The organism is Flavobacterium sp. KMS (genome assembly GCF_000813005.1).
In the GTDB taxonomy this organism is placed as follows: Bacteria; Bacteroidota; Bacteroidia; order Flavobacteriales; family Flavobacteriaceae; genus Flavobacterium.
Genome location: NZ_JSYP01000002.1, coordinates 1 through 57,671 on the forward strand (window position 1 = coordinate 1; position 57,671 = coordinate 57,671).

Consider the following 57,671-nt stretch of genomic DNA (forward strand, 5'->3'; position numbering starts at 1 on the left):
TGCGTGAAAGAAAAAAGCGCAAAAGAATAAACCTTTACGCCTTTGTAACTTTGCTTCTTTGTACCTTTTCTTTTAAAACTGGAAATAAATATTAACCGCAATGTGCGCAAAGTTTTTCGCAAAGTCCGCGAATTTTTTTGTTTGCAATGTCGCAAAATCGTAAGGTTCATTGTTTCTCGCAGATTCCGCAGATTAGGCAGATTATTTTTTACATTAAGCAGAAGAAAAATCAGCTTTATCTGCGAAATCTGCGTGAAAGAAAAAAGCGCAAAAGAATAAACCTTTGCGCCTTTGTAACTTTGCTTCTTTGAACCTTTTCTTTTAAAACTGGAAATAAATATTAACCGCAATGTGCGCAAAGTTTTTCGCAAAGTCCGCGAATTTTTTTGTTTGCAAAGCCGCAAAATCGTAAGGTTCATTGTTTCTCGCAGATAAAGCAGATTAGGCAGATTATTTTTTACATTAAGTAGAAGAAAAATCAGCTTTATCTGCGAAATCTGCGTGAAAGAAAAAAGCGCAAAAGAATAAACCTTTGCGCCTTTGTAACTTTGCTTCTTTGAACCTTAAAAACTAAAACTGGAAGTAAATAAAAGGTTGTGAACCTGCAACTGCTGTTGCATAAACAATCCAGTACACAAATCCTAAAACAATTGCTTTACCGATTAATGGTGTTTTATCAAAAACTAATTTCATTTTGGCTGTAACCACTTCTGGTAAAAAGTGCCATACATAACCAAAAAGCATTAACAAAAACACATTCTTATATCCTAATACAATCGTTTGCCAATGGTCTGGTTCGAATGTTAACTGTCCGATATTGTTGATTACTTGTATTGCTGTATCGAAATCTTTTGCACGGAAGAATATCCAACAGAAAACCACAAAATGGAATGTTAGTACAATTGAGAAGAATTTCCAGATTGCACTTAATCCGTTACTTTCTTTTTTTGAAGGGAAAAGTTCTACAAATATTTTATGAACTGCTAATGCCAACCCGTGTAATGCTCCCCAAATAATAAACTGTGCTCCCGCTCCATGCCACAATCCTCCTAAAAGCATTGTTGTAAACAGGTTAAAATTAGTTACCATGGTTTGCTTTAATTTGTTTGAAAGCAAAAATGACAAACAAAAAACAGCGATTCCTCCAACAGCAATTACTAACGGAATTATACTTTCGGCAGTATTTGTTATTCCCCAAAGTAACAATCCGAAAAAGAATAAACTCGGGAATAAAAATCCTGCGAATGTTCCTTCTCTGTTTCCTCCGATAGATATATACAAGAAGTCTTTTAACCAAGTTGATAATGAAATATGCCATCTTCTCCAGAAATCAGTAATCGATACCGATTTATATGGTGTTCTAAAGTTGGCTGGCAATTTAAATCCAAGCAATAATGCAATACCAATTGCCATATCTGAATATCCTGAGAAATCGCAATAAATTTGGATTGCATATCCATAAGACGCCATTAAATTCTCAAATGAGGTATAACTCATTGGTGAATCGAAAACACGATCTACAAAGTTTACCGAGATATAATTAGAGATTACCGTTTTCTTAATTAAACCACCTATGATAAGAAACAACGCATTATTTACGTCTGCCTTTGTAAGGTTTAATTTTTGATAAATCTGTGGTAAAAAATCCTTAGCTCTTACAATCGGCCCAGCAACTAATTGTGGGAAGAATGAAACGAAGAATAAATATTCGATATAATTTTTTGTTGGTTTAATCTCTTCACGATATATCTCGATAATATAACTCATCGATTGAAACGTGTAAAATGAAATCCCGACTGGAAGGAAAATATCATGAAGCTCAAAATTACCATGAAACATATCATTGTAGGTAACTATCATAAAGTTCATGTACTTAAAATACCCAAGTAATCCTAGGTTTAGGATAACACTTATTATCAAGTATATTTTCTTTCGGCTTTTTACACTTTCATTATATATTATCTGACTCAAGCCATAGTCTACAACCGAAGAAAGTAGCAATAGCAAGAAATATATTCCGCTTGACTTGTAATAAAAGAAAAGCGAGAATAGAATAACATATGTTAATCTTAGATAAAATGTCTTGCGCAAAAAGGCATACACAAAATAAAAAACCAGAAATAATCCTAAGAATAATCCTGTGTTGAATAATAATTTTTCTTCTGGGTTATATATAAACCAACCCTTAACCTGTTCTAATGTAAGTGCACCAAAATTTTGAACGAACCAATCATTAATGCTATCAACTGTTATCAACTTATTTTTTTAATTTAAAATTATCGTATTCGTTTAATAATGCTTTCGAAAACAAGCTTCCTTGTTTTTCATATCCGTTTTTAGAATAATGTACCCAATCTGGACCAATTAATCCTTGGGCTTTTAATTTCCCAATACCACTCATTCCTCCAAACTCGTTATACAAATCCCAAACTGCCAGACCATCTGTTTGAGCCGTTTCATAAATATGTTTTGTATAATCGGCTACAAACGTATTTGGTTTTCTTCCTTTTAACAGCGATGGCGGTGGTGTCATAACTAGTACAGGAACGTGAATATTTTGTTCTTTTAACTTACTTATAAACTCGCGCAGTTGCTTTATGTAACCTGAAGCTTCTAATCGGTCATAACTTTCGTTTGTTCCTAATGATAATACTATCATATCAGGATGTAACGATTTTAGTTGTTCAAAGAAAACTGGGTATTTATTATAATCAGAAAATTTTGCACCATTTACTCCAATACCGCTATAAATTATTCCTGGTGAATCTTTCTCGAGGATTAACCCATTAAGCTCATATTTCTTAGCATCCTTATTTGGAATAAGATAGATTTTATCTAATGCTTTTTCGGTATTGTAATAATGAGTAAACGAATCTGATTCTATATCCAAAGGAACATACTCTGATTGTGAGATTGTTTTAGGACGCGTTTCATTTGTTACAATCTTAAGGGTTCTACCCGCTCTAATTGCATTCGATTTTAAATGATTTGCTCTTTTAATTTCTGCAATCGAAACATTGTATTTATCTGCAATAACCGAGATTGCCTCTCCTTTTTTTATTTTATGTGTAATTACTTTTTTCTCCGAAGATTGAATCATATTAGTTTGAATGCGAGTTGCCAAGTCAAACATATGCTGGTTTTGCGGTGTAATTATCTTTATTGTATTAAAGTTGTACGCAGGATCTTTTACATTAACCTCAATTACAAATCCATCTGTATTTCTCCAAAGTGCGATTCCGCTTAACCCCATTGGGCAGTTTTTCTCCGGAAGTATGTTTCGGTAACTTTCCCAACTTTTATTAGAACGAAAGCGTTCATTATAAGATCCGTTGGTTTTTGCTAACGAATATGGAAAAATAAAACCTCTCCCTCCATTTCCTAGTTCTTTCTGGAGATCTTTACGAATCTCGTTTGTCATCAAATCACTCTGAATGTGTGAATCTCCGATATGAACAATGTTTATTTTATGATTCCCTTGATTCTCATTGCTTTTTAATTTCTTAAAGAAATCCTCTAAAACCTTTGCATTATAAATTTGACTCCCTGATATAGGCTCAACAGTTGTCGTATCGATTTTGTCAGTCATCTTTTTAGTTATTAAAATTGGCTCGGTTTTTTGCGCTTTGTTATTAGACGCAAAAAGAAGACAACAAAAGAAAATAATAAGTTTATTCATCTACACTATCGTTTATTACAGATACGGAATCTGTATTCGTTTTCCTGACTGTTTTGCCTTTTCTTATGTCCGCTTCTCTTTTTTCGCGCAAAACTTTATATTGTTCGTAACCTTGATTTAATTGCTCATAAAGTAACCCACCAATTGCTTTGGCTCCACGCTGATTAAAATGTGTATAATCTTTGTTTGCTTTTGCTGGTGCTTCATCTACCCATTTTACCATAGAACCATCTCCACCCATCAACGTATATAAATTAACAAATCCAGATTCAGTTTCTAAAGCATAACGCTTTTGAGCTTTCATTAAAGGAACAACTGCCGAATCGGTTTTCATTTGCATATCATATTTTGTCGATTTATCTGCAGTAGAAATAATCAAAATAGAAACTCCTGGAAAAGATGCTTTTATTTTATTAACAGCTTTAGTCATTCCTTTTCCGTACCAAGAATAATTTTTTGTACCATAATTTAAAACGTTGGTTCCGTAATGAAGAATGATTAAATCATATTTTAAATTGGCATTGAAACTTTGCATTACATTGGCATCAAAAATAGAAATTGGCATTCCCGAATTTCCTCTTTGCGAAAAGTTATCTACATGAACTCCGCTACCATTATCAAAATTGAAGCCATAAATAGGAATAGAATCTGCGTGAACAAAATTAGCTTTAAATGCTTTAATGCTTTTAGAAGTTACTTTTATAGTGTTAACCAAATTATTTGGAGCAAGACTTTTGGATATAGTGTCTTTTCCGATTATAAAATTCACTTTTCCAGTTTTTGATGATCTTCCATAATATAAGGTTGGATTATCTAGACTAGTCGCAAATTTATTTAAACCTGCTTCATAAGAAACCCATGTAGAATTTGACTTATCATTTGCAAAAAACACGTGTCCGTTTACACCAAAAGGACTTGTTGGTCTCTTTACATTAAGATACGATTGCATTTTCCAGTTTTTGGAATATAGCGCTTTTACTGAAGCTCTTGATGCAGCTGACTCTGAAGTTATAGAAACAAATCCAACTCCTGTGCCTCCAAATCTTTCTTGATATTTGTTTCGAACATCTTGTACAATTAAATCTCCATCGGTCATAGAATCGCCATAATATGCAATCCTCACTTTTGCCTCAGGATGTTTTTCTAATTGATATAATTTATCGTAAAAAGAAATCAGGTATTGATATCCTTTATAATTATCGAAAGTTTCTGAAGGGAATTCGATTCCTTCATTAGCATTAAAAACGATATTCTCCCCTGCTTCTTCATCAGCATCGGTGCTATCATTTTTTTTAGATACGCCTTCTTTTTCAAACGATTCCAGAAGCATACTATCTACAAGTACGTTTTTGGAGTCGACTTTACTTTCAGGAAAAATTTTATCTGGTAATATTTGTTTAAAACCAATGAAAGCTACAAATGCTAATGCTACAATTGCAAAAGACTGAAAAAAATAAGATTTTGTATTCACTTGTAATTATAAATTTTGAAGAATAAAATCAATAAGAGCTCCATTATCCAAATTTCCTATTAATTTAATTAAAACGTTTGCAAAGATAGAATAAACAATAAATCTATTATTCCTTTTTTACGATTAAATAAAAATAAAAAAGAGGCTAGATAAATCCAGCCTCTTTCCAAAAAAAAAATAAAAAAAAACCAAGTTACTATCTAAATTGAATTTAAACATAGTCTTGTTATTAAGATTGATAAGTTACAACCCTACCACATGAAATAACTTACCAATCTTTTTATTTCCATAAAAATGGAATCGTTTTTATATGACTATTTTAAAAGAGCATATTCAAATGATACATATCCTCTTTCTCCCGCTGCATTTGTCATAGTAAGAAATTTTACTTTATAGTAATTCCCTTCTGTATCTTTAACTACATAAAAACGATCAGTTTTAATACTTGGTAATGAACCATTTTGACCACCTGCATTTCTCCAGTTAGGCCCAAGAACTCTTTGATCAGTTAGAGAAGTTTTAAAATTAGCTTCAACAGCTTTTACTTTATTAAAATCCGCATAAGTTCCACCTGTTGCAACTAAAACTTCATATACTTGAGTTCCGCCTCTCATGTTTGAGACAATAAAATCAGCATACCCATAAGTTACATCTATTTTACCATCAGATGTATAATTCGTGAAAGCAGTAAAATTTAAATCCCATTTTGTTTTTTCAGGCTCAACTACTACATTATTTCCTGAAGCCAAACTAAAAAATGAAAAATTGAAAGCTGCATCTTTAGAAATTGTTTTTTCCGTGAAAGTTGCTGAATCTAAATCTGCATATTGAATTTTGTATCCATTCACTCCTCTTAAAATTCTAATTTTTTTCCATCCTCTCGGATTACCATAAAGACTTGCTGAACCTACATTCGGCACGGTAGTTCCAACTTCAAATCCAAGATTTACCAAATATACTTTGTTATCTGCATCTATAGCAGAAATCTCAGCAATAGCTGTTCCTATTCCTGCTCCAGCTCCCGCTAAAACTCCTGTCGGATTATCAACGTATCCTATGGATGCAGGTGTATCAAATCCAACATTAACAGTATTATCGATTTGCTGCACCAAAGTAATATCCGAAGTCTCTAACTTTTTTACTGCCATTTTAATAGAACCGTTAATAACAACTCTAAAATCTGAACCACTAGAGAATCCTAAATCCCATTTTGTTCTGTTTACAGACTCTATCTTCCCTGTACTTAAATCTACAAAAACCTGATTAGGTTGATTAGGTCCACCAACACTTGGTTGTAAAACTTGCCCAACAGATGGACCTACTGGTGTAGTTGTATCGTTATTGTCATCGCTTGAACAAGACCCAAGTGTCAATAATGCGAATGATAGTAATAAAAATGTCTTTTTCATTGTATTTGATTTTATATTAAAGATTAAGGTTATATGTAAGTTTTAAAAAATAAGAGCGTCCATAAGCCAACATTATTTGTGATGGTCCTGCATGAGCAACTCCTTGACTTGTATTTGTTTGATTTATATTAAGTACATTAAGTATGTTTCTTGCCCCTATTGTAGCTTCTAGTTTATCACCAAAGAAATTTTTTCTAATTGAAGCATCAAGCCAATTGCTTGGATCAACTTCGGATATTACGTAGGCAGAAGTAGTTTCTATAAATTGTTGTGATTTTCCGTTGTATTTATAATATGCCGAAATTGTAGTTTGCCAACTTGGGATAACATATGAAACACTACTATTAAGATTAAAAGAATAAAGAAACTTATCATCTGAAGAAAAAATCTGATTTTCTATTTTTTGAGAAATCCCAACCAAAGAAGCTCCTAAATTAAATGTCCAATTGTCTTTTTTAAATTGGTTGGTAGTCGAGAAATTCCACATTTTATATTTACTAATATTAATGTATTCATACTCTGGATTTCCCATATCTGGATTGAATCTTGCAAGTGCCATATCAATTCGGTCATCTACATTTAAATAACTTCCTGCTAAAGTGTTCGAGATTTGTAATCCAGAAGAAAGAGTAGACATTTTTTTTAGACTAGCTTCGTAAGATGTACTTGTTTCTGGAATAAGATTTTCATTACCCGTAAAAAAATGTCCATCAAAAATTTGTTTTGAATATAACTCTTCAAAGGTTGGTGTACGGAAAGAATTACCGTAAGAACCTCTAAGTTCAACTCCTTTATCAAATAAATATCTTAAACCAAGAGATGATGCATATTGATTTTCAAATTTAGATTGAGCAGAAAAACGCAATCCTGGACGAATAGAAAATCTTTCAGTTGCTCTGATTTCTGAGGAAGCAAAAAAATCATAATTTTCAAGCCTTTTACGAACCGGAGACAACTTATTATTTGCTTCCTGAACCAATGAGTATCCTTGATTATTTACAGCCTCATATCCTAATTGTAAATCAACTTTACTATCTGAGAAAAAATTACTTAATGTACCTGTAGAGTAAAGTGCTTCCATAGACTGATCTTTTACAGTAACATTATTTTCTTCTTTTTTATTAAATAAATAATATCTAAAATCTTCAACATCGCGTTGTTGTTTCTGATGTGAAAGCGAAACATTAAAGTTTAACTTTGAAAACATCTTACCAGTCGCATTTAAATTATGAAAATACCTATTGGTAAAATATCGTTTATCTTCTGCGTATCGGTATGACCCTAATTCTGCAGTGTAACCAGATTGCACTGTACTATTGTAATAATCTACATCTTCATCTAAATATTCGAATTTATAGAAAAAACGAAAACTACCTTTATGGTATGCTATTAATGCTGTTGCGTTTAATTGATCCTTTGGAAGCCATTTAAAACCGCGAGTCTGATCATTCTCAATATAATCTATCCCTTTTTTATCATCAAGAAAACCTTGAAAAGCATTACGATTGGCTCCAATACTCACAAACCAGTTTTCATTAAAAGTATGCGATCCCTTTATTGACTGAATATGTCGTCCTTGATCAAAAAGCGCAAATTCATTCTTAACAGTTTCTTCTTGTCCTGAGACGGAGAAACTCCATTTATATTTTGATGTTTTTTTAGTAATAATATTCAAAACTCCACTTACGGCATTTGCTCCATAACTAACTCCCATTGAACCCTCAACTATTTCTATTTGCTCAACATCATTCAGGTTTATTTGAGATAAATCGGTATTATTCCCTAAACCTGCTTCATTGATTAAAGGCACATTATCAACCAAAATTTTAAAGTACTGAGCATCTAATCCAAATAAAGATACAGTTGAACGTCCGCTTGTCCCGCTTGGTCTAACTGTAATATTTAAGTACTGATTTAATACATCTGATAAATTTGTTGCTGCTAAATTCTGAATATCCTTACTTGTTATTACACGTACATTAAACACGGATTTCTTTATAGATTGTGGTTCAAATTGTCCAGTAACTACAACTTCTGATAATTCATTTGCACGAATACTGTCTTTCTGTTTTTCCTGTGCAGAAAGTGTTTCACAAAATACAAGGGCAATAAATAGGATAATTTTAATTTTCATTATTTTTAATTGGTCTTAATAATCTTGGCAAATATATAATTATTTTAATTCAATCTAAATAAAATTTATATATTTGCTAAAAATTTTAAATCAAAAAAAAACAAGTTATGATTACAAAAAGCCTCTGTTTATCAGCCGTTATGGTGTTATCTGTAAATTTTGGATTTAGCCAGGAATCTAAAAAGCAACAAGATATTAAATCGATAAAATCGATGTGTGGTTGTTATGAAGTGAAATTTAATTTTACTGAAACATTTAAGTATTCTAAAGATTCAATTAATTACAAGCCTTCACCAACTAAACATGAATCTGCTTTAGAATGGGTAGAATTATTAGAAGACACTCCTAACAAAATCGTAATGCAACACTTATTGATAGTAAGTGACGATATGATTATTAAACACTGGAGACAAGATTGGTTGTATGAGAACACTGACTTGTATTTATTTGATAAAGGAACTTCTTGGAAATATAAAAAATTAGACAAAAAAGACGTAAAAGGTCAATGGAGTCAAAAAGTATATCAGGTAGATGATAGTCCAAGATATGAAGGATCTTCAACATGGGTACATGTAGATGGACAAGATTACTGGGCAAATGTTACTGATGCTCCACTACCTCGTAGAGAACATACAATACGTAATGATTATAATGTTTTAAAAAGAAGAAACATTCATGAAATTACTGCTACAGGATGGAATCATGAACAAGACAATGACAAATTAGTTCGCGATGATAGCGGAAAAGATGTTTTGTTAGCTCAAGAAAAGGGAATGGATGTGTACACTAAAGTTGCAGACATTAAATGTATCGCTGGTCAAAAATGGTGGAAGGAAAACAACGCACTTTGGAAAAATGTTCGTGATAAATGGCAAACTCTTTTTGACAGACATCAAGATTTAAACCTAGAAGCCAAAGTAGATAGAAAAGCACTTTACTCTCTTTTGTTTGATTTAAAACCTACTGCAACAAAAGCAGAAACGGATGCAATCATCAACAAATTTGTAAAATAAATATTTTTAGTTAGTTATAAAAAGAGCCGTTAGTTTAATACTAACGGCTCTTTTTTATTTTACATTCTTTCAGGAACTTCTATTCCTAATAAGCTAAAACTTGACTTTATAATCTCTCCTACTTTTTGAGAGAATTGAACTCTGAATATTTTTTTGGTCAAATCCTCTTCTCCTAATATATGTACTGATTGATAAAATGAGTTGTATTCTTTTACCAAATCATACGTATAATTAGCAATTAATGCCGGACTATGATTATGAGCTGCATTTTGGATTACTTCCGGGAAAAGTTCGATTTGTTTTACCAATTCTTTTTCTTTCTCATGAAGCTCTTCGATTCCAGTTAATGTAACAGAAAAATCAAAATCGGCTTTACGAATAATCGATTGTATCCTTGCATAAGTATACTGAATAAACGGTCCTGTATTTCCAGCAAAATCTACAGACTCTTCTGGATTAAATAAGATACGTTTTTTAGGATCTACTTTTAAAATGTAATATTTTAAAGCACCGAGTCCTATTGTACTATATAGTTTTGCTTTTTCATCGGCAGAGAAACTATCTAATTTCCCTAATCCTTCTGAAATTTCCTGAGCTGTATCGGTCATCTCCTGCATTAAATCATCGGCATCAACAACAGTTCCTTCACGGCTTTTCATTTTACCAGAAGGTAAATCTACCATTCCGTATGATAAATGATATAAACTTGAAGCCCAATCAAAACCTAATTTTTGAAGAATTAAGAACAACACTTTAAAATGGTAATCTTGCTCATTCCCTACAGTATAAACCATTCCTCCTACATCTGGATGATCTTTTACTCGCTGAATTGCTGTACCAATATCTTGTGTCATATAAACTGCTGTCCCATCTGAACGAAGTACAATTTTACGATCTAAACCTTCATCGGTTAAATCAATCCAAACTGAACCATCTGGATCTTTTTCAAAAATTCCTTTATCCAAACCGATCTGTACAACATCTTTCCCTAATAAATAGGTATTGCTTTCGTAGTAGTAACTATCAAAATTTACTCCTAGATTTTTATATGTAATTGCAAAACCATCATAAACCCATTGGTTCATTTTTGCCCAAAGTTCTTTAACAGCTTTATCTCCTGCTTCCCATTTTAAAAGCATTTCTTGTGCTTCTAATATTATCGGCGCTTGCTTTTTAGCTTCATCTTCGGTTTTACCAGCTTGCATTAATTCATTAATCTGCTCTTTATAAACCTTATCAAACTTCACATAATAGTTCCCAACCAGTTTGTCACCTTTTAAACCTGTACTTTGGGGAGTTTCTCCATTTCCAAATTTTTCCCAAGCCAACATCGATTTACAAATATGGATTCCTCTGTCGTTTATAATTTGAGTTTTATAAACTTTTTTACCTGCAGCTTTAATAATCTCGGCAACTGAGTATCCTAACAAATTGTTACGAACGTGACCTAAGTGCAATGGCTTATTTGTATTTGGCGAAGAATATTCTACAATAATTGCTTTATCAGAAGGATTAGGTTCTACAAAACCATATTTTTTTCCATCTTTTATACCATTAAAGAAATTTACATAATAGGTATCGGCAATTACAATATTTAAGAAACCAGAAACCACATTAAAACGGGCAACCTCTGGAAGATTTTCTACAAGATAATTCCCTATTTTATTTCCTAACTCAACAGGATTACTTTTAATCACTTTTAGTAAAGGAAAAATAACCATTGTAATATCTCCTTCAAACTCTTTTCGGGTAGTTTGATATTCGATTTTATCTACGGTTACTTCAAATAAGGCTTGTATTGCTTTTTGTATAGAAGGCGTAAGAATTTGTGATAATGACATGTAAACTTAGTTTTAAAGTGTGCAAATATACTGCTTATTCATCAATTACAGAAAATGTGAAAGGTTTAAAATCTATGATAAGAAGTTCTCATATTTTAAAAAATAATTAAGACTCATTACAAATAACGGCCTTAAATACCTGAAAAACAAAGAAAAAACAATAATTCAACTATTTTTTTTCGCAAATCCTGTAACATAAAATTAATATAATAGTCTTAATAGAGTCTTTAAATAAATTTTCAGCAAGAATAATCAACTTGTATTTTAAAGACAAAATCATCAATCAAATAATCAATTAATCAACCTTAACTAAATCAAATCTTATGAAACTTAAAATTATCATGTTATTACTTATTGGAGTGATAACATCGGTACAAGCTCAAAATTCTGGAAGTGTTTCTGGAAAAGTACTAGAAAAAGCCACTAATTCTCCAATTTCTTATGCAACAGTTGCCGTAAAAGAAGAAGGGAAAACAATCGCAAGTGGTGTGACAGATGATAAAGGAGACTTTATTTTAAAAAATATTCCTTTAAAAAATTATATCTTAGAAATACAATACATCGGATTTAGACCATACAAAACCAATTTATACTTTAGTGATTCAAAAAAAGAGTACACTTTTAAAGTAGCTCTTGAGGAAGAAGCTACTCAACTTAAAGGTGTAAACATTGTTAGTGAACGCTCGACTATTGAACAAAAAATTGACCGAAAAGTAATTACTGTTGGTAAGGATCTTACAACTGCTGGAGCTTCTGCATCAGACATTATGAATAATATCCCTTCGGTAAATGTTGATCAGGACGGAAAACTTTCTCTTCGTGGAAACGATAATGTACGTGTATTAATTGACGGAAGACCATCAAATATTGACCCTGCACAATTACTGAAACAAATTCCATCAACTTCTATCAAAAAAATTGAGTTGATTACAAACCCAAGTGCTAAATATAATCCAGAAGGAATGTCTGGAATCATCAACATTATTCTGCACAAAAACTCCAACACTGGTTTCAACGGAAGTTATAGTGCTGGTATTACTTTTGGGGAAACAGCTAAATACAATCAATCATTAGATTTGAATTATAAAACTGGAAAAGTAAATTTATTTGGAAACGTAGGTCAGAATTTTGGAACTTATCACAACAGTGGTTTCATCAAAAGAATTGATCCGGAAATCATTCAGGATATTAATGTCCTAAACGATAATGATTCTTACTTGTATAAAATTGGAATGGATTATTTAATTGACGATCATAACACATTGTCTGTCTATACCAACCAAAATAAATCAAACGGAAAAGGATTTGTAGACACTAATATTGATTATAATAATCTAACAGATTCTGATGTTTCTAATATTTTTCAGAAATCAAAATACTCAGGTCCAAACAAAATTGGTACTTATAATTTAGCCTACAAACATATCTTTAAAAAAGAAGGCCATACTTTAGATTTTGAAGGAAACTATAGTGATAATGAAGGAACACAATATGCTGCTTTTGATACTCAATCTACAAAAACGGATAATACTGTAGAAAGCGTAATTTACGATGATCAAATTAAAGCTACTCGTAAATTAAGCACTTTTAATGTTGATTATGTGAATCCTTTAAACGATAAAACTACACTTGAAGCTGGTGCCGAAGCTAGAATTACTAAAACAAATAATGATTATATTACCGGAAATCCGCTTGCTGAATTTCCAGTTACTAATTATACTTACGACACTAATATTTATTCAGCTTATGTAACATTTGGTCAGAAATACAAAAAATTCAGTTACCAATTAGGAGCTCGTTTTGAAAGTTATAAAGTAGCAGCTAATTTAAATCATGGTCTTGAAAAATTTAATGATGACTATATCACTTTATATCCATCAGCTTATCTTACATATAAACTGGATGAGAAAAATACTTTGCAATTAAGCTATAGCCGTCGTGTAGACCGTCCGAGTTTAGAACAAACAAAACCTATTCGTGAGTTTTCTACTCCGTTAGTAACCTCTTTAGGAAATCCTGAATTAACACCACAGTTTACTAATTCGGTAGAAATAAATTATACTAAAACTCTTGAAAAAGGAAGTTTTACAACTAGTGTTTTCTACAGAAGTATTAATGACCAAATTAGCAGAATTTTATATCCTGATGAAACAGACCCAAGCGGTAACAAACAAATTATGACTTACACTAACTATGATCATAATACTTCTTACGGTTTTGAAGTTTCGTTAAATTACAAAATCACAAAGTGGTGGGATATCCAACCTTCTATTGATTTTTCTAGTATCAACCAACAAGGTGTTGTGTTTTTATACGATCCTGTAACAAAAATGAGTAATCCAATTGAAAGGAAAGTTACTGTTGCTGCATTTAATGGTCGTATGAACTCAAACTTTAAAGTAAACAAACGTATCAGTTTCTTATTATTCGGTTTTTACAGAGGCGGTGTAGACGGACTTCAAAATAATAGTCATGAAATGTACAAAATGGACATAGGTACACGTTATACATTATTAGACAACAAGATGAATATTAGTGTACGTTTTAATGACGTATTTGACACCATGAAATATGCTTTTGATTCTAATTATCCTTACCCGCATACAGGAGAATTTACATGGGAAAGTCAAACAGTTTATTTAGGTTTAACCTATAATTTTGGTGGAGCAAAAATTAAAAACTTGCAACGTAAACAAAGAGAAGATAACACGAGTAAAGGCGGCGGAGGAATGTTTTAATCCATCACACTTATTCGAATTTTATTGTCAGGTTGAGTCGTTCGTCTCCGTTTAGGATAAACTTAAGTCGAAACCTTTTTGAATATTTTTTGTAGTAAAGAAAGCCCAGAGTATGCCACTCTGGGCTTTTTTGATATATCTAAATTCCATAGATTGTCTAAAAATGGAACGCGGATGACGCAGATTCGCCAAGGCGAAAACGCTGATAAAAACGGATTTTAAAAAATAAAGGAATCGGGCTCTGGCTCTGTCATATAAGCACTAATATTATAAAAAAATTGAACACGAATTTCACGAATTGACACGAATTAGTTTGTGAAATTAATTTCACAAACTAAGTTAGCCATATAAATTCGTGTCAATTCGTGAAATTCGTGTTTGTTTTTTACCACATCATACTAAAACTACAACTTAGCTTTTAGAGCATTAATCTCTACTGCACTCGCAGTTTCGTCAGAATCGGTAATTGCTGATGAATGGAAAAAAGTATTTCCTAGTTTTTCTTTTAGTAATCCAATATTAGTAGATCTAAGTCCTCCACCTGGCATAATTACTATTCTGTTATTTGCTTTTTGGACAACATCGATAAGAACATCTATTCCTTCTTCTACATTTTTTCCTTGTCCTGATGTCAGGATTGTTTTAAAACCACAATTAATTACATCTTCGAGAGATTTAGACACATCCGCAACAACATCAAAAGCACGATGAAAAGTACAAGGTAGCGGATTTGCTAAATTAATTAGCTCCCTATTTTGTTCCATATTTAGGCTTCCGTCAGGATTAAGATTTCCAAATACAAACCCATCAACATTACATTTTTTGTATTCGATTATATTCTCTTTCATTTCCTCAAACTCAGCTTCTGTATAAACAAAATCTCCACCTCGAGGTCGGATAATAACATTTAAATCTATTGTAGCTTTTTCTCTCGCTGCCCGAACTAAATTTAAATCCGGAGTTGTCCCTCCTTCTTTCATATTTACACACAACTCAATTCTGTTTACTCCATTTGCCTGAGCAATCTCGACAGAATCAAGATTAAAACATGCAATCTCTAATTGACTTTTTTCCATTTCTTATTATACTTAAACAATTGCCACAGACTTCAATTCCATTGAATCTGGCAATACAATTTTATAAAATTATCCTGATCCGAAATTAAACAAAAAACCTGCTCCAAAAGGAACAGGTTTTAAAATATAATGTAAAAATTAAATTACCATTTGATAATTGCACTTCCCCATGTAAATCCACTACCAAATGCAGCTAAAACAACTGTATCTCCAGATTTGATTTTTCCTTTTTCCCAAGCTTCTGTCAATGCAATCGGAATAGATGCTGCGGTTGTATTACCGTATTTTTGAATATTGTTATATACCTGATCATCATTCAAGCCAAATTTCTTTTGGATAAATTGTGATATTCTCAAGTTTGCTTGGTGTGGTATCAACATATCGATATCAGAAACCTGTAGATTATTAGCTACCAAACCTTCATTAATTACTTCGGCAAAACGTACTACTGCATTTTTAAATACAAATTGTCCATTCATATAAGGGAAATAACTTTCGTCGTTCGGGTCATTATCTGCTAAGATATCAGTTACCCAACGAGCTCCCATTCCTGGTGCTGTTAGAGATAATTCTTCAGCATGTTGCCCTTCTGAGTGTAAGTGTGTAGAAAGAATTCCTTTTGTAGTATCTTCTTCTCTACTCAAAACTGCTGCTCCGGCTCCATCTCCAAAAATTACCGAAACCCCTCTTCCTCTGGTTGTCATATCCAAACCTGTAGAGTGCACCTCAGAACCAATTACCAAAACATTCTTATACATTCCTGTTTTAATATATTGATCTGCTACAGAAATAGCGTAAATAAAACCAGAACATTGGTTTCTTACGTCTAATGCTCCAACAGTTTTTAATCCTAAATCACGTTGTACCAAAACTCCAGGACCTGGAAAATAGTAATCCGGGCTTAATGTTGCAAAAACAACAAAATCGATATCTTCTTTTGCTACACCAGAACGTTGGATAGCTATTTCGGCAGCTTTTACACCCATTGAGGTTGTAGTATCTTCTCCTCTTATAATGTGTCTGCGTTCCTCAATCCCTGTTCGTTCTTGTATCCACTCGTCGTTGGTATCCATTATTTTTGACAAATCGTCATTGGTTACCACATTTGAAGGGACATAATATCCTAATCCCGCTATTTTTGAATGATACATATTTTTTTATTATTCGTTAAAAAATTGGACTGCAAATCTAAACATCTTTTAAAAATCATGTACACAATTTAGTGATTTTTTAGTAATTAACAATTCTATATATTATTCCCATTAATTACTTTTCACAAGCACATTCTTATTTGTAAGAAAAACATATTAAATTTAAAGCTTTTTTTTATAACAATCACTTTTCATTATTAAAATGTAACAAGATTGGACTACTTTAGACAAATCATAACAATCTTTAATCATAAAAGTTTCAACTATGAAATTAAAAGTTACCTTATTTCTGTTTTTAAATCTTGGCTTAGTGGCTTTTGCTCAAGAAAACCTGACGTACCAGAAACCTTCAAAATCTATTTTGGATTTAGCCGATTACGAAAGAGCTCCTTCAGTATCAATGGATACAAAAAAAGAGTTCATGTTATTAACTTACAGAAATACCTATAAAACATTAGAAGATTTAAATCAGGAAGAACTTCGTTTAGCAGGTTTAAGAATCAATCCTGTAACAAACATTTCGAGCACGGTTACATATGTAAAAAATCTTAAATTAAGAAAAATCAGCGATACCAAAGAAATTCAAGTATCGGGTTTACCAACAGCTCCTCAAATCAGTAATATTGTATGGTCGCCTAACGATAAGAAAATCTTGTTTACTCATACTACAAAAACGGGAGTAGAACTTTGGATTGTAGATGTTGCATCTGCAAAAGCAACAAAACTTACCGAAGCAAATTTAAATGCTAATCTGGGAACTCCATTTAGTTGGTTCAACGACAACGAAACAATTCTTGTAAAGATGTTGCCTAAAAACAGACCAGCATTATTAGATTCTAAAAAAGATTTACCAACAGGTCCAATTGTTTCTACTGCCGATGGATCTAAATCGCAGAATAGAACCTATGCAGACATGTTGAAAAACAAAAATGATGAAGCTAATTTTGAAAACATCATTACATCTGAAATCTACAAAGTAAACATTAACGGTACAGCTACTTTATTTAAAAATGCTGATATGTACTCTTCTGAGAGAATTTCGCCAGATGGTAATTATGTGATGTTAACTACAATCCAAAAACCATTCTCATATATTGTTCCATTAGGAAGATTTCCATCAAAAGCAGTAGTTTATGATAAAAACGGTACCGAAGTAAAAACCGTAAACGAAGTTCCTCTTTATGAAATTATGCCAAAAGGTTTTATGGCTGTTCGTAAAGGAAAAAGAGAAATGTCATGGAGAAACGATAAACCAGCAACGCTTTCTTATGTTGTAGCTTTAGATGGTGGAGATCCTGCAAATAAAGTTGATTTTAGAGACGAAGTATTTCTTTGGAATGCTCCATTTAATACCGAAGCAACTGCATTGGTAAAAACACCTCAACGTTTTAATGAAATTATTTGGGGGAATGATAATACTGCAATCCTTATGGACGAATGGTATGATACACGTAACATTAAAACCTATTTAATCAATCCATCTGACGCAACTCAGAAACCAAAAGTAATCTTCGATAGAAACTCACAAGATATTTATGCAGATCCAGGTGCTTTTGAATTCAAAAAGAACCAATACAATAAATACGTTCTTGCTATAGAAAATGACAATGCTTTTCTTCTTGGCGAAGGTTTTACCAAAGATGGTCAATTCCCTTTTATTAGCGAACTTAATCTTAAAACATTAAAAACAAAACGTCTGTATACTTCTACATTTAAAGATAAAAAAGAAGATATAGTAGAGATTGAAGATTTTAAAACTGGAAAAGTTTTGGTACAAATTCAATCTAAAAATGACTATCCTAATTATTATTTCAGAAACATAAAAAAACAAAATAGCTTAACTCAGGTTACTTTTTTCAAAAACCCTTTTGAAAGTATCAAGAATGTAAGCAAAGAGGTTATTAAGTACAAAAGAAAAGATGGTGTAGAATTATCTGGAACTTTATACTTACCTGAAGGATATGACAAAGTCAAAAAAGAAAAATTACCATTGTTAATCTGGGCATATCCAGCAGAATACAAGGATAAAAATAGTGCAGGACAAAGTAGCCAAAACCCAAATGAATTTACGTTTCCATACTATGGTTCATTTATATATTGGGTAACCAAAGGATATGTAGTTCTAGATGATGCTTCGTTCCCAATTATTGGTGAAGGAACTACAGAACCTAATGATAATTTTATTACACAATTAGTAGATGATGCCGAAGCTGCAATAGATGCTGTAGATGCATTAGGATATATAAACAGAAAGAAAGTTGCTGTAGGAGGACATTCATACGGAGCGTTTATGACTGCTAACTTATTAACGCATTCTAATCTTTTTGCTTGCGGTATTGCCCGAAGTGGTGCTTACAACAGAACCTTAACTCCTTTTGGTTTCCAAACAGAACAACGTAATTACTGGGAAGTTCCAGATGTTTACAACACAATGTCACCATTTATGCATGCCGACAAAATGAAAACGCCACTACTATTAGTACATGGTGAAGCCGATAATAACCCTGGGACTTTTACATTACAAACAGAGCGTTATTTCCAAGCTTTAAAAGGATTGGGTGCTCCTGCAAGAATGGTAATTTTACCTAAAGAATCTCATGGATATGTAGCTAAAGAAAATATCTTGCATTTGCTTTGGGAACAAGATCAGTTCTTAGAGAAATATTTGAAAAATTAATTTCTCAGAAACTTCTCAATTAATACACCAAGAATCCCCTAAACTCATCATTTAGGGGATTTTTTCGTTTCATACTATACCTAATATATTAAGGAGCTAATCCTGCTGTACACTATATCTTTTATGGCATCCCGATAGCTATCGGGACTGCCATAAAAGGATGCCGTTCCCATCAGGGCTAAAAAGGTAGAAACTCACACGTATTTAAATCCTCTTTTAAGTATTCGGTTCACGCTTTTATCTTATAAAAAAAGTCTTATTCTAGCGCTTATATAACTTATTTCTCCCAATAAAATAGTCTCATCACGCTTACTTTACGAAAACACTTTTTGTAAAACATAAATAATAATTACACCTACAACAAAAAAGGTATAGCATTAATTAAGTAAAAACCAATTTAAAAAAAACAAGCAGATGAGTTTTTTAGCAAAATTAGAATTAGACAACGAGATATTTAATGTTTTAGAATTTGACATAAACCTAGATCAAAACACCGACAACAATGGCAAACCATCCAATAAAACCAAAGGAGGTCAAATAAGGCTAGTTATAGAAAGTACTCAAACCGATTTATTTTCGGATTGGATGGTATCGCACACAAGCAACAAAGACGGCAAAATTATTTTTTATCGCAGAGACGCAATGAGCACTATGAAAAATGTGACTTTCAAGAAAGCGTTCTGTATTTCTTTCCGCAAAAGCTTTCGTAGTGAAGGTAATGTTCCTATGACAACCGAGATACTTATTAGTTCCAACGAAGTAAAAATTGGCAATACTTTATTTGAGAATAACTGGAAAAATTCTTAATAACCAAAACTAGCTATAAAACAATTTAACCATCTACAACTATGGCATTACAAACACATACCACAATAAAAATAGGAGAAAAAACAATCCGGAATTTCAGCGGTTTAAAAATTGTGCAGAAAATCCATAACCACCATACTTTTACCCTACAAATAAGACAAGACACATTGGTAGATGAGTTTAAAAGTGTTATGCCAGTTTCGCAACAATTAATAGGCGAAAGAATAAGCATAGAGATAAAACCGATCCCAGATCTCGATGACCTCATGATTATAACTAACCCAAAGGACTATATCATGCAGTTTTATGGGATAGTTACTAAGGTAAAATTGCAAAAATCTACTAGTAAAGATATGGAAGAAACCATATTGATAAAAGGATATAGTACATCAATAATTCTAGATAATGGACCAGACTCAAACTCATTTACAAGAATGCCACTAAGCGATATTGTAAACAAGATTAAATCGGGTTATGAAATCGATATGAATGTATCCCCTTATTATAAAGACAATCTAGCTTACACGGTTCAATACAACGAGAGCGATTTTAATTTCCTTAATCGCATAGCAATGCGTCACGGACAATGGTTTTACGACACAGGACGCACGATAGTTTTTGGTAGTCCCGGAAGTTCAGGAACAGAACCTAATCTGGTTTATGGAGTTAATATGCAAGATTTCAGCTATGAGATAAAATTAGCCCCAACTTTGTTTAAGACCATCGAGAATGATAATCGCCAAGGCAACCATTTTGCTACAAATACAGCTACATACAGAAAAGAAGCCGATGGATTTCATCAAAACTTCATCAACAAATCTAATACCGTATTTAATAAAGAAACAGTAATACAAGTTAACCAAAATGCTGTAGGAGGGAATGGACGAAATGCTTCTGAAGAATATGCCAAGAATAAAATGCGAGCTATAACAAGTGGACTAATGCATATAAAAGCCACGAGCGAAGTCCCAGGAGTTACCTTAGGGAATACAGTTAGAATAACAGGCGTCGATGTGCAACTAGAAAGTACCTATAGAGTAACCCAAATTACCCATACGTGTGATGATGGCGGAGGGTACGAAAACCATTTTAAAGCAGTAAATTTTAATGGAGCTGTATTCTCGCCAAAAACTAATCCTGATTTAGTACCACGTTGCGAGAGCCAGTCGGCAATAGTAATGGCTAATAATGACCCCGACGGACTTAGTGCCATAACCATACAAATGCCGTGGCAAGAAGCCAAAGGCGAAACCACTCCATATACCCCAGTGACACAACAACACGGCGGAGATGGCAGAGGAACACATTGGGTTCCTGAAATAGGCGATAAAGTATTTGTAGATTTTCAAGGAGGCAATGCCGAAATGCCAATAGTAACAGGAACTATATCCAATACAAAAGAAAAAAGCGGCTACGCCACACCCAATAATGATCTAAAAGTAATGCGTACCCGTTCTGGAATCATGATTGTGTATAACGATGCCGAAGGTAGCATTTTAATAGAAGACCCAAGCGGAAACACATATTTTATGGATGGAAAAGGAAGCATAAAACTTCTCGCTCCAAAAAATATAGAAATTGAAGCTGGGGAAGATATCATCATGAACGCAGGAAAGAATATTAAAGAAAGTGCCGGAGGCTATAAAGAAACCAAGATTAATTTACACCATAACCTATCCGTAGGTACCGATTACATCTTAAATATTATAGGGAATATGCTCGAATGGGTAAGTGGAAAAAAAGAAACCGAAAGCGATGATATTAAAGAAATGGCTCAGGAAGTACTTTTAAACAGCACCGAGAAAAGTATAAATGTGCGAGGAGCAAAAAATGTGAATAACCACAGTGCAGAAACTTCTAAAAACGCATAATTATGGGAATTACAAGAATTATAGGCGGTACACTAACCAAAACAGCTAAGGGAAATATAGATATACGAGCAACTAAAGGAGATGTAAATTTTATTGCAGCAGAACAGAATAACTGGCATGGAGAAGAAGAAGGTATTATGTACCATGATTATGAACCACAGCATCCTGCCGACTCTATGAGCAATAGACTAAACCTTACCTTAAACATTTTTTTTGATGGTACAACCAATAATAAAACCAATACCGCAGCCAGAGAAAAAAACAAAGAGGAATACCAGAAAAATTCGAATAAAATAGATGATAGCTACGAGAACGATTATACCAACGTTGCCAGAGGTTATGATGCAATTAATGCTTCTAAACAGCTAAGAGTTTATGTTGAAGGAGTTGGAACCACTGATGAGAAATCAGATGACATGCTGCCTGTAGGTATTGCGCAGAGTGCTGGTTTCTGGAATACAGGCATAAAAGACAAGGTAAAAAAGGGGTGCGAATTGGGGGCGATAGAAGTTCAAAAAGCTGCTAAAGGAAAACCAATTGATTCGTTAACAATAAATGTATTTGGTTTCAGTCGTGGCGCGGCTACGGCAAGACATTTTTTGGATATTACAGATGTTTCCTACACAGTAAAGGTTTCTAAAGAAGGACTTTTTTGGTTTCCTGGGGATTTGATGCCAATACAATATCCTATAAATGTTAAAGATAAGACTAAACCGCCTTATCCTGCAAGTTTTGAAGTTAAGCTAGGTTATTTTGGAAGATGTCTTATTAATAAGGGAATTTTTGAGATTGGGGAAGTCATTTTCAATTTTGTAGGTTTATACGATACTGTTTCGTCACACGGAATCAATCATAATAATGATGTAAAAGATTTAGGCCTTAAGGCGATAAAAAAAGCCAAAATGATTTTCCAGATTTCAGCAGCCGATGAATATCGGGAAAATTTTGACTTAACCAATATCGATAGTGCCGGTTTTAAAGGGTTGGAGTTAACATTTCCTGGTGTACATTCAGACATTGGAGGCTCTTATCTTGCACATGATAAAGAACGCTCTGCTGTACATAAAGAATCTTATTATTTTGGAACCCGTGACCAGGATTATAATTTTATTCCCAACACCCAAGATTGTAATGCTTTCAAAAAAATACTTGTAAACGAAGGCTGGTACAACGATCAGGAACTTAAACTGGAATTTAACAAAGATAAGAAAATAGCCTACCTGGTAGGGAAGCGCACTCTGGAAAATACCTACGATAAAATTGCGCTGAATAAAATGATTATGGTTTCGGAACAGGAACAATTTGGGATTATTTATGATGATACCATCAAAAAACAAAAAACCAATATTTCGGATCCTTTTATTGCTGATGTATTTACTCAGTTAACGAATTATAGCAAGGCAGTTATAACACACCGAAATAAGGCTCTAAAAGGAGGGGGAACTGTTGATCAATATATTACAGAGTCGAAACAAATAAGCTATCTCGATTATATAAACCCTGAGGACTTAAAAAAATTACGCCATAAATACTTACATTGGTCGGTAAAAGCAGATAAATTTGGGCTAGAGCCCCGATTTACAGAAATTTTACCTATAGAAAAACGCAAAAGAGAAATACACAATGGATAAAATTAATAAACTTTCGATTTTATTATTAATACTCACTTTAAACGTAAGTTGTCAAATGAAAAATAAATACGAATGGCAGAGTTATACCTGCCAGCCATTACAACGACATGGAGAGAATAGAAACATATATCGAGTAGAATTTGTACAAGGTGATATCTTAACGCTCGAGGGAATCTCTGCCAGTTTGCCCTTTGGCGGATCGTCTGGACAGTGGGGATATACTGGTTCGTCATGGACCTCGCAGCACGGTACGCCTATAGGAGCCGATGTTATTTATTATGCCGGTTACGAAGATAAATTTTACCACCTTAAAGCTGATTTCCCTGTTGAGGAGATGAAAAAAGCCGTAGATACCACCCGTCGCTATAATGATTATGTCACCGAAAAGTTTTCGGGCATAATATTTGGTTTTGCCCCACAGGGCATGGTTGTGGTCTGGAAAGAATACGGAGTTATGAGAATCGAACTCGGGCGTTATCAGGCTCAGGTAATTCCTGACGATAAAGAGCTCGAACAAAGACTTTTTAAGGGATGGTCTATGAATCGTGAAGAAGTAAAAGAAAGGGATTTTTTACCCAATACCTCTTCCGAAAAATGGGATATGTACCGCAAGCGCTACACCTTTAGGGTAAAAATGGAGAACGAAAACCCGGCTTTACGTTTGTTTCAATACTGTTTTACCAACTATAATGGTGAACAGGATATTATTTTTATGCCACCACTTCCTGTTACCAGTTACGATAATCGTGCCTTACCGCAAATACTGGAACTTGATTGGGAAACTGCTGCTGGCGAAAGCTTTCGAGGAAATATTTTCCTTAATGAGAAAGTGATATTCGAAAAATTTAAAAACTTTAAAACCGAGGATCAACAAGAATTTGAGGTAAAAATAAGCAAAGACAATCAAAAATTGGAATTGTTTTTAAATCACAAGCCTATAGAAGTCGATAGCGTACGTATTTATGAAGGGTCGGTGAGTTATAAAGGGTCATACCATTTTTAATTGGCATTTTAAGGTAATTAGTTAAAACATAAAAGAGAAATACACAATGGATAAAACAACTAAAACCATCTTTCTATTGATATTAATCGCAATATCAATACAGACCTACTTATTAAATGGTGAAGGGCATTCTGATGAGTTTATATTCTTTGCAGTTCCTATAACTATTAATATACTATTAGTAGCGATTTATGCTAGCCCCCAAGAGAATAAATCATACAAAGACTCTATAAAGAATATATTAAGGTTTTCCCTAATTATTTCAGTAATCTATTTTGTGATTTTTGGATATATATTTCAATTGGGCAAAAATTTTAAAAACTAATTATGGAAAAGGAAAGTAAACATAATGATCTAACGAATAGGTTACTTACAATAATACTGATAGTAACCTTAATTGCAAATGGCATCCAGTTTTATTTTTTCAAAGGAAGTAGCCGATTTGATTGGACCACCGGTGTAATTAGCAGTAAAGGAAATATAGTACAGGTTTCAAATTATAATTTTAATGGAAGGAGCTTTTATGATCTAGGTAAAAATAAGATACTTGATAGTGGTTGGGATGAAATAAATGTCTCTGAACATAATGTGAAGGATACTTTTTTTCCTGACAGTTTATATATAGGATGGTTTTCTTATAATGAGCGAAAATTTTATAATGGCAGTTTTGTCTTACCCACTGAAATAATTGAGACAAAAGCAATTCAATTGGGTATGTACCCCAGCTATAACGGTTTCAATTCAGTTCTTCAAATTATTTCTGAAGTTAAACCAAAAGGGAAGGTTGTAGTATGGATACGAAAGTTTGACAAAAACGTTATTGGTGAAAAATTTAAAATTGGGGAATATCAAGCAAAAGAAACGAAAGCAACTTGGCATGTTTTTGATGATCGTTCAGAAACCGACAAAACTTCAGATATCGATATCTCTAGAAAAGTGGCCTTGGTAATGGAGGAACACCCTTATAAATTAGAAATTAAATTACCGAGCGGATTTACTTTAGACGATTCTTATTTTAAATTATTTAATCAAAAGATTTGGCATTTTAATGGAAGAGAGTCAAAAACAGATTCTATTCTTAATTTCCTCCCAAAAAAGTTTAGTTTAGCATGGGGAAATGGGCGTAAAAATTTCAGGATGCAATTTTGTTTTGATGAAGATGAAGTACTAGATGCTTTTAGAAAAGAAAGTAATACATTAGAACCACTCGTTCTTGAATTAATTTTAAGTGATCGTTATGATGTTGTAAAAGCCATCCTAAGAAATACAAAAACAAACTCAAAATTTGTATTTAAAGACAAATATTAATTTAAAAATGAAAACAGCATAATCGAACTAAGGTAACCATGAACCAATAGAAGTAGACAGCGTGCGTATTTATAAAGCTTCGGTGAGTTATAAAGGGTCATACCATTTTTAATGGCAATTGTGGGTGGTAATTAAAACGCAAAAGAGAAATACACAATGGATAAAAGAAATAAAATTACATATAAAACTTCATCAAAAAACTTTTAAAAACTTCTGCATGAATAAACAAATTATTTTAATAACATTCATCGTTTTCAGCTTATTAGGCTGTAATAATGATCAAACTAACAAATTACCGGAAGAATATAAAAAATACAATTCTTTAAACTCACTTAACACTAAAGACACAATACTATTTGGGAATTATTATTTAAGGTTATTGTTTAAAAGTTCGGAGCCTATTGAACAAGCATTATTACCATCAAATGATTTAATTGTTAGTACTACAACCAAAAAAAAGAATTCTGACATAGTAAAACACTTTTATAAGTTAGATAAAAATGGTAAAATTATTGATAGTATCTCATTTATTGAGAACTACAAAAATGGGAAAGAAGAGCTGTTGCATAACTATTTGGTTAACAAAAAGCAAAAATATTTTACGACTTGGCCGCTAGACGGAAAAAGAAATAAAATAAATTTCATTTTACAAAATGAAAATATGAATACAGATCGTAATACTGAAAAAAAAATGATTGATGAGATATTCAGCAAGGCTCAATTTAGAAGAGTTGATTATGATTTTGATCATGTTTTTGAGACAAAAAAGAACTCACAAATTGAAGAAAATAAAAGTGATACAGATAACCAACCTATCATTGTAGAACTAAACAAAACTGTATATATAATTTTTTATTTAATGAATGGTCAATGGTATAACTTCTATACACTTACAGATATTTCAAAAAGAGTTTCCTTGGATGAAGTATTAAGTTCAAGAGTTAGTTCCAACACCTTATTCAAAAAATATGATAAGAATAAACAAGAATGGGCAGTCATATTAAATAAAAATATAATTTACAAATACTTTCATAAAATTAAAGGAGGAAATGTAACAATTTCTGGCGGAGGTAGCTCTTCTTATAGTACTTATTGGTGGAAAGGTCAATTATTTTCAAATCTGATTATTAATAAAGATACTCTTAAGGTTTATGATGACTTATATCTTGATGAAGGAATTAATTTAAAAACACCGATAACTATTAATAAAAAGGAAATTGGTTACCTAAATAGAGGTCAAAGAGAACCTGCTGAACCATTAATGTTTTATTCTAATAAGGCTTTGGACTATAGCTTATTTACCAATGATGAAAAAAAACTATATATTATAAAAGAAAAAGATTCTATAATGTCAATTAAAAATCTAATATATAAATAACGTTTATTAACCATATCTTAAAAACATAATAGACCTCTCGGATACCATGAACCAATAGAAGTAGACAGCGTGCGTATTTATAAAGGTTCGGTGGGTTATAAAGGATCATATCATTTTTAACAACAATTGTAGGTGCTAATTAAAACGTAAAAGAGAAATACACAATGGAAAAATAAACAATATAGTAGTTCTTTTAATCATCACATTAAATCCAAACTATCAAAATAGTTACGTCCTTATATAATCCAATAAACATCTTGCATTTGCTTTGGGAACAAGATTAGTTCTTAGAGAAATATTTAAAAAACTAAATTTTTCATTAGACTATTTATTAAAACAAACCCCGACAGATTTAAAAAAACCTCTCGGGGTTGCTATTTTTTGTATCAAAAAGAATTATCTAATTTACAGATAATTTAAACTTAAAAATATTTCCTGCTCAACAGGTAAATCAATTTCACTTTCAAAGAAGATTAATTGCCTTTTATGAACCGTTTCTATCAGATAATGATTCCCTCTAAAATAGGTTCTTCTAATTTTTACTAATAAGTTAGATTCTGGAACCATTTTAAATTGATGTGGATATACAAGCGTCTTATGTGTTTCATCTTCGTAAGGAAGCAATAAATGAGTAGCAATTTCATTTACTTCACCAAACAGTGAAGCCACATATTTCGTCTCAGGATCTTCGTATATTTTTGTTGGGTTATCCTTAGCAAGAACTTCTCCATTACGCATTACAATTACTTCATCTGCAAACGACAAAGCATCCGTGCTATCATGTGTTGCTATAATGCAAGTAATCCCTTTTTGTTTTAAATATCTAAATAAATTTCGGCGTAAAGCATTTTTACGAAAAGCATCTATTTGGCTAAAAGGTTCGTCTAGTAAAATTACTTCTGGCTCTAAAGCCAAAACTCTTACTAAAGCTACTCTTTGTTGTTGTCCTCCACTTAATAATTTTGCTTTTACATTCGAGAATTGTTCCATTTCGACCATTTCCAGTAATTCCTGAACACGAAGTTTTTTCATGTTAGCAAAACCATTCGAAAGAAACTTCCCGACATTTTCGGCAACGGTTTCAAAAGGAGACAGATCAAAATCCTGCGCCAGATATTTCATATAAGGCATTCCGGGAACCAAATTGTATTTAGGCCCTAAAACAGGTTTTTCATTATAAGAAATAGTACCTCCATTTAAATCGTATAAACCGTACATTAATTTAAGTAATGTACTTTTTCCGCAGCCGCTTTCGCCAATAATAGCAATATTTTCGCCTTTATTTATGGTAAAAGAAACATTTTTTATAACAGGTTTTTCGGTATACGAAAAAGAAATATCTTGAACTTGAAGCATTAGTTGGCATTGAAAAATTGAGGATACAAAGATAGTTGCTTTGATAAAAATAACTTAGAGAAAGTTATTAAATTATCTACAAAAAAAGCTGCTTCAAAAGAAACAGCTTTTAATTTATTCGCTAAGAAGCAATGCCTTATTTACCAGCTTTTGCATCGTTTACCATTTTGTCATTTGCAGTAATAGCAAACTCTACACGACGGTTTTGCGCTCTTCCTTCTGGAGAATCATTTGTAGCAATTGGATCAGCAATTCCTAAACCTGAAGTTTTGAAACGAGTAGATTTTAATCCTTTAGAAACTAAATATGCTTGCACAGAAGCAGCTCTTTGTCCTGAAAGTGTTAAGTTATATTCTGGTTTACCAGTATTATCTGTATAACCAAAAATTTGAATATCAGTATCTCCGTACTCATTAAATACAGGAACTAATTTATCTAAATTTGCTTTTGCCTGAGTTGTTAATGTTGATTTGTTAGTATCAAAACGAACAGAATTTTCATTTAAAGTTAAATGAATACCCTCTCCTACTCTTTCTACGGTAGCACCTGGTAAAGCCTGATCAATTTCACGAGCTTGTTTGTCCATTTTGTTTCCAATAAGAGCACCAGTTCCACCACCTACAGCAGCACCAATAGCAGCACCTAAAGCAGCGTTTCCACCACGTCCTAAATTGTTTCCAAGAATACCCCCGATAAGAGCACCTGCAGCAACACCTATTCCTGCACCTTTTTGAGTATTATTTGCATTCTTAACTGAATCGCAACTTGTAAAAAAACTTGTCAATACAAGTAAAGTACTCAAACCTAAAACTGTTATCTTTTTCATATATTTATCTTTTTATGTATTCTTTAATATTAATTAGCTCTCTGAAATTGATATACTACATCTTTAACTTGTCCTCCAACATTGATATTATCAATTAATTGAAATGAATTTTCAGTTAAACCACCAATTTTCAATAAATATCCGTCTCTCACTTTTTTTGCTTTTATACCAGCATCTAGAATCTTAAGAACAAACATACCCTGACTATTAATACTCCATACAATTGGAGAAGAAAAATCAGTACAACCAGATGATGCTAAAGCCATCGACCCTTTGTTGTTGTTTGAAATAAAGTTCCAGGTACTACCAATAAAACACTTAGAATCAGCAAGATCAAATGAATTTACTTTAATATACTCTGAACCCGGATAAGAAACATTGGTTAAAACCCAATTCCCTTTAATTGCTACTTGAGTCGACTTATCAAGTTTTGTAGAAAGCGGTTCAGCTCCATTAGAAGATGTCGTTGCTGTAGAAGCTGATTTGCATGCAAAAACCGTTACGGCTAATATGCATATTAAAATAATTTTTCTCATCGTTTTAGCAAATTTAAAATTAATACTCCTACAAAGATACAATGCAAAAAAATTAAATTTGTTTAAAAATTATTTTTTTTTCTTTCACAATTAACACCTACGCCAATTTGTCACCCTATTAGCAATTGGTATCTTATTTGAAGAATCTGAAAAGCATAACGTTAAACTTAAATTTTAAAAAATATGACAACAGGTAAAATTAATGTTTCGGTAGAAAACATATTTCCCTTAATCAAGAAATTCTTATACAGCGATCACGAAATTTTCTTGCGTGAGTTGATTTCTAACGGAACCGATGCTACTCTAAAATTAAAACACCTAACTAGTATTGGTGAAGCCAAAGTAGAATATGGCAATCCAATTATTGAAATTAAAATTGACAAAGAAGGTAAAAAAATCCACATTATTGACCAAGGTCTAGGAATGACTGCCGACGAAGTTGAAAAATACATCAACCAAGTCGCTTTTTCTGGAGCTGAGGAATTTTTGGATAAATATAAAGACTCTGCAAAAGACTCAGGAATTATTGGTCATTTTGGTCTAGGTTTTTACTCAGCCTTTATGGTTGCTGAAAAAGTAGAGATCTTTACTAAATCATATAAAGACGAACCAGCTGCACATTGGACATGTGATGGTAGCCCAGAATTTACTTTGGAGCCAACTGACAAAACTACACGTGGAACTGAAATCGTATTACATATTGCCGAAGATTCTCTTGAATTTTTAGAAGATTCTAAAATTTACGAGTTATTGAATAAGTATAACAAGTTTATGCCTATTCCTATTAAATTCGGAACTAGAACAGAAACTCTTCCTAAGCCAGAAGATGCTCCTGAAGACTATGTAAACGAAACTATAGAAGTTGATAACATCATCAATAACCCAAATCCAGCTTGGACTAAACAACCAACTGAATTATCTGATGAAGATTATAAGAGTTTCTACCGTGAATTGTATCCTATGCAATTCGAAGATCCTTTATTCAACATTCACTTAAATGTTGATTATCCGTTTAACCTAACAGGAATTTTATATTTCCCAAAATTAGGTTCGGATATGCAAATTCAGAAAGACAAAATTCAATTATACCAAAATCAGGTTTATGTAACTGATAACGTAGAAGGAATTGTTCCTGAATTTTTAACAATGTTAAAAGGAGTTATCGATTCTCCAGACATTCCGTTAAACGTTTCTCGTTCAGGTTTACAAGCAGATGGTGCTGTTAAGAAAATATCAAACTACATTACTCGTAAAGTAGCTGATAAATTAAAAGCATTATTCACTGAAAACCGTGCTGATTTTGAAGCAAAATGGAACGACATTAAAATCGTTTTAGAATACGGAATGCTTTCTGAAGATAAATTCTATGAAAAAGCGGGTGCATTTGTATTGTATCCAACAGTAGATGGTACTTACTTTACTCTTGAAGAATTAAAAGAGAAATTAAAAGACAACCAAACCGATAAAGACGGAAAATTGGTAGTTCTTTATGCTGGAAATAAAGATGCACAACACTCTTATATTGAAACAGCAAAAGAAAAAGGATACGAAGTATTACTTTTAGATTCACCTATTATCTCACATTTAATTCAGAAAATAGAAGGTGACAATAAAGATGTAACTTTCGTACGTGTCGATTCTGATCATATTGATAACTTAATCAAGAAAGACGAAAACACGATTTCTAAATTATCTGAAGAAGAAAAAGAAGCTTTAAAAACATCATTAGAATCTTATATCCCTAAAGCATATAGTGTACAACTAGAAGCTATGGATAGCCAAGCTGCTCCGTTTATCATTACGCAACCAGAATTTATGCGTAGAATGAAAGAAATGAGTCAATCAGGTGGTTCTGGAATGTTTGGTATGGGTAATATGCCAGAGATGTACAACTTGGTAGTAAACACAAATTCTGATTTAGCTACTAACATCTTGAATACCGAAGATAAAACACATCAAGAACATTTGGTTAAACAAGCATTAGATTTAGCCAAATTATCTCAAAACTTATTAAAAGGAGAAGCATTAACTGCTTTTGTAAAAAGAAGTTTTGAAATGATTAAATAATATTTGGCTATAAAAGCCATACTATTACTAAGCCTCTCAAGTTATACTTGAGAGGCTTTTTGTTTAAAAAACACAATATTATTAACTATCCAATCTAATAATCTTAAAAAAAAGTACTTATTCCTGTTTTTTAACATAAGCTATTTACATAACTTTAACCCACTTTTAAAAAAAGTTATTTATAAAAAACAGAACTCTATGAGAAAAATTTACCGTTATGAAAAATTGTCATTCTCGGCTCCAGTCGATGAAGATATTAATTTTGAAATCAAATTTATATCCGACGGTAATATAGGGCATACCGTAATCAATATACCCGGAGATAATGATTCTGAAATTGCTAATTCTGGTAAATCTTCCTTAGGAAAAATACAAACGCTCACAGCCGAAAAAACAATTTGCGTTTCGGATATTGCCAATCCTATACCTCACGAAGACACAATTGCTATTGAATACTATATCAATAAAAAACTACTTGCAAAACATTCTAATCTAAAAAGCGATACCGATCGTCCTTATGTAATTTTAACCATCAAATTTTCAGTAAAATGAAAAACTGGATTATAATTAGCATAGTTTTTTATTTCGGAACAATTCAAGCCCAAAAAAAATTAGATATCCTTACAACACCTACTTCTCCTGCTGCAGCTGTTTTAGGTATGCAACCAAGTGCTATATTACAACCCAAATCTTATCGTGCTCTAGAAACTGCTCTTTATTCAAACTTTAGTGATGAAAATGGAAATAGTATAATCCCAAATGATTTTGGTCTCGAATTTATGCCGTATTGGGCAAACGATCATGGCATGAGTCTGGAGGAATATCTTTATCCAAAGGCTAACCTTGATCAGCTTTTGCGCAACTCATCATTTTCTTTGGCTTCTACTCAAAATTTCATGCTACAAGACAGCACAAATACAAGAAGTCTTTCTTTTGGCTATCGCACCTCTATCTATTTTGGAAATAAAAGAGATAAAGAAATCATCCAAAAACATATCGAAACTTTAAGCAATAACCAACGTATTGGTTCTAAAATCTTAGCAGAACTTAGTGAGCTTGCAGAGAAATTTAAATTTAAAACAAAAAGAGAATACCTAACAGCCGTACGAGATAAACTTACCAATCGGATTTACGAAGTACTCGATAAAAAATCGATGAAAGAAGCCGAAGAAATAACCAACAATATTTACGATGCTACTGATGCACTCCCTTTTAATGAAAATGATATCGATTCCTTTTTCATTTCATTTTCTGAATTGATAGAAGACAAAACAATGGGAAGTTATGACGAATTCAAATCTTATATTCTATCGCGTCAAGGATTAAATATAGACTTGGCTTACGCATTAGCATTAAATTTTCCGACTAATGATTTTAAATACTCCAATGTACCCAGACAATCATTTTGGATTACTCCTTCTTATAAATTCTCAGATAAAATAAGTTTTCTAAAAGCTACTGGTGTATTACGATATGAATGGTACAATAAGGAGTATTTTGAGAATTATTTTCCTGATACCAAAGTATATAAAAACAATTTCGATTACGGATTAGCATTACAAAGTCAGTTCAAGAAATTTTCATTAGAATTTGAAGCTACCGGCCGACAGAGCAGTTCTCTTTTAGTTGCTGGCACAGATGCTTCGGGTAATACATTATACACCAAAGAAAACGCATCCGATTTTCAATACATAGGAACATTTAGTTATAGACTTACAGAACAAATTGCCCTATCCTATCAAATCGGAAGTGCTTTTAAACCCATTTTTAACCACAACGGAACATTGATTTCGATGCTGTCATTAAACTTTGGTTTTGGCGGACCCAATATAACAGATTTAACTTCAAAATAAACCTCAAAAATCATACTCAAACCTACATTCGATGATTTTAAATCATCATAAATAATATGGCAACTAAAATAGGAATTTATATTACCGGACTCGGACAATCTATACACAACGAAACTGTAGAGAAATACACTGAAAGACTTAGAAACGAATTGAACTTTACCACAACAGGTTTTAATTATTTTATTAAAACGGAAAAAATTTCTTATCAACCCGAGAAAAATAGCACTGTTGTAAGTCTCTTTAAAAAAGACAAAAACGACAACGAAGAATTAATTTATAAAATATATGATTTTCAGTACCACAAAATCTTAACCGAAAAATTTGAACACTACAATATCTTCATAAAAAATCTAATCCTATTTAGCTTAATAATAAAAAAGACACCCCAAATTACTTTAAGGTTTTTCAGAAAAAAAGAATTTAGCAGCCCTTATCAAACAACTTATGCTTTTTCCATTCTTCTGATAATATCATTATGTGTTCTTTTTTTAATTCCGGCTTGTATCGATTTAATGACTAATGAAAGTATTATAAAAAATATCTCAAAACTACTTTACCACATCGGTTATGACATTGACGTAGAAAGGATACATAATTATGGAAAATATGTTCTTTCGATAACGACATTAATTTTAATTTTTGCACCTCAATCTAAAACCATTATCACATCGCTTGCAACCGAATTCTCTTGTGTTGACAGTTATATAGCCAATGGGGAACAAAGCCAAATTGTATTAGGAAATCTTGATTCGCTTGTAGAATATATCGCCGAGAATGAATCAGATCCTGAAATTCATTTTCATTGTTACAGTTTTGGAAGTATCCTGGCAGTTGACCTTCTTTTTCCGGTAGCAGAAATTCCACCATCAGATAACGTTCAGAAATTAACCAAACTTCTTATTACAACTGGGAATCCTTATGAATTTATAAATGCTTATTATCCTTCTTTTTATAAAAGAAGGAGTCCGATAATGGAAAACACTATAAAATGGATGAATGTTTATTCTGTTTCTGATGTTTTTGCTACAAATTACAGAAAAGATGATTCCCGTGGTGAAGCCGAGTTTGGAATAAAAAATATAGCGATTCTACCAGAAAACATTAACTATGAAATCACATCCGACAAATCTGGCATAATTGCCTTTTTCTCGTTAAATAGTATTAAAATGCATAAATGTTACTGGGATCCATCTACTATAGGTCAGAGTTGTATGAAGGTATTGCTACCAAAATTAACGAGCAAAGGTTTCATATAAAAATATGTATCTCAATTAATTACCAAAATAAGTATTAATTTAGATAACAAAAACAGCCCCATGAAACCTATCATCTTTATCCCCGGAATTCAAGCCACGAGTCTTGTTAATAGTAATACCTTCGATTTTAATTATATCTGGAATGCCTACGACACATTGGGTTCATCTATCGGTTCATCAATTTTTGGAGCTTATATTAACGAAAACCTACAATTTAATCCTTTATACGACCAAGGAATTGAAACGATAATAGAACGCAATCATATTGCTAAATTTCCATATGAGAATTCTATTGCTAAATTAAAAAACAAACTAAACGAGACCAGAGCATACAAAAATACTCCTGTATTTTTATTTGGTTACGATTGGCGAATGTCGAATATGGAAAGCGCCAAACGTTTAAAAATTTATATCGAATACCTCAAGCACAAACTTCAGGATCAAAACATCGAAGGATTCCGGTTTATTACTCATAGCATGGGAGGATTGGTTTTAAACTGCTACCTAAGTTTATTAAAAGATGATTTTTCCGGAATCGATAAAATAATCATGAATGCTCCTCCATTTTTAGGATCTCCATATGCATTGGTACATATGGTAAAAGGAGACGGTGGTTTAAGAAGTATCCTAAACTGGGTTATAGGAAGAAATGAGGATATGCGTAAAGTTATTCGAACTTATCCTGGGGTTTATGAGTTATTACCCATTTACAAAGACGCTTTAACCTATGCAGATAATAATGAACCACTGGATCTTTTGAAAAAAGAATATTGGCAAGACAACTTATATAGAGATATCGAACCACTTTTTGATTCTAGATTAGCACTTTTAAAAGAATTTCGTTCTCCTACGGGTTTAAAAAACTTATCCGATTTACCTCAGGCTCTAAAAGACAGAATGATAATTATTGTAGGTGAAGATGATAAAACATTTACAAAGGTAAAAGTCCTAAAAAAAGGAAATAACAACATTCAAAATTTAGTCGACTTAGGCTCTCTTAATGACGGAAGAGAATCTGGCGATGGAACTGTTCCTTTTAAAAGTTCTTCTATTTATGCAAAAGACATTAAAACATTTGCTGTAAAGAAAGAAAACTTCTTTGATGAAATAAGTAACAATCTTGATTTTCATGGTTTATTCTTAAATGATAGTCGAGTACAGAATATTATACAGCGCTATTTTTTAACCGAAAGCGCCAACCCAAAACTCAGTGGGCTTAAAAATTGGTGGGACACTCCTAACGGAAGTGTTAGAAAAGTGGATTGATTAAACTATTATGAATAATCTATAAATAAAACGATTTCGAGAGATTTTCTGTAAAATCATCTATAGAAACAATCCTCTAAATACAATATCCAAATTAAATGCATTTTTTTAATTACTTACTAAAGCCTATCTTTGCAGGCTTTATTTTTAAAAACAAAAAGCAGTAAATTATATAAAATGACAAAAAATAACGTTTTAAAAGGAGTATTTCTAGTAGCATTTGGCGCAACAAGTTATGGTATGTTGGCCACTTTTGTAAAAATGGCATACGACGAAGGATTCACAACAGCAGAAGTAACTACTTCTCAATTTATATTAGGAATCATTGGAATCCTAATCATCAATGCTTTTCAAAAAGCAAAACATAAAAATACAGTTGTTAACGCAACACCAAAAAACATTGCTCAATTAATGACGGCTGGAACTTCATTAGGAATGACAAGTTTATTTTATTACCTGGCTGTAAAATACATTCCAGTTTCTATCGGAATCGTTTTATTGATGCAAACCGTATGGATGGGAGTTTTATTAGAAATGATTTTAGAGAAAAAACTTCCTTCTAAACAAAAAATAGTTGCTGTAATTATTGTTTTAGGAGGTACTGTATTAGCCACTAATATTACTCAAAACGAGATCCAATTAGATTGGCGTGGTCTAGCGTGGGGTTGCCTAGCTGCTGCATCATTTACTACAACTATGTTTACCGCAAACCGAGTTGCTACCGAAATTTCGTCAGCACAACGTAGTTTATATATGCTTTTAGGAGGAGCTGTTATTGTCTTTTCTTTTGCAATAGCGACACAAGTAACTCCGTTTAACTTCGAAATTTTCACAAAATGGGGTATCATACTTGCACTTTTTGGTACAATTATACCTCCTATGCTTATGAACGCAGGTTTCCCTCTTACTGGAATTGGACTAGGAAGTATCGTTTCGGCACTAGAACTTCCTGTATCTGTAATGATGGCTTACGTATTGTTAAACGAGCAAGTTATATTCTTACAATGGGTTGGAATAATTTTAATCATATTAGCTATCATTATCATGAACTTAAACTTCCAAAAGGAAAAATAAGTGTTAAAAAATACTTGTTAAAAAATAATTAAGATATTGCCCTAAAATCCCAATTATTTTTATAAATTCGTAATAAAATTACTATTATGAATTTACCTTGGCATCTTTACGTAATGGCTTTGCTCTACATTCTGGCTGGGATAAATCATTTTAGAACCCCAGGAATGTACCTAAAAATCATTCCTTCTTACTTTTCAAATCCAAAATTATTAAATATTTTAAGCGGTGTCGCTGAGATTATATTAGGGTCGCTCCTATTAATCTCAGCGACATCTCATTTTGCTGCATGGGGAATTATTGCGTTATTGGTCGCAGTTTTCCCAGCTAACGTATACATGTATCAAAACAAAAAAGCAAGTTTTGGGTTACCTCGATGGGTTTTAATATTACGCATGCCTCTTCAACTCGTTTTGATTTTGTGGGCATATCAATATACTTTTTAACATTTATACATTAATTAAACACTTTTTATTATGAAAAAACTTTTTGCTGAATTTTTTGGAACGTACTGGCTTGTATTTGGAGGTTGTGGAAGTGCTATTTTCGCAGCAGGAATCCCAGAATTAGGAATTGGATTTGCTGGTGTAGCACTAGCTTTTGGTTTAACCGTTTTAACGATGGCTTATGCCGTAGGACATATATCAGGAGGTCACTTTAATCCCGCAGTTTCTTTTGGTCTTTGGGCTGGTGGAAGATTCCCTGCAAAAGACCTAGTACCATACATTATTGCACAATGTGTTGGAGCAATCGCTGCTGCTGGAACTTTATATACAATTGCATCTGGTAAAGCTGGATTTGTGATTGATAATACTAAAGCCGGAGCTTTTGCATCAAATGGGTTTGGAGCTTTTTCTCCAGAAGGATATTCCTTACAATCGGCTTTTATAGCTGAATTTGTACTGACTTTATTTTTCTTATTAATCATCCTTGGAGCAACAGATAAATTTGCTAATGGAAGATTTGCTGGAATAGCAATTGGTTTAGGGTTAACATTAATTCACTTAATAAGTATTCCTATCACAAACACATCAGTAAACCCTGCGAGATCATTATCTCAAGCAGTATTTGTTGGTGGAGAACCATTATCTCAAGTTTGGTTGTTTTGGGTTGCACCAATTCTAGGAGCAATTGTAGCAGGTTTTATATATAAATCATTGTTGCAAAATCATGATGCTGCATAAATTATCATTTTTTAAAATCGATTATTAATCCTTAAAACTTTAAAATATGGAATTTTTATATTTCTTACTTATTGGAGCCGTTTCAGGTTGGCTAGCAGGTCAAATATGGAAAGGTGCAGGTTTTGGAATCCTTGGCAACATCGTTGTTGGAATAATAGGTGGTCTTGTAGGCGGATGGATTGCTGGAAAACTAGGTATTGGCGGCGGCGGTTTGCTTTGGCAAATTATAATTGCTGTTGGTGGCGCCTGGGTACTTTTATTTATCATTAGCTTGATAAAAAAAGCATAACCACTCTTATACACTTGCTATAAATTAGACAAGCAATAATCATTTTATACTAAGAGAAGAAAGAAGTTTAATAACTTTATTTCTTCTCTTTTTTTTTATTAAATAGCTACATCAAAACAACATTCAATCTAAAAATCAGACCTTTAAGAAAATTGTATTACTAAAATTATTAAATTTGAGTAAATACTTCTGCCATGAATGAAATTATTTCTTACTTCGGTACCATTCCATCTTTACACAGAAGTCTGATTCTTGTAGGCGGAATAACCATCTTCTGGATGATAGAAAATACTTTTCCACTTTTTAAATTCAATTATAAAAAATGGAATCACGCTGGAATTAACTTCTTTCTGACATTCACCACAATTTTAATCAATTTTGTATTAGCATTTATCCTATTACAAACTGCAGATTGGACCATTAAAAACAATTTCGGTATCCTACAGTGGATTCCAGAAATCCCTTTATGGTTATACACAGTTATTGGCTTATTGTTATTAGATTTAATTGGAGCCTATCTTGCCCATTTTACCGAACATAAAGTAAAATTTTTATGGCGTTTTCATCTTATTCACCATACCGACACTTGGATCGATACAACAAGTGGCAACCGCCATCATCCTGGGGAAAGTATAATCCGGTTTATTTTTACAACTTTCGGCGTTTTAATTGTAGGAAGTCCGATGTGGATGGTTTTCTTATACCAAACGCTCTCCGTAATATCTACTCAATTTACTCATGCAAATATTTCGCTACCAGACAAAGTTGATTCTTTTTTAAGCTACTTTATTGTTTCTCCAAATATGCACAAAGTACATCATCATTATATATTACCTTATACAGATAGTAATTATGGAAATATTTTTTCAATCTGGGATCGTCTTTTTGGAACTTTTATGACGCTACCAAAAGAAAAAATCATCTATGGTGTAGATACACACATGAACCCAAATGAACATAACAATTTAAAAAAATTACTGCAAATTCCGTTTCAAAAACATCGTTCACCAAAAAACCGTTAAAATCCACAAAAAAAAGCGACCATAAGCGACGAAGTAATTATTTTTTTTACTAATATTGATATGTAAATTGAATATCAATATATTATTAATCATTAACCCCTATTTGAATTAATTTTCACGTGATGAAAAAGAGTAACCGTAAAGAATTGAACTGGGAACAAACAGAAAAACTTGTTACATTAGCCCTAGAAGAAAAGAATCCTTTTGAAATTATCAAAAAAGAATTTGGATTGGCTGAAAAAGAGGTTTTAGAGATAATGAAAAAGAAAATGCCCGCTGAGAAATTTGAAATGTGGAAAAAGAAAGCTATTGCTAATAAGCCTAAGCCAAAACCTGTTAAGATAGATGATTTTGATGAAGACCTAGATGGAAAATATTACATAAAGAATAAATTAGACTAATCATAAAACTCCTGAAACAGGAGTTTTTTTTTACTCCAATAAATAAAACTGGAATGTTTTTGTAACTTTTTTCAGCTTATAAAGACCAATAATAAAACTAACTCAATAGAATAATGAAAAAAATAATAGTTACACTAGCATTAGCAGCTGTTTTTTTGGGATGTAAAACAGGTAGTTCTACTACTGCATCTGCAAAACCAGAAGTTGCAGTTAACATCAATCTTAACGATGTAAAAGACGACAAAGTTCTCGTTACAGTTACTGCTCCAAAAATAAATACAGATGAAGTAACCTATAGTATTCCTAAAACTGTTCCTGGAACATACTCTGAGGATAACTACGGTAAGTATATCGATGATTTAAAAGCTTATGATTCTAAAGGAACACTCCTTACCGTAAAAAAGCTAGACGACAATACTTGGTCAATAGCAAATGCAAAAACACTAAAGACGATTACTTATTTAGTAAACGATACTTTTGATACTGAAAAAGGAACAGGTTTTGGCAATGACGATGTTTTCTCACCTGCAGGAACAAATATCGATGCCGGAGTTAACTTCATGATAAACACACATGGTTTTGTTGGTTATTTTCAAGACAAACTAGACATTCCTTATAAAGTTACAATTGCACATCCTGCAACACTTTGGGGAGCAACATCTATGACTGATGAAGATGCAAGCAATACAAGCGATGTATTTACAACATCTCACTATGCAGTTTTGGTAGAAAACCCAATTATGTACTCTAAACCAGATTACACTTCATTTGATGTAAACGGAATGGAAATACAAATAGCAGTATATTCTCCAACTGGAAAATTCACAGCCGAAAGTATCACGCCAGAAATGAAAACGATAATGACTGCTCAGAAAAACTTTTTGGGTAAAATAAATTCGACTAAAAAATATACTGTTCTATTATATTTATCGTCTATGAAGCCAACCGATGCTCATGGATTTGGAGCATTAGAACATCCTACAGCAACAACTGTTGTTTTACCTGAAATGATGCCAAAAGAAGAATTGGTAAAATCAATGAAAGATGTAGTATCTCACGAATTCTTTCATATCGTAACTCCATTGACAATTCACTCAAAAGAAATTCAATACTTTGACTACAATGCACCAAAAATGTCTGAACATTTATGGATGTACGAAGGTGTTACCGAATATTTTGCAAACCTTTTCCAAATTAATCAAGGTTTAATCGATGAATCTGAATTCTACTCTCGTATTGCTGAGAAAATAGAACACGCAAAAGCATTAAACGATACAATGTCATTTACAAAAATGAGCGCCAATGTATTAGAACAACCATACAAAGACCAGTACTTAAACGTATACGAAAAAGGAGCGCTTATTGGTATGTGTATCGATATCATCATTAGAGAAAAAAGCAATGGCGAAAGAGGAATCTTGGACTTAATGCATAAATTATCAGATGAATATGGTGTTACAAAACCATTTAATGATAATGAGCTTTTCGCAAAAATCACTCAATTAACTTATCCAGAAGTTGGAGCTTTCCTAAACACTTATGTTGCAGGAACAACACCAATTCCTTATGATACTTATTTAGCAAAAGTTGGTGTAACAAACGCTGCCGAAAAAGTTCCCGGAACAATTTTCTTAAAAGGTCAAACTCCATATATCACTATAAATCCTGAGACTAAGCAAATCATGGTTATACCTGAAATGGAATTGAATACTTTTTTCAAAAGTCTAGACTTAAGAGGAGGAGATTACATCCTTTCTATAAATGAAAAACCATATTCATTGGTAAACATATACGAATTGATCACAGAAAGTCAGACATGGAAAGAAGATGCACCAATAACTGTTAAGATAAAACGTGATGGTAAAGAATTAACTTTAAAAGGCGCTGTTAAACTTCCATACGAAGAAAAGAATACTTTTAAAGCGACAGACAATTCTAAACAAGCACTTAGAAATGCTTGGTTAAAAGGATAATAAGAAATTAAAACAAGAAAATCCCAATTTAGAAATAGATTGGGATTTTTTTATAAATTAAAAGTTGAGCATCGTTTTTTTAAAACTATTTTCTTTATTTTGCAGCAAAATCTATAAACAATGAAAAAAACTATTATTGCATTCGTTACACTTGTTCTTTTAGCTTCATGTAACAAAAACGAATCAAAAACCAACTTGCATATTACCGGAAATATAAAAGGATTAAAAAACGGAACCTTATACATACAAAGAGTAGTCGATACTTCTTTAGTAGCTATAGATAGTATTAAAATCGATGGTAATTCTGCTTTTGAAGCTAACATCGAATTAAAATCACCAGAGATGCTATATCTATCTGTAGATCGTGGCGTAACCAACTCTTTAGATAATAATATATTATTTTTTGCCGAACCAGGCAACATTAACATTGATACAAATCTAGACAATTACCTTTCTAGCGCTAAAATTACAGGATCGAAAAACCAAGAATTATACGAAGATTACCGCAAAATAAATTCTCGTTTTAATGATGAAAATCTTAGCCTAATCGAATTACGATTTAAAGCAATAAAAAACAATAACCAGAAAACATTAGACAGCATAGACGAAAAACAAGAGTCTAATATTAAGAGAAAATATCTATACGCTACAAACTTTGCCATCAACAACAAAGATTACGAAATAGCTCCTTACATCGCCTTATCAGAGATATACGATATCAATATTAAATATTTAGATACAATACAAAAATCGATGACTCCAAAAGTAGCACAATCCCTTTATGGTAAAAAACTTACTGAGTACATTGCCAAAATTAAAAAACAACAATAAATAAATATAAAATTCTAAAAATCAATATTTTACAATTTAAAATAACTTTTATTGTACCTATACTAATCCTGTTTTTTATTAGAACAGGATTTTTTTATGCTTTTTTTTTAATTATTATTTTTTAAAACCCTAAAGACTTGACAATTAGATAATTATACTAAAATAAATCGCGTTTTGAGATTTTATTTTACTGATTATTAATAACTTAGCTTTATAATTATTAAAAAATAATCTTATGAAAAATCCCCCAAGTAACATCAGTCGCGCAAAGTATGATTTTATTGATTCATCGGTTATTGAAAAACTAGAATCTTATAATCCTCATCTAAGCCAGGAATTAGAAAAAGTACCTACTCAAGATCCCTACACCTTAAATGGTCAAAAATTACGTTTAAATTTTATCCGTAAGCAACTAAACACAAACGTTGACTATCTATCTGGAGAAAAAGTATTCAATGATAATGAAAGCCTAAAAGGCAACATCGAAAACTACATAGGAATGAGCCAAATTCCCACTGGACTTATTGGTCCATTAGTAATAAATGGAAGTTCAGCTCAAGGAAGTTTCTACGTTCCTCTTGCCACCACCGAAGGAACGCTACTTGCATCCTATAACAGAGGTGCAAAGGCCTGTAGAGAATCCGGAGCAATTACAGCCATTACATTACAAGAAGGCGTACAAAGAACACCGACTTTTAAATTTAAAAATTTAATTGATTTAGGAAAATTTGTAGAATGGGTATTAGAGCACAAAGAAACATTTTCTGTATTAACCCGAGAAACCAGCAATTATGCAATTTTAAACGATGTAGGAATAAATATAGAAGGAAACATCCTCATTATAAGATTCGAATATAGTTCTGGTGACGCATCGGGTCAAAACATGGTTACAATCTGTACAGATAAAATTTGCAAGTACATCCTGAGCAACTGCCCCATCAAACCAGTATTTTGGACAATCGAAGGAAATACGTCAGGAGACAAAAAAGCAACATCATTAACCACAAGAGTCCGAGGAAAGAAAATAACAGCCGAAATCACATTAAAAAGAGGCATTATTGAATCAGTACTAAAGACAACTCCAGAACTAATGCAACAACAATGGAAAATAAGTGCTTCTGGCTCCGTAAAAGGTGGCAGCATTGGCACTGGCATGCATCCCGCAAATGCCCTCGCAGCTTTATTTATAGCCTGCGGACAAGATGTAGCTTGCACAGGCGAAGCTTCTACCGCTATTACAAGAATGGAAATCGATGAGAATGGAGATTTATATTGCGCTATCACAATGCCAAACATAATCGTAGGAACTGTTGGTGGCGGAACCTCATTCCCTACTCAAAAGGAATGTCTGGAATTAATAGGCTGTTATGGCGCTGGAAAAAGTGGAAAACTAGCCGAAATAGCTGTCGCATTATGCTTAACAGGAGAAATTTCTATTCTGGCAGCTATGGGTTCTGGTCAATTTACGGCAGCTCATCAAAAATTCGGAAGATAATTATACTCCACAATTGAGTATGGCACAAAAAAAAACCATCATATTTCTATGATGGTTTTAACTCTGAGCCGGCGGAGGGACTCGAACCCACGACCTGCTGATTACAAATCAGCTGCTCTAGCCAACTGAGCTACGCTGGCGACTCATTACGGGTGCAAATATATAACTGTTTTTTGATTTCACAAAATAAATTTACACAATTATTAAAATATTTTTTTAAATAATAAAACCATCCTAAAAGGATGGTTTTATGTTGAGCCGGCGGAGGGACTCGAACCCACGACCTGCTGATTACAAATCAGCTGCTCTAGCCAACTGAGCTACGCTGGCGACTCATTACGGGTGCAAATATAAAGCGGTTTTTCGTTTTACCAAAATAAATTTGCACTTTTTTATCGTTTTTTTTTACTACAATTCGTTGATTTTAGCAATCAATTGATTAGCAGTTTCTTCCAATTCAACATTGATTTGTTTGAAGTGTGCTTTTTTATTTTCTACGTTCTTTGCGTTCACTTTTGTAATCAAAGTATCAAAAGCAGCAATAGCTTCATCGATTAAATTGTTAGTTTCTGTAGTTGGTTTTCCTGTAGTAGAAATTTCAAATAAGTAAACTGCTTCAATAATATCTCCTAAAACGTAGTTGATGTCTTTCTTTAAATTCTTAACGTTTGCCATTTTATTTTAATTTTAATTTGCGTTTGCAAAAGTACACATAATCTTTCTATTACCTGCTATGAAATGTAAATTTCTAAAATAGAAGCTTTTCCGTTAAGGATGAACTCATTCAAAGCAGCTGGAACTAATACTGTATCTCCTTTTTTGTATGTCAATTTATTTCCGTCATATTCTATTTCAAAAGAACCTTCAATACACATATAGACTGTAAAAGTTTCACCGCTTTTACTTACCTCAACCTGACCATCTAACGGAATAAAATTTGTGGTGAAATAAGGACAATCTACCACTACATTAGATTCATTTGTTTTTTTCTGATACTCTTTATAAGTATCTACCTTATTATAATTAATAGCGTCTAGTGCTAAATCTACATGCAATTCTCTTTTATTCCCTTGTGCATCTACCCTATCAAAATCATACAAACGATACGTAATATCTGATGTTTGCTGAATTTCGGCAACAACTAATCCTGCTCCTATTGCATGAACCGTCCCAGTTTCCAGAAAGAAAACATCTCCTGGTTTAGCTTTTACATCGTCAAGAATAGAAACTAGCGTATTGTTATTTAAATTCTCCAGATACTCTTCTTTACTAGAATCTTCTTTAAAGCCTACAATAATCCTGGCATTTTCATCTGCTTGCATAACATACCACATTTCGGTCTTACCAAAAGAGTTATGACGTTCCTTAGCCAATTTATCATTAGGATGTACTTGTATCGAGAGATCTTCGCGTGCATCAAGATATTTAAAAAGCAACGGAAATTGTTTCCCAAATTGCTCATGTACTTTTGTTCCCAAAATTTCGTTTGGAAATTCTTCTATAATATCTGTAAGTGATTTTCCTTTCAAACTTCCGTTTGCAACAATACTTACATCGCCTTCAACAGTAGATAACTCCCAGCTTTCGCCAGTAATCTTAGACGTGATTGGTTTATTTAATACAGTTTTTAATTTTTCGCCTCCCCATATTCTGTCTTTCAAGATTGGTTCGAACTGTAATGGATATAATTTTGGGATCATCTGTATTATATATTTCTACACAAGTTTCATTTCCATGAATACTGTGTACTATTGTTCTTTTAATTTATGATACTAATTCTTTAATCGCTTCCAACGCCTTAGGAATATGCTTGGCCGCTACCATACTATCAAATATCAGAATTATAACTCCATTTTTATCGACAACGTAAGTTACTCTTCCTGGTAATAATCCAAGTAATCCAGATGGAACACCAAAAAGTGTTCTTATCCTTTTATCTTCATCTGAAAGAAGAACAAAAGGCAAATGATGTTTATGAGAAAATTTTTGATGAGAATCGACACTATCACTACTAATACCAATTACCTCTGCTCCTAAAGCTACAAAATCTTCATATTGATCCCTAAAACTACAAGCCTCTGTAGTACAACCCGGTGTATTATCTTTAGGATAAAAATAAATAACCAAAGGTTTACGACCTAGTACATCCTTACTCTCAAACACCTCTCCATTAGCATCTTTAGCTGTAAAATTCGGGATAACATCCCCTACTTTTAATGACATTTTACTCTCCTTTATAGGTTACAAAATTACGTGCAGTTTCATATAACACGATTTCTAAATCAAAATCGGGATTTATCTTTTTTCTAATTTTATTCCAAATCACTACTGCAATATGTTCTGCAGTTGGATTTAAATCTTGAAATTCTGGTACGTCAAGATTAAGATTTTTATGATCAAATGGTAATTCTACTTCTTGATATATAATATCTGCCAATATTTTTACATCTATCACAAAACCTGTTTCAGGGTCAACTTCTCCAGTAACACTTACTGTTAAGTCATAATTATGTCCATGAAAATTGGGATTATTACATTTCCCAAAAACGGCATCATTTTTCTCCAACGTCCAATCTTTTCTGTACAGCCGATGGGCAGCATTAAAATGTGCTTTTCTTGATATCGTTACTCTCATGTAGGTTTTGGTTTAAATTTTATGGTCTTCTAGAAAATGATAAAACTCGTCAAAAATTATTTTGAACCAAACGGTGTAAATCTCAGGATGTAATTGCATATCAGTTTTTACATCTTCTATTTTCATCCATTTCCAGGCTTCAGCCTCTTCTGTATTTATAATAGGTTCGTCATTATAATGCCCAATCATAACGTGATCCAGTTCATGTTCTGTTAATCCGTTATCAAAAGGAGCTTTGTATATAAAATGAAAAAGTTCTTTAAGTGGCGTTTTAAAACCCATTTCTTCAAACAATCTTCGACTTCCCGCCTCGATATTAGTTTCTCCTTCTCGCTGATGACTACAACAAGTATTGGTCCAAAGTAACGGAGAATGATATTTATGATGCGCACGTTGCTGTAACATGATTTCATTATTATCATTTAAAACAAAAACTGAAAATGCACGATGTAAAACGGCTTTTTCATGTGCTTCCATTTTAGGCATTAGCCCTATTTGCTCATCATTTAGATTAACTAATATTACGTTTTCTTCTATCATAATTGGTATTAAACACACAAAAATACGAAAAAAGAAATTGCTTTAAAGCCTAGAAAAAGTTTGTGAAAAGTTTAACGAGCCCTGCATTTACTAAAATTTTAATTTTATATCGTGATTATGAGTGTATTAAAGACATGAGAGCAATAATCTCTTATTTTAAATCTGAAACCGCATTTTTTTCGTAAATAGTAATAGTTAAAACTCACTTAAATAAGCATCCATTTGTAAAGTGCACGACAGTTTACTAACAAGAACCATCTTAACTTTACAACACAAAATCAATTAATTATGAAAACAAAAGCCCGTTTTTTAAGCTTATTATTTTTGCTTCCACTATTTATATTTCAAGCCTGTGGACAAAATACAAAAGAACAATACACCTCTACAAAAAACAATCCTATGGAAAATAAAATTAGCAAACCCGATAATCCATATTACTCTAATACCGATACAAAAAAACTAAATCTTACGGATGCGCAATGGAAAAAAGTATTACCTGAAGATGTATATGAGATAATGAGACATGCTGATACCGAAAGACCTTTTACTGGAAAATACTGGAACACCGACGAAAAAGGAACTTATTATTGTGCAGCATGCGGAAACAAACTCTTTAGATCCGGAGCAAAATTTGCAAGTAGTTGTGGCTGGCCAAGCTTTTTTGAGCAAGAAAATAAAAATAGCGTAACGTACAAACAAGATAACTCTCTAGGCATGGAAAGAACCGAAGTTCTTTGCGGTAGATGCGACGGACATTTAGGTCACTTATTTGATGATGGCCCTGCACCAACCGGAAAAAGATATTGCATGAACTCTATCGCTCTTGATTTTATACCCGATAATAAATAATAGTATGAAAAACACCATTTTAATCTGTCTTTTAATCCTATCAATTAATGGATTTGGACAAGCAAAAAAACAACCCAATTACGATACCATCACTCTTGGTGGAGGATGTTATTGGTGTGTAGAAGCAGTTTACGAAAATTTAAACGGAGTAAAATCTGTAGTATCTGGTTTCTCTGGAGGAAAAACCATTAATCCGAGTTACGAAGAAGTATCAACCGGAAAAACTGGTTTTGCCGAAGTAGTTCAGATTACATACGACAAAAACGTAACAAACCTAGACGAGATATTTAAAGTATTCTTTACCGTACACGACCCAACAACCTTAAACAGACAAGGTGCCGATGTAGGAACACAATATCGTTCGGTTATTTTTTATAAAAATGAAGAACAAAAAAATGCAGCTAATAACATTATAAATGCATTAAAAAAAGCAAAAGTATATAACGACCCGATAGTAACCGCTGTGGAACCATTTACAAAATTTTACAAAGCCGAAGATTATCATCAAAATTATTATGACAATAACAAAAACCAGCCCTATTGTAAAATGGTAATACAACCAAAAATAGAAAAGTTTGAAAAGGTATTTAAAGACAAATTAAAAAAGAAATAGTTATTAATTCACTAAGCCGCTTATGAAAATGAGTGGTTTTTTTATTTTAATAATCAATGTCAAAATTTCGTAATTTGCATCAATCTATTAAGAACCAGAACCCTTTAACCAAACCACAAAAAAATGAAGCATGTAATCTTATCCTTTTTATTCCTACTGCTTTTTAATTACAATCATGCTCAGGAAAACTTACCTACAGATTATCTTTCTAAAGAATTTCATAAAGGGCGAAGAGAAGCTTTTAGGAGCTTAATGCCTGCAAATTCTGTAGCAGTAATCTTTTCTTATCCCGAAAGAAAATTCTCTAGAGATATAAACTATAATTTCCATCAAAATCCTGATTTGTATTATTTAAGCGGTTACAAAGAACCCGATGCCGTTTTATTACTATTTAAAGAACCTCAGGGAACTGGTGAAACAGCTTATAACGAAATCCTTTTTGTTAGAGAAAGAAATGCAGCTCATGAAATGTGGACAGGTAGACGCTTAGGTACCGATGGAGCAAAATCGAAATTAGGTTTTGCAACAGTTTATAACGGAAAAGATTTCAAGGACTTTCCTATAGACTTTAAAAAATTCGACAAAATAATTTACGATAAAATCCCAACTGACATTGGTAAAGACACAAGCGGTTTTGATCTTTTTGGATTACTACAAACATTTAAAACAAAAGCAGCAATTACAAATGACGATACAGCTTCTTTACTATTATTCGAAAATATTACAGCAACGCTTCGAGAAATAAAAACCCCAGAAGAAATTGATTTAATGCGCAAATCAGTTAAACTTTCTTGCATTGCCCATAACGAAGTCATGAAAGCAATTAATATTGATATGAGCGAAAATGAAGCCGATGGAATTCATGCTTATATTCACCGAAAATATGGAGCTGAAGGAGAAGGTTATCCTCCAATTGTTGGCGCAGGAGCTAATGGTTGTATTTTGCATTATGGCGAAAACAATAGCACTAAAATAGACAACCAATTATTATTAATGGATGTAGGATCTGAATATCATGGCTATTCTGCCGATGTTACCCGAACTATTCCTGCAAACGGAAAATTTACCGAAGAACAAAAGGCTATCTATCAACTAGTTTACGATGCTCAAGAAGAAATTTTTAAAATTTGTAAAGAAGGAACTCCTCTCGCAGACCTAAACATCAAAGCCAGAGAAGTTCTAGCCAAAGGATTACTGAAATTAGGAATCATTAAAGAATTAAAAGAAGTAAGCATCTATTACCCACACGGATGTTCACACTTTCTAGGTCTTGATGTTCACGACAAAGGAAATTACAGCGGTCCAAAAAGCTTACTAAAAGAGAACATGATTATTACTGTCGAACCAGGAATTTACATTCCTGCAAATAGTAAATGCGATAAAAAATGGTGGAATATCGGAGTTCGTATCGAAGATGATATTCTCATAAAAAAAGATTCATACGAAAACCTATCTGTTGATTCTCCTAGAAAATGGCAAGATATTGAGAAACTAGCTTCCCAAAAAAGCAAATTCAACGAATTTAACTTACCCAAAATTTAACCTATAATTATTTCCTTTATAAATATTTCACTGTTATAATTAGACAAAATGAAAGCATTAACTTTTTCTACTTTTGGAAACTCAGATGTACTTGAATACATCGACATTCCAAATCCACAATTAAAATCCGACGAAATCTTGATCGAAATGAAAGCCATCGGGTTAAATTTCGCCGATGTATATCGCCGAAAAGGAAACTATCATCTTAAAGGAAATCCGCCTTTTATCGCTGGTTATGAAGGTTCAGGAATCGTAGTAAACACAAATAATCACTCAGAGTTTAAAATTGGAGACAGAGTTGCGTTTGCCGATGTTCCTTTTGCAAATGCCGAACTGGTTGCCGTTAATATAAATCATGTAATTCCGTTACCAGAAGCAATCGATTTTGAAACTGGAGCTTCTATTTTATTACAAGGATTAACAGCTCATTACCTCGCCACCGATAGTCACAAAACACTAAAAGGAGAAACAGTTATTATTCATGCTGTTGCTGGAGGTGTTGGACAATTCCTTACACAAATAAGCAAACTTCTAGGCGCAACCGTAATTGGTTTAACCTCATCTGCCGACAAAGCAAAAATCGCTATCGAGCAAGGAGCCGACCATGTATTCTTATACAATGACAATTGGAAGGCTGAAATTTTTAAAGTAGTTCCAAACGGTGCCGATGTCGTTTATGATAGTATTGGTAGCACCTTAAATGATAGCTTCGAAGTAACCAAAGATTGTGGACAGGTTGTGTTTTTCGGAATGGCGGGCGGAGATCCTGCTTTAGTTGACCCAAGAATGCTCATGGATACTTCCAAAACATTAACTGGTGGGGATTTATGGAGCTATTTGACAACCAGAGAAGAAAGAATAAAAAGAGCTAATCAGTTATTCACTTGGATTATCGAAGGAAAAGTTTCACTTGCAACACCTACTTCTTTTAAACTATCTGAAGGAAAACAAGCACACGATTACTTAGAAAGTCGAAAAAGCACAGGGAAAATAATTTTGATTCCTTAAATAATAACCTGGGAGTATCACCAATTTTTATTCCGCAATCTTGTCATCCCGAGGAACGAGGGATCTCCGCAAGAAATTAACCCAAAATTGTCGAGTTACTGGCGGAGATCCCTCGTTCCTCGGGATGACAAACTGTGTGAAAAGACTAGATTACGGTTAATTTCTCTTTTATATCAACTTATCAATTCCTATTTCGGTTATTTCAGCTAATTCTAATATTCTGTTTACATCATTTTTATTTGCTACAAAAAACAAATAACTATCTCCCATTGTATCATAACTCATTAATTCCAGATCTAGTTTCCCTAATGCAGTCTGAATATACGGAAACAAGTCATGACTATATGTTTCTTCTGGATATTCAAAATTAAGTTCCTGGTCAATCATTTCAGATATAAAATACTCTGCATCTTCAGGATCAAATTTCCAGTCGCTATGCCATGTATTTATTTCGTCGAAAAAATCAAATTCATAATCATAATCTTCATCTCCCTCATTTTTTCCAAAATTATCATAAAGAATCTGTGACTGCTCTTCTAGCAATTCTTCTTCAATATCTCCTCTCGAGATTAATTGCAAAAATTCTTTAAAATGCGCTATCGAAACTTCATCTGCCAGTAAACTTTCAGCAGAAGGAAGAATGACTGTTGATGGTATTTCAATTTCCATATACTCACAAATTCCTTGTAAAACCCTTTCAAATTCTTTAAATCCTATTTTCTGAATTTCATTTTTAGGATTATTGATGTCGATATATTCAGTATCTAAAATCCCTTTTACATAATCAAAAAAATAGCTGTTATTGTACAGAATCCTAAAATCATTTGTCTCTAAACTATTCGTACAACAAAAGAAAATGACAAAATTATGCAAGACATGTTTTAGATATTTTTTTGATTCCGGAGTTGGCTCAGAATAAAACTGAATATGAACATAATCATATTCTAATTCTGTTTGTATAACCTCTTCAGAAAGTACTCCGATATCAATCTTTTTATACAATTCGTTTAAAACCTCATACGCATTCTTGAATCCGTTTCCCTCAATCTCTTTTCTTCCCTCCTCATGATTTAACGAACTTGGAAATGAATAAAAATTTACAGAAACAGTATCATGAACTCCTTTCATTTTAAAATCAACACTACTTATCTCATTATACAAATAAGAGTAAATTGAATATATAACATCAAAAGAAACAATTGATTTTGGATCATTATTTCGTCCAAAGAAATTAGAAAAAAAATCTTTCATAGAGTTTATTTAGTGATTTATTTTATTAGACTCGTATAATTATGATTCCCTTGAATATTCAAAACTAGAATCCATTTTATCAAATGGGATAACTTCTGCTAATGTCTTTTTTAACTCAACATCAGTTAGCAACCCTCGCTTTGCTTCTTTCATTTTAGGCAATAGAATTTCATAATCTATAATTCCCCTATTAAACACAGTTTGCAAAACATCATTTTGTTTATCTGTTAGATATTTCTTATGAGTTTTAAGAACCCTCTCTAGATTATCCTTAAATTCTTCGTCACTTACATCATTGTAAACATCTTGATCAGACATATCAGTTAACAGCATTCTAAAAACAAAATCCTGCATATTCTTCGCTAGATAATTTACTTCATTCATATCATGCCAAACAAAAACTATAGGATTCTCTCCATTATTTTCTTCACTTACAAAGAAACAATAATGATCTCCAGCTCCGCTTTGCCCGAATGGTATAAATTTGAATTCTTCTTTTATTTCACGATAACCTTCAGGATCCAAAAGTTCGTCTATTGCTTCATTTACACCCTTAAGATTAAGCAATTCAAAATCATAAGAATGCAAAAGCAATGTAGGGTTTTCTTTTAATTTAGGATAAACTGTACTGTACCAATCAGGTCCATATTCTCCAACATTAAGCATTCCGTCTAGAAAGAATTCCTTATAAATAATTGGATATGTAAATCCGTTTTTAGTTTCAATATCTGATAATGGCATAATATATATTTAAAAAAGTTCATTAAGATTTAATCACATTCTAAATTTTAGAATTGTAACCAATCTCTTAAAGCAACTAAAATAATATTATTTTTACTCCAAACTAAATAATTTAGCAGATTATTTTAAAGCTTCTGCAATCATCAAGGCACATTTTTCTCCATCTATAGCCGCAGATATAATTCCACCAGCATAACCTGCTCCTTCTCCGCAAGGATACAATCCTTTTATTTGCAAATGCTCATACGTATCTGCATTTCTAGGGATACGAACTGGCGATGATGTTCTACTTTCTGGTGCATGAAGAATTGCTTCATTGGTCAAATACCCACGCATTGATTTTCCAAATTCCGAAAAACCTTCACGTAATATTTGAGATAAGAAACCAGGAAATACCTGACCCATTTCTACCGAAGTCGTTCCGGGAACATAAGATGTTTTAGGAATATCTGATGAAACTTTATTTTGAGTAAAATCTACCATTCGTTGTGCTGGAACTTTTTGAGTTTCTCCAGCCAAATGCCATGCTTTTTGCTCGATACTTTTCTGAAATTCCATTCCAGCCAAAGCTCCGAATTTAGCAAACGGTTTAAAATCTTCTAACTTTAATTCGATTACTATTCCAGAATTGGCTGTAGCCTGATCCCTTTTAGATGGAGACCAACCATTAGTAACTACTTCGCCAGGACTTGTTGCACATGGAGCAATTACACCACCAGGACACATACAAAAAGAATACATTCCTCTTCCTCCTACTTGTTTCACTATAGAATATGGCGCTGGAGGCAAATGCTCCCCACGATAATCACAACTATATTGAATACTATCTATTAAAGATTGTGGATGTTCGGCTCTTACGCCCAAGGCAAAAGGCTTGGCTTCGATAAAAATTTTCTTTCTATCTAATAATTCAAAGATATCACGAGCTGAATGTCCCGTTGCCAATATTAATTTATTAGCATTAATTGTATCTCCTTTTTGAGTTACAATTCCTTCAACTTCATTATTTTTTACAAGAATATCAGTTACTCGGGTTTCAAACAAAACCTGTCCCCCGCATTCAATAATTTTTTCTCGAATATCCTGAATAATCTTTGGTAATTTATTAGTCCCGATATGAGGATGCGCTTCTATCAAAATATCATCTGAAGCTCCAAAAGCAACCAATAGTTCGAGAATTCTGGTTACATCCCCACGTTTTTTAGATCGTGTATATAATTTTCCGTCAGAATAAGTTCCTGCTCCGCCTTCTCCAAAACAATAATTAGAATCTTCGTTTACGAAATGTTCTGTATTTATCGCTTTTAAATCTCGTCGGCGACCTCTTACATCTTTTCCTCTCTCGAGGACTATTGGTTTTAAACCTAACTCTATTAACTGTAAAGCTGCAAAAAGTCCTGCTGGACCAGCTCCAACAACAATTACTTCTTGTGCTCCAGATACGTTTTTATATTCTGGAAGCTCAATTTTAGTTGGCTGAAAAACTTCATTTTGCAAATAAATATTCACCTTCAAGTTGATTTTTATCGCTTTTTGGCGTGCATCAATGGAGCGTTTTAAAATAGATATATGCTGAATTTCATTTGGTGAAACTTTTATTTGTTTCGACAAATGTTCTTTTAGCAATAACTCATTTGCTGCTATTTCGGGCGATACTTGAAGTAAAAGTTCTCTTGGCATTATATATATTTCTGTTGAATATGTTAATCATTTAGACGAAAAACAGAATGCAAAAATAGTATTTTGAAGTGGAATTTGTTCCTTAATATAGTATCCATTTTTTAAAACAGACTTTGTACCTTTGTTTTGTAAAAACTTTGCCTCTAAAAAAATGTCAAGAAAAATAAAATTAATATGGGATTTTCGCGGTCCAGCATCCGCAAAAACCGCAGAACATCATGAAATTCATTTAAAAGAATTTATTGCTATCGAAAAGCTACCTTTAAATATAACTGGATTTACAATCCTAAATGACATGTATGCTATTGCTTATATGGTTGTAACCGATGAGAACATGATTCAGGTTCGCGACGCTTTAAAACCGCACCGCGGAGAAGTGTATCCGGAAGAGTAAAATTCCAATCAATTAAGGAGGAAATTCCAATTTATTTGAATAATCTTAAATAAAAAATTCCAAACTCCAAACTATCGCTAGTATTTAGAATTTGGAATTTAAATATTTATCACTTCCTGAAATTGGAATTTATTCTCCTTTTTTTGGAATTTAATTTTTGGAATTTAATCTTAACGTTAGTTCGCTACTTCGCTAATAAATTTTATTCGCATTAAGCGTAACTCATCGATATCATATTCGCCATCGAATTCTTTTAGAGCATCTTCTATTTTATCAGATTCTGACTCCATAAAGTATTCATGGATTTCTTCTTGCTGATCTTCATCAAGCATATCATCTACCCAATAGTTTATATTAAGCTTTGTTCCCGAATATACAATTTGCTCCATTTCTTTAATCAAAGCGTCCATCGAAAGTCCTTTTGCAGAAGCAATATCATTAAGAGACAATTTACGATCAATATTCTGGATGATGTATAATTTATTTACTGAGTTAACTCCTGTAGATTTTACAACTAAATCGTCTGGGCGAATAATATCGTTTTCCTCAACATACCTATTTATTAAGGCTACAAAGTCTCCTCCGTATTTTTTTGCTTTTCCTTCTCCTACTCCATGAATGTTATATAACTCGGCAATAGAAATTGGATATTTTAAAGCCATATCCTCTAGTGAAGGATCCTGAAAAACTACAAATGGAGGAACGCCTAATTTCTTGGCAACCTTTTTTCGTAGTTCTCGCAACATTCCCATCAAAACTTCATCGGCAGTACCGCCAGATTTTGATGCTGTTACTATAGCTTCATCTTCAGTTTCATTATATTCATGATCTTCGGACATCATAAACGAAATTGGCTTTTTAATAAAGTCCAATCCTGCTTTGGTAATTTTTATGACTCCGTAAGTTTCAATATCTTTTGATAAGTAACCCGCAACTAATACTTGACGAAGTAATGCCATCCAGTATTTCTCGTCATGGTTAGAACCTGACCCGAAGAACGATTGCGAATCGGTTCTATGTGCTTTAATAACCGCATTTACGCGACCTATTAATGTAAATACAATTTCTTTGGATTTGTAAATATGTTTTGTATCGCGTACAATTTCCAATAATTTCACCACTTGGTCTTTGGCTTCAATTTTGGTTTTCGGGTTACGAACGTTATCATCCATATCGGCACCTTCTCCAGTTTCGCTGTCAAATTCTTCTCCGAAATAATGAAGTAAGAACTTTCTACGCGACATTGATGTTTCGGCATAAGCCACAACTTCTTGCAATAAAGCGAAACCAATTTCTTGCTCTGCAACTGGTTTACCAGACATAAATTTCTCTAATTTCTCTACATCTTTATAAGAGTAATAAGCTAAACAGTGTCCTTCGCCGCCATCACGTCCTGCACGACCCGTTTCTTGGTAATAGCTCTCGAGTGATTTTGGAATATCGTGATGTATTACAAATCGAACATCGGGTTTATCTATTCCCATCCCAAAAGCAATAGTAGCTACAACAACATCTACATCTTCCATCAAGAACATATCCTGATGTTTTGCTCGCGTTTTCGCATCTAATCCTGCATGATAAGGAACAGCGCTAATACCGTTTACTTGTAAAACCTCAGCTATTGCTTCTACTTTTTTACGGCTTAAACAATATATAATTCCAGATTTCCCTTTATGTTGTTTTATGAAACGAATAATATCCGATTCTATATTTTTTGTTTTTGTACGAACTTCGTAATATAAATTTGGTCTGTTAAACGACGCCTTAAAAGTATTAGCGTCAGACATGTCAAGATTTTTTAAGAT

At 32.7% G+C, this 57,671-nt stretch carries 48 protein-coding genes and 2 tRNA genes (1 of these 50 running past the window's edge); 28 read left to right on the top strand and 22 right to left on the bottom strand.

Annotated features, from left to right (window positions below):
• Positions 1 to 570: 570 nt before the first annotated feature.
• The 5 genes from OA93_RS02650 to OA93_RS02670 all read right to left on the bottom strand — a co-directional run bounded on the left by OA93_RS02650 (position 571) and on the right by OA93_RS02670 (position 8,693).
• Positions 571 to 2,256, bottom strand: a complete 1,686-nt coding sequence (locus OA93_RS02650; RefSeq protein ID WP_052259355.1) for an MBOAT family O-acyltransferase — start codon at positions 2,254 to 2,256, stop codon at positions 571 to 573.
• 1 nt (position 2,257) lies between these two features.
• The gene (locus tag OA93_RS02655) at positions 2,258 to 3,589 is read right to left on the bottom strand and encodes a GDSL-type esterase/lipase family protein (RefSeq protein ID WP_240474649.1); all 1,332 of its coding nucleotides are present in this window, start codon (positions 3,587 to 3,589) and stop codon (positions 2,258 to 2,260) included.
• A gap of 82 nt (positions 3,590 to 3,671) precedes the next feature.
• Positions 3,672 to 5,150, bottom strand: coding sequence for an SGNH/GDSL hydrolase family protein (locus tag OA93_RS02660; RefSeq protein ID WP_052259356.1), 1,479 nt, complete (start codon positions 5,148 to 5,150; stop codon positions 3,672 to 3,674).
• A gap of 314 nt (positions 5,151 to 5,464) precedes the next feature.
• A complete protein-coding gene (locus OA93_RS02665) occupies positions 5,465 to 6,559 on the bottom strand; it encodes an HmuY family protein (protein ID WP_039111621.1) in 1,095 nt (364 codons plus the stop codon).
• A 16-nt stretch (positions 6,560 to 6,575) separates the two neighbouring features.
• Entirely contained in the window at positions 6,576 to 8,693 is a 2,118-nt protein-coding gene (locus OA93_RS02670; protein WP_039111622.1) for a TonB-dependent receptor, read from the bottom strand.
• Between the two features lie 107 nt (positions 8,694 to 8,800).
• On the opposite strand from OA93_RS02670, the gene OA93_RS02675 reads away from it, so the two are divergent.
• Complete coding sequence (locus OA93_RS02675; RefSeq protein WP_039111623.1) at positions 8,801 to 9,706, top strand: DUF6607 family protein; 906 nt, start codon at positions 8,801 to 8,803, stop codon at positions 9,704 to 9,706.
• Between the two features lie 59 nt (positions 9,707 to 9,765).
• On the opposite strand, the gene argS is transcribed toward OA93_RS02675, so the two are convergent.
• Positions 9,766 to 11,547 (bottom strand): arginine--tRNA ligase, encoded by a 1,782-nt coding sequence (gene argS / locus OA93_RS02680; protein WP_039111625.1) that lies wholly within the window; start codon positions 11,545 to 11,547, stop codon positions 9,766 to 9,768.
• Between the two features lie 323 nt (positions 11,548 to 11,870).
• Here argS and OA93_RS02685 point away from each other — a divergent pair, with 323 nt between their 5' ends.
• A complete protein-coding gene (locus tag OA93_RS02685; RefSeq protein WP_039111626.1) occupies positions 11,871 to 14,285 on the top strand; it encodes an outer membrane beta-barrel family protein in 2,415 nt (804 codons plus the stop codon).
• A 404-nt stretch (positions 14,286 to 14,689) separates the two neighbouring features.
• On the opposite strand, the gene OA93_RS02690 is transcribed toward OA93_RS02685, so the two are convergent.
• Positions 14,690 to 15,361 carry a copper homeostasis protein CutC gene (locus tag OA93_RS02690; protein ID WP_039111627.1) on the bottom strand — a complete coding sequence of 224 codons (672 nt, stop codon included), beginning with the start codon at positions 15,359 to 15,361 and terminating at the stop codon, positions 14,690 to 14,692.
• A gap of 143 nt (positions 15,362 to 15,504) precedes the next feature.
• Positions 15,505 to 16,512, bottom strand: coding sequence for a beta-ketoacyl-ACP synthase III (locus OA93_RS02695; RefSeq protein WP_039111628.1), 1,008 nt, complete (start codon positions 16,510 to 16,512; stop codon positions 15,505 to 15,507).
• Between the two features lie 265 nt (positions 16,513 to 16,777).
• Between OA93_RS02695 and OA93_RS02700 the strand changes: the two genes are divergently transcribed.
• From OA93_RS02700 to OA93_RS02735, 7 genes are all read left to right on the top strand, one after another.
• Entirely contained in the window at positions 16,778 to 19,189 is a 2,412-nt protein-coding gene (locus tag OA93_RS02700) for a prolyl oligopeptidase family serine peptidase (protein ID WP_039111629.1), read from the top strand.
• A gap of 414 nt (positions 19,190 to 19,603) precedes the next feature.
• Positions 19,604 to 19,996, top strand: coding sequence for a type VI secretion system tube protein TssD (gene tssD, locus OA93_RS02705; RefSeq protein WP_039111630.1), 393 nt, complete (start codon positions 19,604 to 19,606; stop codon positions 19,994 to 19,996).
• 41 nt (positions 19,997 to 20,037) lie between these two features.
• Positions 20,038 to 21,867 (top strand): phage baseplate assembly protein V, encoded by a 1,830-nt coding sequence (locus tag OA93_RS02710; protein WP_039111631.1) that lies wholly within the window; start codon positions 20,038 to 20,040, stop codon positions 21,865 to 21,867.
• A 2-nt stretch (positions 21,868 to 21,869) separates the two neighbouring features.
• The gene (locus tag OA93_RS02715) at positions 21,870 to 23,498 is read left to right on the top strand and encodes a DUF2235 domain-containing protein (RefSeq protein WP_039111632.1); all 1,629 of its coding nucleotides are present in this window, start codon (positions 21,870 to 21,872) and stop codon (positions 23,496 to 23,498) included.
• 55 nt (positions 23,499 to 23,553) lie between these two features.
• Positions 23,554 to 24,501 (top strand): DUF2931 family protein, encoded by a 948-nt coding sequence (locus tag OA93_RS02720; protein ID WP_240474650.1) that lies wholly within the window; start codon positions 23,554 to 23,556, stop codon positions 24,499 to 24,501.
• 327 nt (positions 24,502 to 24,828) lie between these two features.
• Positions 24,829 to 25,809, top strand: a complete 981-nt coding sequence (locus OA93_RS02730; protein WP_039111635.1) for a DUF2931 family protein — start codon at positions 24,829 to 24,831, stop codon at positions 25,807 to 25,809.
• Between the two features lie 217 nt (positions 25,810 to 26,026).
• Entirely contained in the window at positions 26,027 to 27,187 is a 1,161-nt protein-coding gene (locus OA93_RS02735; RefSeq protein ID WP_131474447.1) for a hypothetical protein, read from the top strand.
• Positions 27,188 to 27,592: 405 nt separating this feature from the next.
• On the opposite strand, the gene OA93_RS02740 is transcribed toward OA93_RS02735, so the two are convergent.
• The 3 genes from OA93_RS02740 to OA93_RS02750 form a co-directional block, all read right to left on the bottom strand.
• Complete coding sequence (locus tag OA93_RS02740; protein ID WP_039111637.1) at positions 27,593 to 28,543, bottom strand: ABC transporter ATP-binding protein; 951 nt, start codon at positions 28,541 to 28,543, stop codon at positions 27,593 to 27,595.
• A 136-nt stretch (positions 28,544 to 28,679) separates the two neighbouring features.
• Complete coding sequence (locus OA93_RS02745) at positions 28,680 to 29,369, bottom strand: OmpA family protein (RefSeq protein ID WP_039111638.1); 690 nt, start codon at positions 29,367 to 29,369, stop codon at positions 28,680 to 28,682.
• A 29-nt stretch (positions 29,370 to 29,398) separates the two neighbouring features.
• The gene (locus OA93_RS02750; RefSeq protein ID WP_039111639.1) at positions 29,399 to 29,905 is read right to left on the bottom strand and encodes a lipocalin family protein; all 507 of its coding nucleotides are present in this window, start codon (positions 29,903 to 29,905) and stop codon (positions 29,399 to 29,401) included.
• 183 nt (positions 29,906 to 30,088) lie between these two features.
• Between OA93_RS02750 and htpG the strand changes: the two genes are divergently transcribed.
• The 14 genes from htpG to OA93_RS02820 all read left to right on the top strand — a co-directional run bounded on the left by htpG (position 30,089) and on the right by OA93_RS02820 (position 44,613).
• On the top strand, positions 30,089 to 31,972 hold the full coding sequence (gene htpG, locus OA93_RS02755) for a molecular chaperone HtpG (RefSeq protein ID WP_039111640.1): 1,884 nt from the start codon (positions 30,089 to 30,091) through the stop codon (positions 31,970 to 31,972).
• A 198-nt stretch (positions 31,973 to 32,170) separates the two neighbouring features.
• The gene (locus tag OA93_RS02760; RefSeq protein WP_039111641.1) at positions 32,171 to 32,524 is read left to right on the top strand and encodes a hypothetical protein; all 354 of its coding nucleotides are present in this window, start codon (positions 32,171 to 32,173) and stop codon (positions 32,522 to 32,524) included.
• Entirely contained in the window at positions 32,521 to 33,825 is a 1,305-nt protein-coding gene (locus OA93_RS02765; RefSeq protein WP_039111642.1) for a hypothetical protein, read from the top strand. The genes OA93_RS02760 and OA93_RS02765 overlap by 4 nt, the downstream gene beginning before the upstream one ends.
• Positions 33,826 to 33,881: 56 nt before the next feature.
• Positions 33,882 to 35,081: a hypothetical protein gene (locus OA93_RS02770; protein ID WP_039111643.1), complete on the top strand. Its 1,200-nt coding sequence runs from the start codon at positions 33,882 to 33,884 to the stop codon at positions 35,079 to 35,081.
• A gap of 60 nt (positions 35,082 to 35,141) precedes the next feature.
• A complete protein-coding gene (locus tag OA93_RS02775) occupies positions 35,142 to 36,347 on the top strand; it encodes a hypothetical protein (RefSeq protein ID WP_039111644.1) in 1,206 nt (401 codons plus the stop codon).
• Between the two features lie 177 nt (positions 36,348 to 36,524).
• Entirely contained in the window at positions 36,525 to 37,421 is an 897-nt protein-coding gene (locus OA93_RS02780; protein WP_039111902.1) for a DMT family transporter, read from the top strand.
• 86 nt (positions 37,422 to 37,507) lie between these two features.
• Positions 37,508 to 37,864 carry a hypothetical protein gene (locus OA93_RS02785; RefSeq protein ID WP_039111645.1) on the top strand — a complete coding sequence of 119 codons (357 nt, stop codon included), beginning with the start codon at positions 37,508 to 37,510 and terminating at the stop codon, positions 37,862 to 37,864.
• A gap of 30 nt (positions 37,865 to 37,894) precedes the next feature.
• Positions 37,895 to 38,602, top strand: coding sequence for an aquaporin Z (gene aqpZ, locus OA93_RS02790; protein WP_035619439.1), 708 nt, complete (start codon positions 37,895 to 37,897; stop codon positions 38,600 to 38,602).
• Between the two features lie 46 nt (positions 38,603 to 38,648).
• A complete protein-coding gene (locus OA93_RS02795) occupies positions 38,649 to 38,891 on the top strand; it encodes a GlsB/YeaQ/YmgE family stress response membrane protein (RefSeq protein WP_039111646.1) in 243 nt (80 codons plus the stop codon).
• 194 nt (positions 38,892 to 39,085) lie between these two features.
• A complete protein-coding gene (locus OA93_RS02800) occupies positions 39,086 to 39,913 on the top strand; it encodes a sterol desaturase family protein (protein ID WP_039111647.1) in 828 nt (275 codons plus the stop codon).
• A gap of 122 nt (positions 39,914 to 40,035) precedes the next feature.
• Positions 40,036 to 40,314 carry a DUF2805 domain-containing protein gene (locus tag OA93_RS02805; RefSeq protein WP_039111648.1) on the top strand — a complete coding sequence of 93 codons (279 nt, stop codon included), beginning with the start codon at positions 40,036 to 40,038 and terminating at the stop codon, positions 40,312 to 40,314.
• Positions 40,315 to 40,427: 113 nt separating this feature from the next.
• Positions 40,428 to 42,287, top strand: a complete 1,860-nt coding sequence (locus tag OA93_RS02810) for a peptidase M61 (protein ID WP_039111649.1) — start codon at positions 40,428 to 40,430, stop codon at positions 42,285 to 42,287.
• A gap of 120 nt (positions 42,288 to 42,407) precedes the next feature.
• Entirely contained in the window at positions 42,408 to 43,118 is a 711-nt protein-coding gene (locus OA93_RS02815; protein ID WP_039111650.1) for a DUF4369 domain-containing protein, read from the top strand.
• A gap of 235 nt (positions 43,119 to 43,353) precedes the next feature.
• Entirely contained in the window at positions 43,354 to 44,613 is a 1,260-nt protein-coding gene (locus tag OA93_RS02820) for a hydroxymethylglutaryl-CoA reductase (protein WP_052259357.1), read from the top strand.
• A 66-nt stretch (positions 44,614 to 44,679) separates the two neighbouring features.
• Here the strand turns inward: OA93_RS02820 and OA93_RS02825 are convergent.
• The 7 genes from OA93_RS02825 to idi form a co-directional block, all read right to left on the bottom strand.
• Positions 44,680 to 44,753: transfer RNA gene (locus OA93_RS02825), tRNA-Thr, on the bottom strand.
• A gap of 116 nt (positions 44,754 to 44,869) precedes the next feature.
• A tRNA-Thr gene (locus OA93_RS02830) sits at positions 44,870 to 44,943 on the bottom strand.
• 78 nt (positions 44,944 to 45,021) lie between these two features.
• Positions 45,022 to 45,288, bottom strand: coding sequence for a hypothetical protein (locus tag OA93_RS02835; protein ID WP_035619450.1), 267 nt, complete (start codon positions 45,286 to 45,288; stop codon positions 45,022 to 45,024).
• Between the two features lie 56 nt (positions 45,289 to 45,344).
• On the bottom strand, positions 45,345 to 46,313 hold the full coding sequence (locus OA93_RS02840; RefSeq protein WP_039111651.1) for a type I phosphomannose isomerase catalytic subunit: 969 nt from the start codon (positions 46,311 to 46,313) through the stop codon (positions 45,345 to 45,347).
• A 64-nt stretch (positions 46,314 to 46,377) separates the two neighbouring features.
• A complete protein-coding gene (locus tag OA93_RS02845; RefSeq protein ID WP_039111652.1) occupies positions 46,378 to 46,836 on the bottom strand; it encodes a peroxiredoxin in 459 nt (152 codons plus the stop codon).
• A gap of 1 nt (position 46,837) precedes the next feature.
• On the bottom strand, positions 46,838 to 47,248 hold the full coding sequence (locus OA93_RS02850; RefSeq protein ID WP_039111653.1) for a 6-carboxytetrahydropterin synthase: 411 nt from the start codon (positions 47,246 to 47,248) through the stop codon (positions 46,838 to 46,840).
• 12 nt (positions 47,249 to 47,260) lie between these two features.
• Positions 47,261 to 47,788 (bottom strand): isopentenyl-diphosphate Delta-isomerase, encoded by a 528-nt coding sequence (gene idi, locus OA93_RS02855; RefSeq protein ID WP_039111654.1) that lies wholly within the window; start codon positions 47,786 to 47,788, stop codon positions 47,261 to 47,263.
• 288 nt (positions 47,789 to 48,076) lie between these two features.
• On the opposite strand from idi, the gene msrB reads away from it, so the two are divergent.
• The 4 genes from msrB (at position 48,077) to OA93_RS02875 (ending at position 51,800) form a co-directional block, all read left to right on the top strand.
• A complete protein-coding gene (gene msrB, locus OA93_RS02860) occupies positions 48,077 to 48,637 on the top strand; it encodes a peptide-methionine (R)-S-oxide reductase MsrB (RefSeq protein WP_039111655.1) in 561 nt (186 codons plus the stop codon).
• Positions 48,638 to 48,641: 4 nt separating this feature from the next.
• Entirely contained in the window at positions 48,642 to 49,250 is a 609-nt protein-coding gene (msrA, locus tag OA93_RS02865; RefSeq protein WP_039111656.1) for a peptide-methionine (S)-S-oxide reductase MsrA, read from the top strand.
• Positions 49,251 to 49,373: 123 nt separating this feature from the next.
• Complete coding sequence (locus OA93_RS02870; RefSeq protein ID WP_039111657.1) at positions 49,374 to 50,792, top strand: aminopeptidase P family protein; 1,419 nt, start codon at positions 49,374 to 49,376, stop codon at positions 50,790 to 50,792.
• 48 nt (positions 50,793 to 50,840) lie between these two features.
• A complete protein-coding gene (locus tag OA93_RS02875; protein ID WP_039111658.1) occupies positions 50,841 to 51,800 on the top strand; it encodes a quinone oxidoreductase in 960 nt (319 codons plus the stop codon).
• Positions 51,801 to 51,968: 168 nt separating this feature from the next.
• Here OA93_RS02875 and OA93_RS02880 read toward each other — a convergent pair whose 3' ends face one another.
• The 3 genes from OA93_RS02880 to OA93_RS02890 form a co-directional block, all read right to left on the bottom strand.
• The gene (locus tag OA93_RS02880) at positions 51,969 to 53,051 is read right to left on the bottom strand and encodes a hypothetical protein (protein ID WP_039111659.1); all 1,083 of its coding nucleotides are present in this window, start codon (positions 53,049 to 53,051) and stop codon (positions 51,969 to 51,971) included.
• A gap of 39 nt (positions 53,052 to 53,090) precedes the next feature.
• A complete protein-coding gene (locus OA93_RS02885) occupies positions 53,091 to 53,792 on the bottom strand; it encodes an SMI1/KNR4 family protein (protein ID WP_039111660.1) in 702 nt (233 codons plus the stop codon).
• A gap of 120 nt (positions 53,793 to 53,912) precedes the next feature.
• Positions 53,913 to 55,472 carry an FAD-dependent protein gene (locus OA93_RS02890; RefSeq protein ID WP_039111661.1) on the bottom strand — a complete coding sequence of 520 codons (1,560 nt, stop codon included), beginning with the start codon at positions 55,470 to 55,472 and terminating at the stop codon, positions 53,913 to 53,915.
• Between the two features lie 151 nt (positions 55,473 to 55,623).
• Here OA93_RS02890 and OA93_RS02895 point away from each other — a divergent pair, with 151 nt between their 5' ends.
• The gene (locus OA93_RS02895; RefSeq protein ID WP_039111662.1) at positions 55,624 to 55,866 is read left to right on the top strand and encodes a hypothetical protein; all 243 of its coding nucleotides are present in this window, start codon (positions 55,624 to 55,626) and stop codon (positions 55,864 to 55,866) included.
• A gap of 176 nt (positions 55,867 to 56,042) precedes the next feature.
• Here the strand turns inward: OA93_RS02895 and recQ are convergent, their stop codons facing one another.
• Positions 56,043 to 57,671, bottom strand: the 3' portion of a protein-coding gene (recQ, locus tag OA93_RS02900) for a DNA helicase RecQ (protein ID WP_039111663.1). The gene runs 567 nt beyond the window's last position; 1,629 of the gene's 2,196 nt are visible here — the last part of the coding sequence; its start codon lies beyond the right edge, outside the window; its stop codon occupies positions 56,043 to 56,045.

Excerpts from the sequence above, each read along its gene's own strand:
- OA93_RS02655 (WP_240474649.1), bottom strand. The coding sequence starts at position 3,589 with ATGACTGACAAAATCGATACGACAACTGTTGAGCCTATATCAGGGAGT.
- OA93_RS02665 (WP_039111621.1), bottom strand. The coding sequence starts at position 6,559 with ATGAAAAAGACATTTTTATTACTATCATTCGCATTATTGACACTTGGG.
- OA93_RS02670 (WP_039111622.1), bottom strand. The coding sequence starts at position 8,693 with ATGAAAATTAAAATTATCCTATTTATTGCCCTTGTATTTTGTGAAACA.
- OA93_RS02675 (WP_039111623.1), top strand. The coding sequence starts at position 8,801 with ATGATTACAAAAAGCCTCTGTTTATCAGCCGTTATGGTGTTATCTGTA.
- argS (WP_039111625.1), bottom strand. The coding sequence starts at position 11,547 with ATGTCATTATCACAAATTCTTACGCCTTCTATACAAAAAGCAATACAA.
- OA93_RS02685 (WP_039111626.1), top strand. The coding sequence starts at position 11,871 with ATGAAACTTAAAATTATCATGTTATTACTTATTGGAGTGATAACATCG.
- OA93_RS02690 (WP_039111627.1), bottom strand. The coding sequence starts at position 15,361 with ATGGAAAAAAGTCAATTAGAGATTGCATGTTTTAATCTTGATTCTGTC.
- OA93_RS02695 (WP_039111628.1), bottom strand. The coding sequence starts at position 16,512 with ATGTATCATTCAAAAATAGCGGGATTAGGATATTATGTCCCTTCAAAT.
- OA93_RS02700 (WP_039111629.1), top strand. The coding sequence starts at position 16,778 with ATGAAATTAAAAGTTACCTTATTTCTGTTTTTAAATCTTGGCTTAGTG.
- tssD (WP_039111630.1), top strand. The coding sequence starts at position 19,604 with ATGAGTTTTTTAGCAAAATTAGAATTAGACAACGAGATATTTAATGTT.
- OA93_RS02710 (WP_039111631.1), top strand. The coding sequence starts at position 20,038 with ATGGCATTACAAACACATACCACAATAAAAATAGGAGAAAAAACAATC.
- OA93_RS02715 (WP_039111632.1), top strand. The coding sequence starts at position 21,870 with ATGGGAATTACAAGAATTATAGGCGGTACACTAACCAAAACAGCTAAG.
- OA93_RS02720 (WP_240474650.1), top strand. The coding sequence starts at position 23,554 with ATGAAAAATAAATACGAATGGCAGAGTTATACCTGCCAGCCATTACAA.
- OA93_RS02730 (WP_039111635.1), top strand. The coding sequence starts at position 24,829 with ATGGAAAAGGAAAGTAAACATAATGATCTAACGAATAGGTTACTTACA.
- OA93_RS02735 (WP_131474447.1), top strand. The coding sequence starts at position 26,027 with ATGAATAAACAAATTATTTTAATAACATTCATCGTTTTCAGCTTATTA.
- OA93_RS02740 (WP_039111637.1), bottom strand. The coding sequence starts at position 28,543 with ATGCTTCAAGTTCAAGATATTTCTTTTTCGTATACCGAAAAACCTGTT.
- OA93_RS02745 (WP_039111638.1), bottom strand. The coding sequence starts at position 29,369 with ATGAAAAAGATAACAGTTTTAGGTTTGAGTACTTTACTTGTATTGACA.
- OA93_RS02750 (WP_039111639.1), bottom strand. The coding sequence starts at position 29,905 with ATGAGAAAAATTATTTTAATATGCATATTAGCCGTAACGGTTTTTGCA.
- htpG (WP_039111640.1), top strand. The coding sequence starts at position 30,089 with ATGACAACAGGTAAAATTAATGTTTCGGTAGAAAACATATTTCCCTTA.
- OA93_RS02760 (WP_039111641.1), top strand. The coding sequence starts at position 32,171 with ATGAGAAAAATTTACCGTTATGAAAAATTGTCATTCTCGGCTCCAGTC.
- OA93_RS02765 (WP_039111642.1), top strand. The coding sequence starts at position 32,521 with ATGAAAAACTGGATTATAATTAGCATAGTTTTTTATTTCGGAACAATT.
- OA93_RS02770 (WP_039111643.1), top strand. The coding sequence starts at position 33,882 with ATGGCAACTAAAATAGGAATTTATATTACCGGACTCGGACAATCTATA.
- OA93_RS02775 (WP_039111644.1), top strand. The coding sequence starts at position 35,142 with ATGAAACCTATCATCTTTATCCCCGGAATTCAAGCCACGAGTCTTGTT.
- OA93_RS02780 (WP_039111902.1), top strand. The coding sequence starts at position 36,525 with ATGACAAAAAATAACGTTTTAAAAGGAGTATTTCTAGTAGCATTTGGC.
- OA93_RS02785 (WP_039111645.1), top strand. The coding sequence starts at position 37,508 with ATGAATTTACCTTGGCATCTTTACGTAATGGCTTTGCTCTACATTCTG.
- aqpZ (WP_035619439.1), top strand. The coding sequence starts at position 37,895 with ATGAAAAAACTTTTTGCTGAATTTTTTGGAACGTACTGGCTTGTATTT.
- OA93_RS02795 (WP_039111646.1), top strand. The coding sequence starts at position 38,649 with ATGGAATTTTTATATTTCTTACTTATTGGAGCCGTTTCAGGTTGGCTA.
- OA93_RS02800 (WP_039111647.1), top strand. The coding sequence starts at position 39,086 with ATGAATGAAATTATTTCTTACTTCGGTACCATTCCATCTTTACACAGA.
- OA93_RS02805 (WP_039111648.1), top strand. The coding sequence starts at position 40,036 with ATGAAAAAGAGTAACCGTAAAGAATTGAACTGGGAACAAACAGAAAAA.
- OA93_RS02810 (WP_039111649.1), top strand. The coding sequence starts at position 40,428 with ATGAAAAAAATAATAGTTACACTAGCATTAGCAGCTGTTTTTTTGGGA.
- OA93_RS02815 (WP_039111650.1), top strand. The coding sequence starts at position 42,408 with ATGAAAAAAACTATTATTGCATTCGTTACACTTGTTCTTTTAGCTTCA.
- OA93_RS02820 (WP_052259357.1), top strand. The coding sequence starts at position 43,354 with ATGAAAAATCCCCCAAGTAACATCAGTCGCGCAAAGTATGATTTTATT.
- OA93_RS02835 (WP_035619450.1), bottom strand. The coding sequence starts at position 45,288 with ATGGCAAACGTTAAGAATTTAAAGAAAGACATCAACTACGTTTTAGGA.
- OA93_RS02840 (WP_039111651.1), bottom strand. The coding sequence starts at position 46,313 with ATGATCCCAAAATTATATCCATTACAGTTCGAACCAATCTTGAAAGAC.
- OA93_RS02845 (WP_039111652.1), bottom strand. The coding sequence starts at position 46,836 with ATGTCATTAAAAGTAGGGGATGTTATCCCGAATTTTACAGCTAAAGAT.
- OA93_RS02850 (WP_039111653.1), bottom strand. The coding sequence starts at position 47,248 with ATGAGAGTAACGATATCAAGAAAAGCACATTTTAATGCTGCCCATCGG.
- idi (WP_039111654.1), bottom strand. The coding sequence starts at position 47,788 with ATGATAGAAGAAAACGTAATATTAGTTAATCTAAATGATGAGCAAATA.
- msrB (WP_039111655.1), top strand. The coding sequence starts at position 48,077 with ATGAAAACAAAAGCCCGTTTTTTAAGCTTATTATTTTTGCTTCCACTA.
- msrA (WP_039111656.1), top strand. The coding sequence starts at position 48,642 with ATGAAAAACACCATTTTAATCTGTCTTTTAATCCTATCAATTAATGGA.
- OA93_RS02870 (WP_039111657.1), top strand. The coding sequence starts at position 49,374 with ATGAAGCATGTAATCTTATCCTTTTTATTCCTACTGCTTTTTAATTAC.
- OA93_RS02875 (WP_039111658.1), top strand. The coding sequence starts at position 50,841 with ATGAAAGCATTAACTTTTTCTACTTTTGGAAACTCAGATGTACTTGAA.
- OA93_RS02880 (WP_039111659.1), bottom strand. The coding sequence starts at position 53,051 with ATGAAAGATTTTTTTTCTAATTTCTTTGGACGAAATAATGATCCAAAA.
- OA93_RS02885 (WP_039111660.1), bottom strand. The coding sequence starts at position 53,792 with ATGCCATTATCAGATATTGAAACTAAAAACGGATTTACATATCCAATT.
- OA93_RS02890 (WP_039111661.1), bottom strand. The coding sequence starts at position 55,472 with ATGCCAAGAGAACTTTTACTTCAAGTATCGCCCGAAATAGCAGCAAAT.
- OA93_RS02895 (WP_039111662.1), top strand. The coding sequence starts at position 55,624 with ATGTCAAGAAAAATAAAATTAATATGGGATTTTCGCGGTCCAGCATCC.